Genomic DNA, 55,902 nt, shown 5'->3' with positions numbered 1-55,902 from the left:
CCCCTTTCCACATATCTGGCAATCTTTACAAACATTTTGCAATCCGCCTGGATTTCCCCACACAGACTCACGCCATAATCTCATCTCCTTTTTCATATAAAAATAACCACTTATATATTTTGGAGTTATGGTAATGAGAATCCGTTTCCCCTTGATGCTGGCGCTGGTCGCGCTGGTTGCTGCGCTGGCGCTGCCCGCGCGCGCTAACACCTGGCCCCTTCCCCCGCCGGGCAGCCGACTGGTGGGGCAGAATCAGTTCCATGTGGTGCAGGATAACGGCGGTTCGCTGGAGGCGATTGCCAAAAAGTACAATGTCGGCTTCCTGGCCCTGCTGCAGGCCAATCCCGGGGTGGACCCCTACGTTCCGCGCGCCGGCAGCGTGCTGACCATCCCCCTGCAGACGCTGCTGCCCGATGCGCCGCGCGAAGGGCTGGTGATTAACCTTGCCGAACTGCGCCTCTACTATTACCCGCCGGGCAAGAATGAAGTGACCGTCTACCCGATCGGCATCGGCCAGCTGGGCGGAACCACCATCACGCCGACAATGGTTACGACCGTGTCCGACAAGCGGGCCAATCCGACCTGGACGCCAACCGCCAACATTCGCGCGCGCTACAAAGCGATGGGGATTGAGCTGCCGGCGGTGGTGCCTGCCGGTCCTGACAACCCGATGGGACATCACGCCATCCGCCTCGCCGCCTATGGCGGAGTCTATCTCCTGCACGGCACCAATGCCGATTTCGGCATTGGTATGCGCGTCAGCTCCGGCTGTATTCGTCTGCGCGACAACGATATCAAGGCGCTGTACAACGCCATCTCGCCGGGCACGAAGGTGAATATTATCAACACGCCGATCAAGGCGTCGGTAGAGCCGGACGGTCGCCGTCTGGTTGAGGTCCATCAGCCGCTGTCTGAGCATATCGATGATGACCCGCAGACCCTGCCTATTACGCTTAACGCGGCCATGAAGGCGTTCAAACAGGCGCCGCAGACCGACGGAACAGTGATGGAGCGCGCGATGAATTACCGCTCGGGCATGCCCATTGACGTCACCCGTCATGCGGACCCCGGCCCGCAGTCGCTGTAACCTCACGCTGCAGAAAACAAAAAACCCGCCTGAAGGCGGGTTTTTTGTTGGCAAGGGTCAAACAGGGGTACAACAGGGTATTACTCATCGCTGACCGGTGAAGGGGGCCGGGCAGCGACGCATCGGGTTTACTTGTAGATAACCGCGGTACCGTGAAGGGTATTCGGACCGGTTACCGAAGTAATACGGTATGAGGTGGCGCCCATCTCATCCGCTTTCTGCGCCAGCTGGTCTTCCAGCGAACCCAGGTTAGTCCCTGCGGAAGCTGAGATAGTACCCACTTTATGCTGGCCGGCTGGGGTGGACTGCACCTCAACAGCGGCAAAGCTGGCGAAAGAGAGGGAGCTAAGAACGGCGGCAATAGCCAGAGTATTAACGGTTTTCATGATTATTATACCTATGCAGATGAATTTTATAGTAGGGTCGTAAGCATTAACTTAACGATCGATAGGTAAATATTAATGTGATCTAAGTCACACGTCAACGCATTTTTATAACGATCGTTTAACTATTTATAAAATGCTTAATTTTCATACGCATATGAATTATTTATTTTTGAACCAACAGCGCTGGCCCCGGCGATCGTTTATTTTTATAATGACGATTCACCAAACCAACATAGGTACAACGGCATCATGACAACTGACGTTCAGAGTTGCGCCAAAAAAAGCCGTGGCCGACCGAAGGTGTTCGACAGGGATGCGGCGCTGGACAAAGCCATGACACTCTTCTGGCAGCACGGCTATGAGGCGACCTCGCTCGCCGATCTGGTCGAGGCGACAGGAGCAAAAGCCCCCACCCTGTATGCGGAATTTGTGAATAAAGAAGGACTGTTCCGCGCAGTATTGGACCGTTACATTTCGCGCTTTGCCGCGAAGCACGAAGCCGTGCTGTTTGCTGAGGGAAAATCCGTCGATCGGGCGTTGCGCGACTACTTCACCGCGGTCGCCACCTGTTTTACCAGCAAAGAGACACCGGCCGGCTGCTTTATCATTAATACCTCCGCCGCGCTGGCCGCCTCCTCGACGGATATCGCCAATACCATCAAATCCCGCCATGCGATGCAGGAGCAGGCGCTAACCCAGTTTCTGCAGCAGCGGCAAGCGCAGGGCGAACTGCCCGCGGGCCGCGACGTGGGGCAGCTGGCGCAGTTTCTCAACTGTGTCCTGCAGGGGATGTCCATCAGCGCACGGGAAGGCGCCGATTTTGACAAACTGATGCAAATCACTGACACCACCCTCCGTCTCTGGCCGCTGGTCCTCGAGTCCTGATGCGCCCCGCTTCCGGCGGTGTTCAACCGCCGGAACCGCCCGCCGTTTCGCTTTATCCCCACAAAATAGATTGATTTTTATTACCTTTTCTCGCGCAAGATAAACGCAAATGATATTGATTGCGATATTCATTATGTGCAAAATCCTTTTTTGAGTTTTTCCAGATGTTTCGCATTGTAACGAATACCGGCCCGACGCCGGCCCATAACAACGACAAAACAACTTGCTCATAAAAGGAATGGATATGAAAAAGCGCCTCTGGGTGCTCCACCCTCTGCTGCTGGCCAGCGCGCTGCCTGCGCTGGCGGCTCAGTCTGAAGAAGACAGCATTATCGTTAGCGCGAACCGCACCCATCGCACCGTTGCCGAAATGGCCCAAACCACCTGGGTCATTGAGGGCCAGGAGATTGAGCAGCAGGTCCAGGGCGGAAAAGAGTTCAAAGACGTGCTGGCGCAGCTGATCCCGGGCATCGACGTCAGCAGCCAGGGGCGCACCAACTATGGGATGAACATGCGCGGGCGCGCCATCGTCGTGCTGATTGACGGCGTCCGGCTCAACTCTTCCCGCACCGACAGCCGCCAGCTCGACGCCATCGACCCGTTCAACATCGAGCATGTCGAAGTGATCTCCGGGGCAACCTCGCTGTACGGCGGCGGCAGTACCGGCGGACTTATCAACATCGTCACCAAAAAAGGGCAGCAGGATCGCCAGGTCGATCTTGAGGTGGGCAGCAAGAGCGGGTTTGCAAACAGCAACGATCATGATGAGCGTGTCGCGGCGGCGGTCAGCGGCGGGACAGACCACGCGTCCGGGCGTTTATCGGTAGCCTATCAGCGTTTCGGCGGTTGGTACGACGGCAATAACGATGCGCTGATCCTCGATAACACCCAAACGGGGCTCCAGCACTCTGATCGTCTGGACGTCATGGGGACGGGGACGATCGAGATCGACGACAACCGCCAGCTGCAGCTGGTCACCCAGTACTATAAAAGCCAGGGCGATGATGACTATGGCCTGTGGCTCGGGAAAAATATGTCCGCGGTCACCAGCGGCGGCAAAGCGTACACCACCGATGGGCTCAATTCCGATCGTATCCCCGGCACCGAGCGCCATCTGATCAGCCTCCAGTACTCCGATGCCGATTTCTTCGGCCAGAATCTGGTGAGCCAGGTGTACTATCGCGATGAGTCCCTCACCTTCTATCCATTCCCGACGCTCAGCAAAGGTCAGGTCAGCAGCTTCTCCTCGTCGCAGCAGGATACCGATCAGTACGGGGCAAAGCTGACCCTCAACAGCCAGCCGCTGGCGGGATGGGATCTCACCTGGGGTCTCGACGCCGATCATGAGACCTTCAATGCCAACCAGATGTTCTTCGATCTGCAACAATCGCTGGCGTCCGGCGGGCTGCACAACGAATCGATCTACACCACCGGCCGCTATCCGGGATACAGTATCTCCAACGTCGCGCCGTTCCTGCAGTCGAGCTATGATCTGAACGATATCTTTACCCTCAGCGGCGGGGTTCGCTACCAGTGGACCGAAAACCGGGTTGACGACTTTGTCGGCTACGCCCAGCAACAGGATATCGCCAACGGCAAAGCGCGCTCCGCCGACGCCATCAAAGGCGGAAAAACCGATTATGACAACTTCCTGTTTAACGCCGGGATCGTGGCCCATCTGACCGAGCGTCAGCAGACCTGGTTTAACTTCTCGCAGGGCGTTGAGCTGCCGGATCCGGGTAAATACTATGGCATCGGGAAATACGGCGCGGCGGTCAATGGTCATCTGCCGCTGCTCTCCAGCGTCAACGTCGATGACTCGCCGCTGCAGGGGATCAAAGTTAACTCGTATGAGCTGGGCTGGCGCTATACCGGCGATAACCTGCGCACCCAGCTGGCGGCGTATTACTCGACTTCGGATAAGACCATCGTCGTCAACCGTACCGATATGACCATCGATGTTCAGTCCGACAAACGGCGTATTTACGGCGTTGAGGGTGCGGTCGATTACTTTATTCCGGACAGCGACTGGAGCGTCGGCGGCAACTTCAACGTGCTGAAATCACAGGTGCAGACCGATGGCCGCTGGCAGAAGTGGGACGTCACCCTCGCCTCGCCGTCCAAAGCCACCGCCTGGGTGGGCTGGGCGCCGGATCCGTGGAGCCTGCGCGTGCAGAGCCAGCAGGTGTTTGACCTCAGCGACGCCGCCGGCAACAAGCTGGAAGGCTATAACACCGTCGATTTTATCGGCAGTTACGCGCTGCCGGTGGGAAAACTGACCTTCAGTATCGAAAACCTGCTTAACGAAGACTATATCACCATCTGGGGCCAGCGCGCGCCGCTGCTCTACAGCCCAACCTACGGCAGCTCGTCGCTGTATGAATACAAGGGCCGCGGCCGCACCTTCGGTCTGAATTACGCGTTAACCTTCTGATAAAAAAAGCCCCTCAGCCTGAGCGATTGAGGGGCTAATCAATACACAAATCTGTTTTTAGATTTTGTTGTTCAGGACCAGCTGGCCGTTGTTGTCCAGCGGGATCTGGCTGCCAGGATCGTGATCCATCCGGATTTTCCCCTGCTGATCGCCTATCTTATAGGTCACATCGTAACCCAGCATTTTGTCGGATTTGTCATACACCGTTTTGCAGCGCTGTTGCGTGGTGGTGTAGGTGTCGTTGTCCTGCATCGCGCCCTGGATCTGGTTACCGGCATAGCCGCCGCCCAGCGCGCCCACCACCGTCGCCACGCTGCGTCCGTGACCGCCGCCGAACTGGTGGCCAATCACCCCGCCCGCCACCGCGCCCAGCACGGAACCGGCGATGCGGTTTTCATCCTGTACCGGACGACGATGGGTCACGGTGACATTGCGGCATTCCTGGCGCGGGGTTTTCACGGTTTCTTTAATCGGTGTACTGGAGACCACTTGCGCATACTGCGGGCCGCGATCTAACACGTTGAGACCAGCGACAGCTGCAACGCCCAGCGCGGCAGCCACGCCTATCCCTATACCCGCCAACATAGATTTATTCACGGGAGATCCTCCTTTGTTGCTGTTGATACAATTTTGCAACCGGACCCGGGAAGGCGCAAATCAGATAGCGGATGAAAAGTGCGAGAATTCGCTGCAAATCAAAGGGATTCAGAGGATTCCGAGCGGGATTGCCGCCGGTTCAGCAGAAGAGCCCGGAGGCGCCGCCAGGGCGCGCTCCGGGTCGCAACAGCGATTAATGCAGCTTGAGGCGCGGGCGAATGATGCGGTTGATGCGCCCAACCAGCATCATCAGGCCGGTTTTGAAATAGCCGTGCAGGGCGATCTGGTGCATACGGTACAGGGAGATGTACACAAAGCGCGCAATGCGCCCTTCCACCATCATCGAGCCGCGCATCAGGTTGCCCATCAGGCTGCCGACGGTGGAGTAGTTGGATAGCGATACCAGCGAGCCATGGTCTTTATAGGTGTACGCCTTCAGCGGTTTGCCTTTCATCTGCGCGAGGATGTTATTCAGCGCGCAGGTGGCCATCTGGTGCGCCGCCTGGGCACGCGGTGGTACAAAGCCGCCTTCCGGACGGGCGCAGGAGGCGCAGTCGCCAATGGCGAAAATATCCGCGTCGCGGGTGGTCTGCAACGTCGGCTCAACCACCAGCTGATTGATACGGTTGGTTTCCAGGCCGCCGATCTCTTTCATGAAATCTGGCGCTTTGATCCCGGCCGCCCAGACCATCAGATCCGCTTCAATATATTCGCCATCTTTGGTGTGCAGGCCGCCCGCATCGGCGCTGGTGACCATGGTCTGCGTCAGCACCCGTACACCCAGCTTGGTCAGCTCATTATGCGCCGCCCCGGAAATGCGCGGCGGCAGCGCCGGCAGAATGCGTTCGCCCGCTTCGACCAGCGTGACGTTCAGCGCTTCGTTGGTCAGCCCTTTGTAGCCGTAGCTGTGCAGCTGTTTCACGGCATTATGCAACTCAGCGGAGAGTTCCACGCCGGTGGCGCCGCCGCCGACGATGGCAATGTTTACTTTACCGTTAGCGCCGAGGTTCGCGGAGTATTTAAGGAACAGGTTGAGCATTTCCTGATGGAAACGACGCGCCTGGTGCGGGTTGTCGAGGAAAATACAATTCTCTTTAACGCCAGGGGTGTTGAAGTCATTCGAGGTGCTGCCCAGCGCCATCACCAGCGTGTCGTACGGCAGTTTACGCTCAGCCACCAGCAGCTCGCCTTTTTCATTGCGCAGCTCGCCGAGGGTGATGGTCTTCCCTTCGCGATTGATATCGACCACCGACCCCAGCTGGAACTGGAAGCCGTGGTTGCGGGCATGGGCCAGATAGCTCAGCGCATCGACACCTTCATCCAGAGAACCGGTGGCCACTTCGTGCAGCAGCGGCTTCCACAGATGGCTGTGGTTACGGTCCACCAGGGTGATTTTCGCTTTCTTATGGCGCCCTAACTTTTTCCCCAGCTGAGTTGCCAGTTCCAGTCCGCCTGCGCCGCCACCCACAATTACGATTTTTTTCAATGGCGTAGTCATGTGTACCCCTAAAATTATTAACCAATTGTTAAATAAAAGTTATTAAAATAGCCTTTATTTAACAACAAGTTACGTCAATGAAACCATTCAGCACTGTCGAGAATACCATGAACGGTGCATTGGTCATACCAAAATTGATGTGCATCAAGTTTTGTCGCGTATTTTTTCAGCGAAACCAATAAGTGTAGACATGAAAAAACCCGCGCGGTGAACCCGGCGCGGGTTTGGAGGCAGGGGAAAAGGCTTAACCGAGGGTTTTAAACGCTTTCAGCCGCTGCAGGTGCGGCGAAATGTTTTTAAACTTATGGGTCTGCTCTTCATCCCAGATAATTTCATAATAGTGGTGCAGAAGGTCGGCGGAACGCTGGCTGTCCAACGCTTCGTCCTGTCGGGAAAGCACCACCAGGCAGCGATCGCGGTTCTTTTCGCGGAAGTTGGTCACGCATTTGGTGGCGATGTCAGCATACTCTTCCGGTCGGTCGATTTTGCCTTCCATATTCTCATGCGGAAACAGGTTCGGATTGAACACCGCCTGACGGATATCGCACAGGAAACCAATCCGCTCCGCCCAGTAACCGCCGAGTCCAACGCCGCAGATCAGCGGCCGGTCATCGGCGGTAAGCTGCAGCATTTTATCAACCTCTTTCAGCAGATGCTGCATGTCGTGCTTGGGATGGCGCGTGCTGTAGCTTATCAACCGCACGTCAGGGTCAATAAACTGCAACTGCATCACCTTCTCGTGGTTACCGGGGCTGTTCGAGTCAAAACCGTGTAAATAGATAATCATCGCATCCTCACCAGACAACAACGCCCCGCAGAGCGTTACGCGGACTTCGCCTCTTGCCAGCGCGCATGAAGCTGCTCCAGCTGGGCACTCACCGTTTTCCAACGGGCTGAATCCCTTAACTCCTGACGGGAAAAGGAACCTTTATGATACAATTTCGTAACACGCTCTGCTTTGATCGGCGACAGGTTATCCAGCACACTGACCGCGCCCTTACGATTATTGCAGACGAGTATCATATCGCAACCGGCCTCGAGCGATGCCTGGCCGCGTTCGGCATAGCTGCCCATGATCGCCGCCCCTTCCATCGACAGATCGTCGGAGAAAATCACCCCATCGAAGCCCAGCTCGCCGCGCAGCACCGTTTTCAGCCAATAGGCCGAACCGCTCGCCGGACGCGGGTCGAGCTCCGGGTAAATCACATGCGCCGGCATAATGGCATCCAGACGCTGCTCGGCGATAAGGCTTTTGAATACCGCCATATCGTGGTCGCGGATAACCGATGCCGGACGCGGATCGAAGGGGGTTTCTTTGTGCGAATCGGCAGTCACCGCCCCGTGTCCCGGGAAGTGTTTGCCGGTGGTTTTCATGCCCGCGGCGTGCATGCCGTCAATGACGTGACGCGCCATCGTCAACGCTTTCTGCGGATCTTCATGATAAGAACGTTCGCCGATTGCGGCGCTGATGTGACCGACGTCCAGCACCGGCGCAAAGCTGATATCGATGTCCATGGCGATCATTTCGCTGGCCATCAGCCAGCCGGCCTCGGCGGCCAGTTTGCCCCCCTCTTCCATCCCCAGCAGCGCAGCGAAAGACTGGGCCGCCGGTAAACGGGTAAAGCCTTCGCGGAAACGCTGAACGCGTCCCCCTTCCTGATCGACCGCCACCACCAGATGGTTACGGGAGGCTTCGCGGATCTGGCGCACCAGCTCCCGCAGCTGCGCCGGATCGTGATAATTTCGGGTGAAGAGGATCAACCCTCCCACCAATGGATGCGCCAGAATCTCTCGCTCTTCCGCATCCAGTTCATACCCTTCAACATCCAACATCACTGGGCCCACACTGACCTCTCTTATCCTTTGCGTTCGTTGTCTAACTGACACCATGTTTCATCTGCCAGCATGATAAATTGCCGATCCCCGCTCTGCCGCCAGCGCATTTCATACCAGCCCGCCATGAGCAGCAGTACCCACGGACGCCAGCGCGCCACCTGCCGCCATAGCTGCTGCGCGTCGATAGCCGCCCGTCGGGCATATGCCGCCACCAGCTGGCGGCGCTCGTCCGGGGCGATCCACACGGCGGCCAGCTCCAGCGCGATATCGCCATCGCCGGCATATTCCCAGTCAATCAGCTTCAGACCGGCGTCGCTGTGGATAATATTGCCGGCATGGACATCCATATGCAGCGGCGCCAGCCGCAGAGGACGAGGCTCTCCCCGGCGGCACAGCCGCTGATGCCAACGTAGCCAGCGCGGCGTGCGCCGGGCCGGATCGCTCCTCTGCCAGTACTGCGCCAGCAGCGGCCCGAGACTAACACGCCAGCCGAACCGCGGTTGCTGATGCAAATCATACAATAAGCCAGACAGTTGCGGGCAGTCAGGTAACTCGCTTTTCACCTCACCCGCGCAATACTCCACCACCATCCAGCAGGGCGAGTAAAACAGAGGATTGGGCGCCAGCCTGGCAGGCAGCCGGCGCAGCGCACGATACTGACGGCGAAAATAACAGGCAGCGGCAGACGGGTCATGCGGCTGACGCAGCACTCGTCGCTGGTCGCCATCGCTGATAATCACACTGCCGCCGCTGAGGCCGGTCTGGCTCAGCGAGGCGACAGGATGATAGTGGGGAAAGAAGCGCGACAAGAGCTCGTCGCGCGTTAGCTTATTGTTGCTGAACCGCACCTTTACCTGACCAGATAATCTCGCCGGTTTGCACCAGCATCAACTGCATCTTCAGCTCGGGCGCGTTGACGTTGCCAGTGGCATTGGAATAAAGCACATACTGCGCGCCCACGTTGCGGGCGATGCCCATGGCTTTGCTGCGGCTGCCGAGGCTGTCCTGCGGCGACAGGCCCAGCTGCTGCTTGGCGACCGCCAGCTGCTGCGGTGAAACAAGGGTAAATTTGCCGTTGCCCGCCAGCGCGTTACGTAACGCGGTGGTGGCTTCTCCGGCATTCAGCGAACCGTTGGTGCGGTTGTTCACGCTGTCAACCAGCAGAATACTGCCGGCATTGACCCCGCCCGCCTGCAGCATCTGTCCCACCATCGGCTGCACCGCGCCGTTCCAGTCATAATGACGCACGCGCGGCGCCGGCTGACCCGACTGCTGATCCTGATGCTCAATCGGTCCTGGCTGCGAAGGGACGGAAGGCACCGCCGGTACCGTCGGCACCGTGGGCTGTGGCTGCGCAGGCTGCTGCGGCTGCGGTTTGGCCTCTTCTACCGGCGCGGGCTGCTCACGCAGCCCCGCACAGCCTGCGAGGAATATCGCCAGTGCTGTGATTAACGCATAGCGACACATTTTCATCATTATAATTACCCCTTACAGATAAAGATAAAGGCGGGCCTTATGCGCCCCCAGGATATTGGCGCTGCCATACAACGTCACCGAGGAGCGAGCCGGGACCACGATGGTGCGCGGCGCCTCCAGGGGGTGCATCTCCAGCCCTCGGGCGTCATACCAGAAAAAACGATAATGCACGGTGACCGGCTGTTGGCGCTCGTTATACAGCGTAGAGGAGGCGGTAGCCTGTATCTCCGTCGCCACGACGACAGGCTCGCTGGCGCTGATCCCGGCGGCCAGCACGCTCGACTCCATCACCAGCGCCTGCTGGTCAGAAACCGGGATCTCCGGGTGTGAACTACATCCGGCCAGCAGCCCCGCCGCCAGACACGCGCCCAAAAGGGTCCTTAGCATGGCGTTAGCCTTTGTGCGCCAGCATCGGACCCAGCGGACGACCGCCCAGCAGATGCATATGGATATGGTAAACTTCCTGGCCGCCGTGGCGGTTGCAGTTGACGATCAACCGGTAGCCATCGTCGGCGAGGCCTTCATCGCGGGCAATCTTCGCCGCGACGGTCATCATCCGGCCCAGGGCCAGCTCATGTTCGGTGGTGACGTCATTTACGGTAGGAATCAGAACGTTCGGGACAATCAGAATGTGGGTGGGCGCCTGCGGGGAGATGTCGCGAAAAGCGGTCACAAGCTCATCCTGATAAACCATATCCGACGGGATCTCCCGGCGAATGATTTTGCTGAAAATCGTTTCTTCTGCCATGACTGATTCCTTATTAGTTTTATCCCGTACGCTGGCCTGCTTCTGCAGATAAACGCGGACGCACAGGTTCAGGTAAGAGTATGAGCGACATCCTCCCTCTCTTTCAACCTGAAAGCTCTTTTTCTTATTCAACTATAGACTTAGCTGCTGAGGGAATAAGCATTTGGCGGACAGTTAGCAGGGTTATCGCCTCTGGAAGGCCGATCTTGTCACGTAAAAAAGGCAGCCAGTTGGCTGCCTTAGTCTCCCCGATACTACGTCTTAACTGTTACGGATGTACTCATCCATTTCAGTTTTCAGGTTATCGGACTTGGTACCGAAGATGGCCTGTACGCCAGAACCTGCCACTACCACGCCAGCGGCGCCCAGTTTTTTCAGGCCAGCCTGGTCAACTTTCGCTACATCCGCCACGCTAACACGCAGACGAGTAATACATGCGTCGAGGTTGGTGATGTTCTCTTTACCGCCGAAAGCGGCGATCAGAGCCGGAGCCATCTCGCTGGTTGCACCAGCTTTGCTCTCTTCGGTGGTATCTTCACGACCCGGTGTTTTCAGATCCAGGGCTTTAATCAGCACGCGGAAAATGACGTAGTACACGATCGCATAGCAGATACCGACGATCGGGAACAGCCACAGCTTGCTGCTGTTACCGGACAGCACGATAAAGTCGATCAGGCCGTGAGAGAATGAAGTACCGTCACGCATACCCAGCAGGATACAGATCGGGAACGCCAGACCCGCCAGGATGGCATGGATAACGTACAGGATCGGCGCCACGAACATGAACGAGAACTCGATCGGCTCGGTGATACCGGTCAGGAACGAGGTCAGCGCGGCGGAGATCATGATACCGCCCACTTTGGCGCGGTTTTCCGGTTTAGCAGAGTGCCAAATCGCGATAGCCGCTGCCGGCAGACCGTACATTTTGAACAGGAAGCCGCCAGACAGTTTGCCCGCGGTCGGGTCGCCTGCCATGTAGCGCGGGATATCGCCGTGGAATACCTGACCAGCCGCGTTGGTGTATTCGCCGATCTGCATCTGGAAAGGAACGTTCCAGATGTGGTGCAGACCAAACGGCACCAGGCAACGCTCGATGAAACCGTAGATACCAAACGCCACCACCGGGTTCTGATAAGCAGCCCACTGGGAGAAGGTCTGGATCGCGGAACCGATCGGCGGCCAAATGAAGGAGAGGATCACGCCGGTGAAGATAGCGGCCAGACCAGAGATAATCGGTACAAAGCGCTTGCCCGCAAAGAAGCCGAGATATTCTGGCAGCTTAATGCGATAGAAGCGGTTAAACATGTACGCGGCGATAGCACCGGAGATAATACCGCCAAGCACGCCGGTATCAGCCAGGTGTTTTGCCGCAATCTCGTCAGCAGGTAAATGCAGCACCAGCGGCGCAACCACCGCCATGGTTTTCACCATGATGCCGTAAGCTACCACTGCAGCCAGTGCGGATACACCGTCGTTATTGGTGAAGCCGAGGGCCACACCGATAGCGAAGATCAGCGGCATGTTGGCGAAAACTGAACCGCCTGCTTCTGCCATAACGTGGGAGACCACGGCTGGCAGCCAGCTGAAGTTTGCGGAACCGACGCCCAGCAGGATACCTGCGATAGGCAGTACGGATACCGGCAGCATCAGCGATTTACCGACCTTCTGCAGGTTAGCAAATGCATTCTTAAACATAATTGAGAGTGCTCCTGAGTATTTGGTACTTTTTTACGTTTTCACGCATTGGCCCGGGGGGAGAACCGCGCCGTGGACAGGACATCTAAGCGCCCTTTATTTATTACACAGAGTAAAATAATTAACGGGATGATTGTTTGACGGCTATCACGTTTCAATCAGCCTTCCGGTAAAAATTTACATCAGCTTACATAAGTTGTATCCAGATGTTGCCAAAAAACCTTCACCGCCACTTTTGTGGCGGTGAACTTTACTCGCTTTGGCTATTAATTACGAGCCTTAAAATAATAAGCAGATCAAGCAGGTTGCAAGCGGGCGGGGTCAATGTGGAACAGCGTGGCAAAATTGTCGGTGGTCTGCTGAGCCAGTTGCTCCAGCGACACACCCTTCAGTACCGCCATGTATTCAGCAACGTCACGCACCAGCGCCGGCTGGTTCTCTTTGCCGCGATGGGGTACCGGCGCCAGGTATGGCGAATCGGTCTCCACCAGCAGACGATCCAGCGGAACATAGCGCGCCGCATCGCGCAGCTGCTCGGCGTTACGGAAAGTGACGATACCGGAAAACGAGATATAGAACCCCATGTCGAGCAGCTTACCCGCCGTCTCCCTGTCCTCAGTGAAACAGTGTAGTACGCCTCCGCAATCCGTCACCTTTTCTTCGCGTAAAATGGCCAGGGTATCGGCGCGAGCGTCACGGGTATGCACGATCACGGGCTTGTTCAGCTCCCGGCCGATGCGGATATGGTCACGGAACGAAGTTTGCTGCTGGACTTTGGTTTCCGGGGTATAAAAATAGTCCAGTCCGGTCTCTCCCATCGCGACGACGCCCTCTTCCGCCGCCAGCGTGCGCAGCGTCTCCACCTCGTAGGGCTCATCCTGGTTTAACGGGTGCACGCCGCAGGAGAAGACGACGTTGTCACGCCTTCCTACCAGCTCGCGCATACTGCGGTAGCCAGGCAGCGTCGTGGCGACCGCCAGGCAAAATTTCACATCGCGTGCGGCCGCTTTTGCCAGTACGTCATCGACGTTTTTGTGCAGGGTTTGATAATCCAGACCATCAAGATGGCAGTGGGAGTCGACTAAAAACATAATGTCTCACTCAGAGGTGGGAGACGGGTAAAACCGTCCCGGGTTGCAGGTAATGTTCCCAGCGCAGCAGGCGCTCGGTAAGCAGCAGTTCGCGGTTGACGCCGACGACGTTCAGCAATTGCTCGCGGCAGGTACAGACGTCATGGGCAATCGCCTGCAGCCGAGAGGCGGGCAGACTGTGCGCCAGCTGCTCCAGCAGCGGCCAGACATCCGGGTTGCTCACCAGGGCAATTCCCTGCTGTCGTTTTTGCGCATCGACCAGCAGCGATGCCAGCCAGTGCAGGCGAACCGCCGCCTGTTCATGATTGAGTATCGGCAGCAGCGCCAGCCAGTCACCGCTCGCCAAAGTGGTCGCCAGCGCCTGACACAGCTGCTGTCGCGCCGTCCACTGCGGCTCTTTAAGCAGTTCGAGCGCGGCGGCCGGCGCGCTGGCGCACAGACGTAACGCGGTCAGCAGCGCCTCCTGCGGCAGGTTCACCTCACGCTCCAGCCAGGCCAGGGCATAAGATTCCGTCGGCGGCGACAGGTGGTGCAGGCGGCAGCGACTGCGCAGGGTGGTCAGCAGACGCGCCGGCTCCTCGCAGGCGAGGAAGAACCAGGTATTTTCCGGCGGCTCCTCCAGCGTTTTCAGCAACGCGTTGGCGGCAGCATCGGTCAGCAAGGCGGCATCGCTAATCCATACCACCTTCGCCCCACCGAGGCGCGCGCGCTCATAGAGCTTGTCGTTGACATCGCGCACCGCGTCAATACCCAGCGCGCTCTTGCCTTTCTCAGGGCTCAGCGGATAGTAATCGGGGTGCGTACCGGCCTGCATCAGCTGGCAGCTGTGGCAGTGACCGCAGCTTTTATGCCCTGCAGGCTGGCGGCACATCAGGAAGCGGCACAGCGCATAAATCAACGCCTCGCCGCCCATCCCGCTCATAGACTGTAACAGTAAGGCGTGGTGGCCACGTCCGGCCTGATAGCTACCGACCAGTTGCTCGAACGAGGGGCGCAGCCACGGATACCATTTCATGCCGGTTGCTCCGCCATCCACTGGGCGATCGTGGCGCGAATATCGCGTGCGACGGCATCCAGCGGCTGCGTCGCGTCCACTGTGCGGATAGAAGGATCTGCCGCAGCCAGCTCAAGGTAGCGCGCGCGGGTACGATTGAAGAAGTTCATCGACTCCTGCTCAATGCGATCCAGTTCGCCGCGGGCGCGGGCGCGCTGCAGCCCCACTTCCGGCGTAACGTCGAGGTACAGCGTCAAATCGGGACGAAAATCGCCGAGAACGGCGTCGCGCAGCGTCGCCAGCATCATGCGGTCAATGCCCCTGCCGCCGCCCTGATAGGCCTGGGTGGAGAGATCGTGACGATCGCCGATCACCCACTGGCCGCGAGCCAGAGCAGGCTTAATCACCGTCTCCACCAGCTGGACGCGCGCCGCGTAAAACATCAGCACTTCCGCTTTATCGTTAATCACTTCATCGCCCGTGGACTGGATATCCAGCACCAGGCTACGCAGTTTTTCAGCAAGGATTGTGCCCCCCGGCTCACGGGTAAACACCATATCGTGAATACCTGCCGACTGCAGCGTCTCCACCACCAGTTGACGTGCGGTGGTCTTCCCGGCGCCCTCCAGCCCCTCGATGACGATATAGTTACTGCGCATTTTTTTCCTTAAGTACTTTCAGATAGTCCTGCACCGCGCGGTTATGGCTGACCAGGTTTGTGGTAAACGTATGGCCCCCTTTCCCGTCGGCGACAAAATAGAGGTATGGTGTTTTCGCCGGATGGGCGGCCGCCTTCAGCGACGCTTCGCCCGGCACCGCGATAGGGCCTGGCGGCAGGCCGCTGATGGTATAGGTATTGTACGCGGTCGGCGTCTCCAGATCCTTACGCGTTAACTTTCCATTATACCCTTCGCCCATCCCGTAGATCACCGTTGGGTCGGTCTGTAAGCGCATGCCGATGCGCAGGCGGTTGATAAATACCGACGCGACGCGATCGCGCTCTTCCGCCACCGCGGTCTCTTTCTCAATAATCGAGGCCATGGTCAACAGCTGATTCTGATCGGCATAGGGCAGATTATCCATCCGTCCTTCCCAAATCTTCGCCACTTCAGTGACCATTTTCTGATGCGCGCGCTTGAGGATGGCGATGTCGCTAGTATTGGCGGTGTACATCCAGGTGTCCGGCCAGAACCAGCCTTCCACCCAGTCGGCATGGTCAAGACCTAACGCCTTAGCCACCGTCGCGTAGCTATCGTCTTCAAGCGTGTGCTTCACGTAGGGAGCATCGCGCAGCTGACGAAGGTAGTCGCTGACGCGCATGCCTTCGACAAAGCGCAGCGGAAACTGCGCCTCTTTGCCGCTGGCCAGCAGCTGCAGCATCTCGCGCACCGTCATTTGCGGCGTGAGGCGATAGGTCCCGGCCTTGAAGTGAGACAGCTCAGGCTCCATCCGCAGCAGCCACTGGAACACGCGCGGGCGATTGATCACCTTCTCGCGATAGAGATCCTGCCCCAGCGCCAGCCGGCCGGTGCCGGCTTCGAGGGTAAAGATGGTCTCTTCTTTAATCAGCAGCTTGCTGTCCGCCAGCTGGCGTACCTTCCACATTCCTGCCGCCGCGGCGATGCCCAACAGCACCACCAGCAACAGGATAAAACGTAACATTTTCTTCATACTAACCAGACAGCTCACACAAAGGGGCTAAAAAATGGTAAAGCTCGCGCGAGGACCAGACGGTCTCCTCCCAGCGACGAACCGGCACCAGCGGCATCAGCGCATTGCAGATCAGCACTTCATCGGCCTCCCGCAACGCCTCGGGACGCGCTGTCACTTCGACAACGCGAAACGTCGATGGTGCCAGCTGCGCGATACAGCGCTGCCGCATTATGCCGTTGACCCCGGCATAATCGAGTCGCGGAGTAAATACATCCCGTCCCTGACGCCAGAATAAATTCGCGGCACAGCATTCCGTAAGCCACCCGTCACTGTCAAGGACCAGCGCCTCATCGGCGTCCGTCTGTTCAAGATGAGAGCGAATCAGCACCTGCTCCAGACGATTAAGATGCTTCAGGCCAGCCAGCCAGGGGTTGCGCCCCAGGGTCACCGGGCTCCGGGTCAGGGTAATGCCCTCCTCCCGCCAGCGCGCGTAGTGCGCCGGAAGCGGAGAGTCGCTCAGAATACGGGTGGGCGACGCACAGCCCGCCGTGCTGTATCCCCTTCCCCCAACGCCGCGGGTAAGGGTCACCTTAAGCACGCCCTGCGCGTGCGGTCGAGCCAGACGCTGCATCTCGTCGCTTAGCGTCAGCCAGTCGTCAAACGGGATGCGTAATTTTTCGCAGGTTGTCTGCAAACGCTGCAGATGGGCGTCCAGTAACGCAACCTGTCCATGCTGTATACGGGCAGTGGTAAAACAACCGTCGCCAAACTGGACGGCGCGATCGTTCGCCGCCAGCGTGTCCTGTTCAACGCCATTTATCAAGAACATAAAGGACTCCTTTTCACTGGTCGGTGAGTGTCTCAGGACACGGAGCAGAGGACAAGTGGAGAAAGCCGAATAAAAAAGGCCCGACAATCGGGCCTTTTGTTAAAGCAGTACCGGGGCAAGCCCTGTCACACTTTTTTGAAGATCAGCGAACCGTTAGTGCCGCCAAAGCCGAAGGAGTTGCACAGGGTGTACTCCATACCGGAAACCTGACGCGCTTCGTGCGGAACGAAGTCGAGGTCGCAGCCCTCATCCGGGTTGTCGAGGTTGATCGTCGGCGGAACCGCCTGATCGCGCAGCGCCAGGATAGAGTAAATCGACTCTACCGCCCCTGCCGCGCCCAGCAGATGCCCGGTCATGGATTTGGTGGAGCTCACCAGTACGCGGCTCGCCGCATCGCCGAAGACAGACTTAACCGCCTGCGCTTCCGCTTTATCGCCAGCCGGCGTCGAGGTGCCGTGGGCGTTGACGTAGCCGATCTGGCCCGGTTCGATGCCCGCATCGCGAATGGCATTCACCATCGCCAGCGCGGCGCCCGCGCCATCTTCCGGCGGTGATGTCATATGGTAAGCATCGCTGCTCATGCCGAAGCCGACGATCTCGGCGTAGATTTTCGCGCCGCGTTTTTTTGCGTGCTCGTACTCTTCCAGCACCACCATGCCCGCGCCGTCGCCCAGCACGAAGCCGTCGCGATCTTTATCCCACGGACGGCTTGCCGCCTGCGGGTTGTCATTGCGCGTGGAGAGCGCCCGCGCTGCGCCAAAGCCGCCCACGCCAAGCGGGGTACTGGCTTTTTCCGCACCGCCTGCCACCATCGCATCGGCATCGCCATAGGCGATGATGCGCGCAGCCTGACCGATGTTGTGCACGCCTGAAGTACAGGCGGTCGCGATGGAGATACTTGGTCCACGCAGACCAAACATGATGGTCAGATGGCCGGCCACCATGTTAACAATTGTGGAGGGAACGAAGAATGGGCTGATCTTACGCGGTCCGCCGTTGACCAGCGAACTGTGGTTTTCTTCGATCAAGCCGAGACCGCCAATACCAGAGCCGATTGCGGCACCAATACGGGTAGCATTCTCTTCCGTCACTTCAAGGCCAGAATCCTGCATGGCCTGAACGCCAGCGACAATTCCATATTGAATGAAGGCATCCATCTTGCGCTGCTCTTTGCGCGAGATGATGTCATCACAGTTAAAATCCTTTACTAAGCCAGCAAATTTCGTTGCATAGGCGCTAGTATCGAAATGGTCGATCAGGCTGATGCCACTCTGACCGGCAAGGAGAGCTTTCCAGGTAGACTCTACGGTATTGCCGACAGGAGACAACATGCCCAGTCCGGTCACAACTACACGACGCTTAGACACGTTTGTCCTCCAGGGAGGGAAAATAGATTCTTGTGGGACAAATAAAGATAAAACTCAGGCGGTCGAATGACCGCCTGGAGATGTTCACTTACGCCTGGTGGCCGTTGATGTAATCAATGGCAGCCTGAACGGTGGTGATTTTCTCAGCTTCTTCGTCCGGAATCTCAGTATCAAACTCTTCTTCCAGAGCCATTACCAGCTCAACGGTGTCAAGAGAATCAGCGCCCAGGTCTTCAACGAAGGAAGCATTGTTGGTAACTTCTTCCTGCTTAACGCCCAGCTGCTCGCCGATAATTTTCTTAACGCGTTCTTCGATAGTGCTCATACTCTTAAATTTCCTATCAAAACTCGCTTTCGCGATGGTTTTCGTAGTGTATAAAATGTTGAAAAATTTGCAACTAAATCCCGGCAGGTCTTACCACGATTTTGCGCTATTTTGAGGCCGTTTGCCCTAAGAACGCAAATCTTTTCGCACAAAACCGCACAGAGAACCGTGCGAAGTGCGCGGTTCCTGAACGTTTTGCACAAATCTCGGTCAGACCATGTACATTCCGCCGTTGACGTGCAGGGTTTCACCAGTGATGTAACTTGCTTCGTCAGAGGCTAAAAATGCAACCGCGCTGGCGATTTCATTTGGGGTGCCAAGGCGCCCCGCAGGAACTGCCGCCAGCGTACCCGCACGCTGCTCATCGGTCAGCGCACGCGTCATGTCCGTTTCAATAAAGCCCGGAGCAACAACGTTTACAGTAATACCGCGGGACGCAACTTCACGCGCCAGTGATTTACTGAAGCCGATCAGACCCGCTTTCGCCGCAGCGTAGTTGGCCTGACCCGCATTTCCCATGGTACCAACCACAGAACCGATAGTGATAATACGTCCATGACGCTTTTTCATCATAGCGCGCATTACCGCTTTTGACAGACGGAAAACCGATGACAGGTTGGTTTCGATGATATCGTTCCACTCGTCATCTTTCATGCGCATTAACAGGTTGTCGCGAGTGATACCGGCATTATTCACCAGGATATCCACTTCGCCAAACTCTGCGCGCACATTTTCCAGAACAGATTCAATAGATGCCGGGTCGGTCACATTCAACATCAGACCTTTACCGTTGGCGCCTAAATAGTCGCTGATCGCCTGCGCGCCGCTTTCGCTGGTCGCAGTACCGATAACTTTCGCGCCGCGGGCGACGAGCGTTTCAGCGATGGCGCGGCCAATACCGCGGCTTGCACCGGTAACCAGCGCGATTTTTCCTTCAAAACTCATGGTTTTCCTCTTTTATTGCTCAAGCGCCGCAGACATCGCCGCCGGCTCGTTAAGCGCGGAAGCGGTCAGGGTGTCAACAATACGTTTGGTCAGGCCGGTGAGGACTTTACCCGGGCCAACCTCATACAGATGCGTTACGCCCTGAGCAGCCATAAACTCAACAGTTTTAGTCCACTGAACCGGACTATACAGCTGGCGTACCAGCGCGTCGCGAATGGCGTCCGGCGCGGTTTCGCACTTCACGTCGACGTTATTTACCACCGGGATCGTCGGCGCGTTGAAAGTGATTTTCTGCAGCTCAAGCGCCAGTTTCTCCGCAGCTGGCTTCATCAGCGCACAGTGAGACGGCACGCTCACCGGCAACGGCAGCGCCCGTTTAGCGCCCGCGGCCTTACAGGCGGCGCCTGCGCGTTCAACGGCCTCTTTGTGGCCGGCGATAACCACCTGGCCCGGGGAATTGTAGTTCACCGGGGAGACGACCTGCCCTTCGGCCGATTCTTCACAGGCTTTGGCAATAGCCGCGTCGTCCAGACCGATAATCGCTGACATGGCGCCAGTACCTTCCGGTACAGCTTCCTGCATGAATTTGCCGCGCAGTTCAACCAGGCGAACGGCATCAGCGAAAGCGATAACGCCCGCGCAAACCAGCGCGGAGTATTCGCCGAGGCTGTGGCCAGCCAGCAGCGCCGGCGCTTTGCCGCCCTGCTGCTGCCAGACGCGGTACAGCGCCACGGAGGCGGTCAGCAGCGCTGGCTGGGTCTGCCAGGTCTTATTCAGTTCTTCTGCCGGGCCCTGTTGCGTCAGCGCCCACAGATCGTAACCCAACGCTGCGGAAGCTTCACCGAAGGTCTCTTCAATGACCGGCCAGGTCGCCGCCATATCGGCCAGCATGCCTACGGCCTGCGAGCCCTGTCCCGGGAACACAAAAGCAAATTGCGTCATGTTTAAATCCTTATACTAAAAACGAACCAGCGCGGAACCCCAGGTGAAACCGCCACCAAAGGCTTCCAGCAAAATCAGCTGCCCACGTTGAATGCGGCCATCGCGGACGGCCTCATCCAGCGCGCAAGGGACTGACGCCGCGGAGGTGTTGCCATGGCGGTCGAGGGTCACTACGACGTTATCCATCGACATGCCCAGTTTCTTCGCCGTCGCGCTGATGATCCGCAGGTTTGCCTGATGCGGCACCAGCCAGTCCAGCGCAGAACGTTCAAGATTATTCGCGGCCAGCGTCTCATCAACGATGTGCGCTAACTCAGTGACCGCCACTTTGAAGACTTCATTGCCGGCCATCGTCAGATAGATCGGATTTTCCGGATCGACGCGATCGGCGTTCGGCAGGGTCAGCAGTTCGCCATAGCTACCGTCAGCATGCAGATGCGTCGAGATAATGCCAGGCTCTTCGGAGGCGCCCAGCACCACCGCCCCGGCGCCATCGCCGAAAATAATAATCGTCCCGCGATCGGCCGGATCGCAGGTGCGCGCCAGCACATCGGCGCCGACGACCAGCGCATAGTCCACCGCGCCGTTCTTGACATACTGATCGGCGACACTCAGCGCATAGGTGAAACCGGCGCAGGCGGCCGCGACGTCAAACGCCGGGCAGCCCTTGACGCCCAGCATAGACTGAATCTGGCATGCCGAACTCGGAAACGCGTGCGTGCCGGAGGTGGTCGCAACGATGATCAGACCAATTTGCTCCGCGGACACGCCCGCCATCGCCAGCGCCTGCTTTGCGGCTTCAAAGCCCATCGTAGCAACTGTTTCATGCGCTGCGGCAATACGACGCTCACGGATACCTGTGCGGGTGACAATCCACTCGTCAGAGGTCTCTACCATTTTTTCCAGGTCGGCGTTTGTACGCACTTGCTCGGGCAGATAGCTGCCGGTACCAATAATCTTCGTATACATGTACGCTCAGTCACTCTTGGGTAATATACCCGCCTCGTTCAACCGCCGCGGCGTCAGTGGTGTCCATTCGTCCCGCTTTGCTGTCGGGCGTTCACGTCACTGTCGCTTTCCGGCAGCTCGAAACCAGCTGGGTATAAAGATTCCAGGCGCGCGGCGATCCGTTGAGGAATTTGCCGCTGCACCGCCTGCACTGCCTGCTCTATCGCGACGCTAAAGGCGCGTTGATTGGCAGCACCATGACTCTTGATCACGGAACCGCGCAATCCTAACAGACAGGCGCCATTATACTGGTCGGGGTTGAGGTGACTGAATCGCCTCGCCAGGCTTTTTTGTAACCAACGTTTTAGTAACAGCAGCCACCACGACCGTTTTTTGCCCTCTCCCTGAGATTTCAGCAGTGAAAGGAACATTCTGACAACACCTTCCATGGTTTTTAATGTGACGTTGCCCGTGAATCCATCACAAACCAGCACATCGGTTTTTCCGGTCAACAGTTCATTGGCTTCAAGATAGCCGATGTAGTTGAGGGAAGGCAGCGTTCTGAGCACTGCGGCAGCATCGCGGATGCTGCTGAGGCCTTTCATCTCTTCTTCGCCGATGTTCAGCAAGGCGACGCGAGGATTGGCAATGCCGACCACCTCTTCCGCCAGCACTGACCCCATCACCGCGAACTGCACCAGCATCGTGCTGTCGCAATCGACGTTGGCGCCGAGATCCAGCACCACGGTTTTGCCCTTCTGCTGGTGCGGCAGCACCGTCACCAGCGCCGGCCGCTCAATACCTTCAATCGGTTTGAGCAGCAGTTTCGCCAGGCCCATCAGCGCGCCGGTGTTGCCGGCGCTGACGCAGGCTTCCGCCCGCCCTTCTTTCACAAGCTCCAGCGCCACGCGCATTGAGCTTCCGCGACTGCTGCGGATAGCCTGTGCGGGTCGCGCATCACTGGCAATAACTGACTGCGCAGGAATAATCTGCAGACGCGAACGTTGTTCGAAGTCAGCTTTGGCGAGTAATGGCGTGATGGCGTCGGGATCGCCGACTAAAAGAAGTGTGAGTTGCGAATTAGAGTTCAGTGCCTGCAGTGCTGCAGGCACTGTCACGGATGGGCCGAAATCGCCCCCCATGACATCTAACGCCAGGGTTAGACGTGTCAAGGTATCGTCGCTGCCCGGTTCGGTGATTCCCCAGTTGCCCGGGGAGTCCTCACTAAGCTTCATCACGCTGGCACCCGCGAATTTTCACGCTGCAGACGCAACAATCCGGGCATTGACGCCTCTGGTTATCGGGTTAACCGAGTGCCCAGGTACGTACAAACCCGCCATGGCCTGCAACGGGAAATCCTGCGAGTATCGCGTGATTACTTAGCGATAACCTTGCGACCGCGGTAGAAACCGTCGGCAGTGATGTGGTGACGCAGGTGTTTCTCACCAGAAGTTTTGTCTACAGACAGGCTGGTGACTGCGGTCAGCGCGTCATGGGAACGACGCATGCCACGTTTGGAACGGGTTGGTTTATTCTGTTGTACGGCCATGGACCTTACTCCTCAATTACTTACGCTTTAAGCTGGCTAATACGGCAAATGGGTTTGGTTTTTGTGCCTCTTCAGGCAGTTCGCCAAAGACCATGTCCGCGTCGGACACTTCACAGTGTTCAGAATCATGCACCGGAACTACGGGCAGGGAGAGGATAATTTCATCCTCGACCATTGCCTGCAGGTCGATTTCACCGAATTCGTTAACCTCAATCGGCTCATACGCTTCCGGTAGTGCTTCGGCCTGTTCGTCATTTCTGACGGGGCTAAAACAATACGTGGTGTGGACGTGATGGGAGAACGGTTTCCCGCAACGCTGGCATTCGAGGGTTACCGTCACCTTCGCATCGCCTGTAATAACGGCGAGACGCTGGTTATCGATAGCGAACGACATGCTGCATTCCACATCGCTGTCCACGCTGACTACAGAATCGGCTACACGTTCAACCTGATCGCGGGCATAGATGCCTTCGTAATCAAGGCGTTTTTGAGCCGTGCGTACCGGATCAAGAGTCAGGGGTAATTTTACCTTTTGCATAGGGCGCGCATATTAACTTTGTAATGTCATAGAGTCAAAGAAAAAGGCAGCCTCAGGTTGCCTTTTGCCATTTATTCGCACACATTGCGGCGCATAGTTTAAGATGATGCTCTGCGAAGCGCTATATGTGGATGAAAAAATATGTCTCAACTTATCCTGGCGTCAACCTCTCCCTGGCGGCGCATGCTGCTGGAAAAACTGGGGTTACCATTTGAATGTGCGGCACCTGACGTCGACGAAACGCCCCGCCCTGAAGAATCCGCGCGTCAGCTTGTTACCCGGCTGGCGCAGGCCAAAGCGCAGAGCCTGGCTTCGCGCTACCCCAATCACCTTATTATAGGCTCCGATCAGGTTTGCGTATTGGACGGTGAGATCACCGGCAAACCGCACACCGAGGAAAATGCCCGCAGGCAGTTGAGAAAGGCGAGCGGGTCGATCATTACCTTTTATACTGGCCTCGCGCTGTACAACTCCGCCAGCGGTCATCTGCAAACCGAATGCGAGCCCTTTGACGTCCACTTCCGGCATCTCAGCGATAAAGAGATCGAAGGCTATGTGCGTAAAGAGAACCCGCTGCAGTGCGCCGGGAGTTTTAAGAGCGAGGGGTTAGGTATTACGCTGTTCGAACGGCTGGAAGGCCGCGATCCGAATACGCTGGTCGGTTTACCCTTGATCGCGCTCTGTCAGATGCTGCGCCGCGAAAATTACAACCCGCTGTTAGGCTGAGGTAAAAAAAACGGCGGAACTGATTCCGCCGTTGCACTTATTTGCTCTTCCGTAGCACCTGTAGACAGTGCTTCAGCTGGTTATCCAGCGGCGCCTCAACGCGCATCACCTCCCCGCTCCCCGGGTGGGTAAACTTCAGCGCAGCAGCGTGGAGGAACAGGCGGTTTAAACCGGTACCAGAGAGTTGCTTGTCAAATTCGCGGTCGCCATAGCGGTCGTCAAAGGCGATAGGATGGCCGGCATACTGGGTATGAACGCGAATCTGATGCGTGCGTCCGGTGACCGGACTGCAGCGCACCAGAGTGGCGAATTCATAACGCTCTTCCACTTTGAAGCGCGTCTCTGACGGCTTGCCTTCCTGACTCACGCGGACGATTCTCTCGCCGCTCTGCAGAATGTTCTTCAACAGCGGGGCCTGCACCACTTTTGTATGCGACTGCCACTGGCCGCGCACCAGCGCCAGATAGTCTTTCTGCATGCCTTTATCACGCAGCTGCTCGTGCAGCGAACGCAGCGCCGAGCGCTTTTTCGCCACCAGCAGCACGCCAGAGGTATCGCGGTCGAGCCGATGCACCAGCTCAAGGAAGCGCGCCTCCGGGCGCAGGGCGCGCAGCCCTTCAATCACGCCGAAGCTCAGGCCGCTGCCGCCATGTACCGCGGTACCGGAAGGCTTATTGAGGACCAGAATATGATCGTCTTCATAGAGGATCACCTCAGAGAGCGCCGCCACTTTCTGCAGATGCGGCGATACCGCCTCTTCTTCACGTTCCGCCACACGCACCGGCGGGATACGGACTTCATCGCCCGCTTCCAGCTTATACTCCGGCTTCACGCGTTTTTTATTCACCCGCACCTCGCCTTTACGCAGGATGCGATAAATCATGCTCTTCGGTACGCCTTTCAATTGGGTACGCAAAAAGTTGTCGATACGTTGCCCCGCTTCATCAGCAGCAATGGCAACCATTTTTACGGTTGGGGTCTCAGTTTTCATGGTGCGCGATTCTAAATAGCCGGACGCATTAGCGCCACTCATTTTTATATGCTTATATTTATCATTATCCTGTTTTCACGGTTTGCCTGACCGCCATATTGTTTGTTATTAGAACAATCTGTATGGGCAGGTGATAAAACTGTGAGTAACCGGGTGATAAAAGGTGAAAGTCAACTTGCTATAACAAGGTTAGCAATGGAATAATGAGACCGTTTTCCGTATTGCATCTTGTTAGAACAAGACATTAGCGGAATGACCAGTTTTGTCTGACCGATCGCCCACGCAGCAATGGCGTAAGACGTTGTGATCTTTCAGACAGTTAGCGGGCTGCGGGTTGCAGTCCTTACCGGTACAGGCTCTATGGATTTCAAGTCGCAGGAAGGCGTCAACTCCGGGACTCCCGGGAGCTCATCTGGATCCGCTGATCGAGGTGAGCAGGTTAAGCCATCATGCCTGCAACGCGAAAGACGACGAGTATAAATGGAATATTCTCTGGTGATACATCCCAGGCTGTTCCCCTGAATAATTGCGCTGTGTTTCCGTTTGAAACACAGGCGACCGACACTCTGCGCCTCTTAAGCGCGCGACAACCGTGAGGTTGGCGACGTGAACCAGACACGAGGCCATCGGTTTCCCCCGGAAAGGCATTACTCTGCCCGCAGCTTAGTCGTCAATGTAAGAATAATGAGTAAGTTACGATGAAAAGAATGTTAATCAACGCAACTCAGCAGGAAGAGTTGCGCGTCGCCCTTGTTGATGGGCAGCGCCTGTACGACCTGGATATCGAAAGCCCCGGGCACGAACAGAAAAAAGCGAACATCTACAAAGGCAAAATCACCCGCATTGAACCCAGCCTTGAAGCCGCGTTTGTTGATTACGGCGCCGAGCGTCATGGTTTCCTCCCCCTCAAAGAAATCGCCCGCGAATATTTTCCCGCCAACTACAATGCGCACGGCCGTCCTAATATCAAAGACGTACTGCGTGAAGGTCAGGAAGTTATCGTGCAGATTGATAAAGAAGAACGCGGCAACAAAGGCGCTGCGCTCACCACCTTTATCAGCCTGGCGGGCAGCTATCTGGTATTGATGCCGAACAACCCGCGCGCGGGGGGAATTTCACGCCGTATCGAGGGCGATGACCGTACCGAACTGAAAGAAGCGCTGGCGAGCCTGGAGCTTCCGGACGGCATGGGCCTTATCGTTCGCACCGCTGGCGTCGGCAAATCTGCCGAAGCCCTGCAGTGGGACCTGAGCTTCCGTCTGAAACACTGGGAAGCGATTCAGAAAGCCGCGGAAAGCCGTCCGGCGCCGTTCCTTATCCACCAGGAAAGCAACGTCATTGTCCGCGCCTTCCGTGACTATCTGCGCCAGGATATCGGCGAAATCCTGATCGATAATCCGAAAGTGCTCGAGCTGGCGCGCCAGCATATCGCCGCGCTGGGTCGTCCTGATTTCAGCAGCAAAATCAAACTGTACACCGGTGAAATCCCGCTGTTCAGCCACTACCAGATCGAATCCCAGATTGAATCCGCCTTCCAGCGTGAAGTGCGTCTGCCGTCCGGTGGCTCTATCGTCATCGACAGCACTGAAGCGCTGACCGCGATCGATATCAACTCCGCCCGCGCCACCCGCGGCGGCGATATCGAAGAGACGGCGTTCAACACCAACCTCGAAGCGGCTGACGAGATTGCCCGCCAGCTGCGTCTGCGCGACCTCGGCGGCCTGATCGTTATCGACTTTATCGATATGACTCCGGTTCGCCACCAGCGCGCTGTGGAGAACCGTCTGCGCGAAGCCGTCCGTCAGGACCGGGCGCGCATTCAGATCAGCCATATCTCGCGCTTCGGCCTGCTGGAGATGTCCCGCCAGCGCCTGAGCCCGTCGCTGGGCGAATCCAGCCACCACGTCTGCCCGCGCTGCTCCGGCACCGGCACCGTGCGTGATAACGAATCGCTGTCGCTCTCTATTCTGCGTCTGATTGAAGAAGAAGCGCTGAAAGAGAACACCAAAGAAGTACACGCCATCGTTCCGGTACCGATCGCCTCCTATCTGCTGAACGAAAAACGTGCCGCGGTGAGCGCTATCGAATCCCGTCAGGGCGATGTGCGCGTTATTATCGTGCCAAACGACGAAATGCAGACGCCGCACTACTCCGTCCTGCGCGTGCGCAAAGGTGAAGAGACCTCAACGCTGAGCTACCTGCTGCCGAAGCTGCATGAAGAAGAGATGGCGCTGCCGGGCGACGATGAGCCGGCAGAACGGAAACGTCCGGAACAGCCGGCCCTGGCCGCTTTTGTCATGCCTGACGCGCCGCCGGCCCCGATGCTTGAAGAGCCTGTCGCCGCGCCTGTCGCCGCAGCGGCACCGGTCGCGGCCGCCGCACCGGCGCAGCCTGGCCTGCTCTCACGCTTCTTCAGCGCGCTGAAGAATATCTTCTCAGGCGCCGAAGAGGCCAAACCGGCTGAGGTTAAGGTCGAGAAGAAAGCGGAAGAAAAACCGGAGCGTCAGCAGGAGCGCCGTAAACCGCGCGCCAACAACCGCCGCGATCGCAACGACCGCCGTGAAAACCGCGACAATCGTGACAACCGCGATAACCGTGACAATCGTGACACTCGTGCGGACAATGCCGAGAGCCGTGAACCGCGCGAATCGCGTGAAGAGAACCGTCGCAACCGTCGTGAGAAGCCGTCGCAGAACGTGGAAGCCCGTGATGTTCGCCAGACCTCAGGCGACGACGCGGAGAAAGCGAAATCTCGTGACGAGCAGCAGCCGCGCCGCGAACGCACCCGCCGCCGCAATGACGACAAACGTCAGGCGCAGCAGGAAGCCAAAGCGCAGACTCGCGAAGAGCCGGTAGCGCAGGAGACGGAGCAGGAAGAGCGTGTGCAGACCCTGCCGCGTCGTAAACCGCGCCAGCTGGCACAGAAAGTACGCGTTGAGTCCGCTGTCGTTGAGCAGGTTGCCGAGATCGTGCCAGAAGCCGTAGTGGCGGAAGTTATCGCTCCGCGCAGCGAGCCGGTGAAAGGCGAGCTGCCAGCAGTAGTGGAGAGCGTGGCGGACCAGGACGAAAATGGCGAATCCCGTGAAGCGAACGGTATGCCGCGTCGCTCACGTCGTTCCCCGCGTCACCTGCGCGTCAGCGGTCAGCGTCGTCGTCGCTATCGTGACGAACGCTATCCGACCCAGTCGCCAATGCCGCTGACCGTAGCCTGCGCATCGCCGGAGATGGCTTCCGGTAAAGTCTGGATCCGCTACCCGGTGGTTCGTCCGCAGGATCAGCAGCCGGAAGAGGTTCAGGTTCAGAACGACAACCTCGTGGAAACCGTCGCGGCCCCGGTTGCCGTCGTTGAAACCGTTACCCCTGCGCCGGTCACCGTCGAGCCGGCTACCATGGAGCCGGTTACCGCTGAGCCTGTGGTCGTCGAGCCGGTCGTAGCCGCCGAGCCGGTGGTGGTTGATGCTGCGGAAGGTGTCGCGCCAGCAGCCGTCGAGCCAGCGCCGCAGGAGCTGGTCACCGAAGCGCCGGCTGTCGAAGCGCCTCAGGCTATCGCGCCAGCGACGCTCGACGCCGAGCCGGTGGTGGTAGAACCTGAAGTGGTGGAAACGGCGCCTGTCGTTGAAGCGCCAGTGGAAACCATCGCGCCGGCGGCGGAAACCGCAGTTGAAGCACCGGTTGTTGACGCACCGGTTGTCGAAGCCGCGCCTGTCGAGCCGGTCAAAGTCGAGCCTCCGGTGAGCAAGCCGGTAGTAGTGGCGGGTCATCGCCATGCCACCGCGCCAATGACCCGTGCGCCAGCGCCGGATTATGTCCCGGAAGCGCCGCGCCACAGCACCTGGGTGCGCCCGCCATTCGCTTTTGAAGGCAAAGGCGCCGCCGGCGGTCATAGCGCCACCCATAAAGCCACCGCTGAACCGACCCGCCCACAGCCCGTCGAGTAAGCGTGCTAAATAAAAAACCGGCCTCCTGGCCGGTTTTTTTATGCGCTTTGCGGAGGCTGCATGCCGGCGAGGTCCGGCATGATCTCCCGCATCAGGTCGAGGAATTTACGCAGCCGCGTCGGATAATAGCGCGCCCAGGGATAGACCAGGTGGACCGGCAGCGAGGCGGGACGCCACTGCGGGAACAGCTCTGTCAACCTTCCGGCAGCAAGATCCTCCGCCACGGCCCAGCTGGATACCATCGCCACCCCCAGCCCCGCCAGCGCAGTGTTACGCGCGACGTAAAGGCTGTCGGTGCTCAGACAGGGGGTGATCGCCGTGGAGACGAGCTGCCCGCTGACCTGATGTCGGAGCCGCACCTCATGCTGATAAAAGGTGTTAATGGCGATCCACGGCAGGCCGGATAACGCCTCCAGCGAGGTTAACGGTGGGTGCTTCGCCAGCAGTTCAGGGGAGGCCACCACGCAGCGCGGCACTTCTGCCAGCAGCACGGAGACCGTGGCCGGATCCACCTCCGCCCCCACGCGGATGGCGCAGTCGATATTATCGCTGAGAAAGTCGACAGTATTATCATTCAGCATCCACTCCACCGACAGTTGCGGGTGGCGCTGGAGAAAGGCGACCAGCGGCCCCAGCAGCTGCTGCTGGCCAAAAGCGTGCGGCGCCCTCACCCGCAGCACCCCCACCGGCCGATCGTCGGCAATACGCAGGTCATCTTCCAGCGCCAGCCAGGCATCCACCAGCTGGCGGGCGTGACGGTAGCAACGTTCGCCATCGTCAGTGAGCTTCATCGCATGGGTGGTACGCAGGATCAGCTTGACTCCCAGCAGCCCTTCAAGGGACTGCAGGCGGCGGCTGACGGTCGCCTGGGTGGTCTCCATCTGCCCCGCCGCGGCGGAGAGCGACCCTGCCTCTATAATACGAATATAGGTACGCATCAGCTCAATGCGATCTATACGCTCCTGTCTTTTCATTTTTCTTTTGCCTATACGTGCTACGTATAACCGTTTTACCACCAGCCCGGCTACCGCGCCAGCCGCATTCAGGGAAAAATAGCCCCATCGCATTCACGAGGTATTGATCATGACACCGACTTCCCTTTCCACCCGCGACGCAGGCTGGATTATCTTCATTCTCGCGCTCGGCGCCGGCTTTAGCGTCGCCTCTATCTACTACGCGCAGCCGCTGCTGCCGTTGATGGGCGCCAATCTCCACCTGACGGTAGAAGGTATGGGTCTGGTCCCTACTCTGACGCAGGCGGGTTATGCGCTCGGCATTCTGTTCCTGCTCCCGCTCGGCGACCGCCACGATCGCCGCCGGCTGATTTTGGTGAAAAGCGCGCTGCTGGCGCTCCTGCTGCTCCTGTGCAGCCTCACCGGCCAGCTCAGCTCACTGCTGGTGGTCAGTCTGCTGATCGGTATGGCGGCGACCATGGCGCAGGATATCGTCCCTGCGGCGGCGATCCTCGCCCCGGCGGGCAAGCAGGGCAAAATGGTGGGCACGGTGATGACCGGGCTGCTGCTGGGGATCCTGCTTTCCCGGACGGTCAGCGGCGTGGTGGGCGCAGTGTTCGGCTGGCGGGTGATGTATCAGGCGGCGGCGGTCAGCGTGGCGCTGATTGGCCTGGTGATGTGGCGGGTGCTGCCGCGCTTCGCCATTCACTCGACGCTGAGCTATCCGCAGCTGATGGCCTCAATGGCGCATCTGTGGCAGCGCTACCCGGCGCTACGCCGCGCTGCGCTGGCTCAGGGGGCGCTCTCTGTCGCCTTCAGCGCCTTCTGGTCGACGCTGGCGGTGATGCTCTCCGAACACTATCACATGGGCAGTGCGGTAGCGGGCGGCTTTGGTATCGCCGGGGCTGCCGGGGCGCTGGCCGCGCCGCTGGCCGGCGGACTGGCCGATAAATTTGGTGCCGGTAAAGTGACTCAAATGGGGGCGGCGCTGGTCACCGTCTCCTTCGCCCTGATGTTTATACTGCCGCTGCTGCCACTGCATGGCCAGCTGGCGCTGATTGCCCTGTCGGCGATTGGCTTCGACCTTGGCCTGCAGTCAAGCCTGGTGGCGCATCAGAACCTGGTGTATGGCCTCGAGCCGCAGGCCCGCGGCCGCCTTAACGCCCTGCTGTTTACCGTGGTCTTCATCGGGATGTCGCTGGGGTCGGTGCTGGGCAGCAAGCTGTACGTGCTGGCTGGCTGGAACGGGGTGGTTACCCTGGCGGTGGTCAGCGGGGCGATCGCCCTGGCAATCCGCCTGCTGGAGAATGCCCGTATCGTCGCTGCCGAACGCCGCGCATCATAAAAAAACCCGCTTCGCCTGAGGCGAAGCGGGTTCATCCATTCCCGCACAACCGCTTAGGCTGTACGTCGGGCAAACTCTTTCACGCGGAAGCCCAACAGCAGCAGTGTGGCGAAATAGGCCACCACCCCGGCGACAACCACCACCAGCAGGCGCATCAGACGGAACGGCATCGTCCCCAGCGACCACTCCGGCATGATATGCATGACGCCCAGCAGCGCCGCAGCCATAACCAGCACCGCAGCAATCAGACGCAGCAGGAAGGCCAGCCAGCCCGGTTGCGGGGTAAAGATCTTCTGTTTACGCAACTGCCAGTAAAGCAGCGCGGCGTTCAGGCAGGCCGCCAGGCCAATGGACAGCGACAGACCCGCATGCTTCAGCGGGCCGATAAACGCCAGGTTCATCACCTGGGTCATAATCAGGGTGACAATGGCAATCTTGACCGGGGTCTTGATGTCCTGGCGGGAATAGAAACCCGGCGCCAGCACTTTCACCACGATAAGCCCCATTAGTCCCACGGAATAGGCCACCAGCGCGCGCTGGGTCATTGCCGCATCAAAAGCGCTAAATTTGCCGTACTGGAACAGGGCCACGGTCAGCGGTTTGGCGAGGATCCCCAGCGCCACCGCGCTCGGCAGCGCCAGCAGGAAGCAGAGACGCAGCCCCCAGTCCATCAGCCGGCAATACTCGTCATGATTACCGCTGGCGAAGCTTTTTGACAGCGATGGCAGCAGGATAGTGCCGAGCGCCACTCCCAGGACACCGGACGGAAACTCCATCAGACGGTCGGCGTAGTACATCCAAGACACCGATCCCGACACGAGAAACGAAGCGAAGATAGTATTGATAATAAGGGAGATCTGGCTTACCGACACGCCAAGGATCGCCGGCCCCATCTGCTTTACGACCCGCATCGCGCCGGCATCTTTCAGATTGATGCGCGGCAGGACCAGCATGCCAATTTTCTTCAGGTGCGGCAGCTGGTAGGCCAGCTGTAGCACGCCGCCGACCGTGACCGCCCAGGCCAGGGCCAGCACCGGCGGATGAAAGTACGGTGCGGCAAACAGCGCAAAGCCAATCATGCTGACGTTGAGGAACGTCGGCGCAAAGGCCGGCACCGAGAAGCGGTTCCAGGTATTAAGGATCGCCCCCACCAGCGAGGCGAGGGAGATCAGCAAAATATAGGGGAAGGTAATGCGCAGCAATTGGGTAGTCAGCGCAAATTTATCGGCGGTATCAGCAAACCCGGGGGCGGTGATGGTGATCACCCACGGCGCCGCCAGCATCCCGATAACGGTGACGATCGCCAGGGCCAGGGTCAGCAATCCGGAGACATACGAGACAAACACCCGGGTGGCATCTTCGCCCTGCTTGCTTTTATATTCGGCAAGGATCGGTACAAACGCCTGAGAGAAGGCGCCTTCGGCAAAAATACGCCGCAGCAGATTAGGCAGTTTAAAGGCGACGAAAAAGGCGTCGGTCGCCATCCCGGCGCCAAAAATGCGCGCCACAATCGCATCGCGAGCAAAGCCCAGCACGCGCGAAAACATGGTCATCGAACTGACGGCCGCCAGTGATTTTAAAAGGTTCATTACGCTGTTATTCCAAACCCTGGAGTAAAACGCCCGCAAATGCGGGCGCTGGAAAGTGGCGATAGTCTACCGGGTTCAACATGAATTACTACTGTCAGTTGTTACAACGGATTATTCGCTGATGGCGTCGCGCCAAAGTTTGTCGACCACCCGCTGAGCCAGCAGCGCCTGTTCGCCTGCGGTTTCAGGAACCGTCTGATTTTGCACGCATTCGATAAAATGGCGCGCGCAGCCGACAAAGCCGCGCTGCTCAAGGGTGGTTTGCCAGCTGGCGACCGGGCGCTGGACCACGCCGTGACCGCACTCCTCCTGCCATTCGCGCATCTCGCTGACGGCATATAGCCCGCCATCCGTAACCGCCTGCACCCACTCGCGCTGGCTGCCTGCGCGGCGGTGCATGCTGGTGGTGACCTGCAGCCGGGGCGAACTGAACTGGTGTTCGGCATACAGCATCTCGCCCTGCGGAGTGATCTGTAGCGCGCCACCGCGCAGACGCGCCTGACCGTCGGCCAGCCATAGCGCGGTATCCACCACGTGCAGATAGTCATCAAGCAGGGTAAAGCGCAGATCGTTGCCCACGCTATCGCTGCGGTGCTTATCCATCCGCAGCGAGGCCGCCTCGCCCAGCCGCCCCTTTAGCTCCCGATAGAGCGGTGCGAAGCGGCGATTGAAACCGACCATCAGCGTCAGACGACGCCGCGCCGCCAGCTCGACCAGCGTCTCCGCCTCACTCAGCTTGTCCGCCAGCGGTTTATCCACGCAAACATGAACCCCGACATTCAGCAAATGATTCACCACTTCATAATGTGAAGCCGTCGACGTATGAACAAAGACCGCATCGCACTGCGCCGCCAGGGCATCCAGCGATTCAGCGTATGGCATCCGCCAGGTTTCGCAAACCCGCAGCGCCTTCTCTTTTCCCGGCGACCAGGCCGCCTGCAGCGTCCAGCTTTCCGCCGCCCCCAGAACCGGCAGCCACGCTTTCTGCGCAATACCGCCCAGGCCAACCACCCCAATGCGCAATCTTGTCCCCACGTTTAGTCCCCCAGATGGTGTAACAGCGAATCGAGGCGCGCTTTCAGCTCCGCCACCTCGCCTTCCAGCGCTTCAACCCTGGCACGCAGATCGTCTTCCTCTTCCAGGGGCGAGAGTGCTTCCACTGTCGTGATCAGTGTGTCCATGTCGTCGCAAAACAGATGCATATAGCGGCTTTCTCGTTTCCCCGGCTCCCGGGGCAGACGGGCGACAAAGGGACCATCTTCGCGGGTCGCCAGCCCTTCCAGCACGCTTTCCACTTCCGCCATATCGCTGAACTCATGCATCCGCTGCGCTCGAGTGCGTAATTCACCCGGCGTCTGGGCGCCCCGCAGCAGCAGCGTCGTCACCACCGCCACCTCGCCGGCGCTGAGCTTCAGATCGCCAAATTCGGAGTTGCAAAAGCGCTGCTCATACTTAGTGACCCGATTGCCGAAGCCACTGACCGTACGCAGATAATGGCGTTTCACCAGGGTATCCAGCAGAGCCTGGACTTCGCCTTCGCTCAGCGACATCACCGGCTCGCGGTTGGTTTTCTGATTGCAGGCGGTCACTACGGCGTTCACCGACAGCGGATACTGCTCAGGCGTGGTGACCTGCTTTTCCAGCAGACAGCCAATGACGCGCGCTTCGTGCGCGGTTAACTGATATTTCATCCTCTCTCCTTAACGTCCCGCTGACCAGTCCGGCGTCGTTAGCGCCGTCAATACATGGTCACGCCACTGCCCGTCAATCAGCAGGTAATCTTTGGCGTAACCCTCTTTTTCAAACCCCAACCGCGCCAGCAGCGCGCCGCTGCGCTGATTATGCGGCATATAGTTGGCCATAATGCGATGAATATGCTGCGTACGCTGCATATAGCGAATCGCCGACGTCAGCGCTTCAAACATCAGTCCCTGCCCCTGCCACTTCTCGCCAATAGAGTAGCCGAGATAACAGGCATGGAATGACCCGCGCACCACGTTGGAAAAATTCGCCACGCCGACGATCTCCTTTTCCTCCGGATCGAGTAGCGCGAAATAAAAAGCAGACCCCTGCTTATGAAACTCGGCGATCATCGACAGACGCGCCTGCCATCCGGAAGGATAGCAGTGGCTGTCGTCACGAACCGGCTCCCAGGGTTTTAAGAACGCCTTATTCTCGGCGTAATAATCGGCCAGACGCCAGGCGTCACGATCGTGAACCAGGCGCACCACCAGCCGGTCCGTCGTCAAACGCACCTTCGGCACGTTACTGCGATAGCCAAACATTTCCTTTTCAGTCCCCCTGACTTCATTCTTGCTGCCTTCACTATACCTGTCCTGCGCGACGGTGTGAAAACAGCAACATACCATTTTCTGCGCCATCTCCTCTTTTCGATGAATAGCCTCAATCGAACTTGCATTTTGATAAAAAAATATTGTCGCAAGGGCGCTGGGAAAAGCAGCAGATTGCCCGCAGAATATCCACGCTTATCTCTATTTTTCCCTGGAGGGGAAATGTCCCGCGTCTCGCAGGCAAGGAGCCTGGGTAAATATTTCCTGTTAGTCGATAACATGCTGGTCGTGCTGGGCTTTTTTGTCGTCTTCCCGCTGATTTCCATCCGCTTTGTCGATCAGATGGGCTGGGCGGCGCTGATGGTCGGCATCGCGCTCGGCCTGCGCCAGCTCGTGCAGCAGGGATTAGGTATCTTTGGCGGCGCCATCGCCGACCGCTTTGGCGCCAAACCGATGATCGTCACCGGTATGCTGATGCGCGCCGGCGGCTTCGCGGCGATGGCCGTCGCCCATGAGCCGTGGGTGCTGTGGTTCTCATGCATACTTTCCGGGCTCGGCGGCACGCTGTTCGACCCGCCGCGGGCGGCGCTGGTGGTTAAGCTGGTGCGCCCGCATCAGCGCGGCCGCTTTTTCTCCATCCTGATGATGCAGGATAGCGCCGGCGCGGTGATTGGCGCGCTGCTGGGCAGCTGGCTGCTGCAGTATGATTTCCGCCTGGTGTGCAGCGCCGGCGCCGCGCTGTTTATCGCCTGCGCGGCGTTTAACGCCTGGTATCTGCCGGCATGGAAGCTCTCGACGGTAAAAACGCCGATCCGCGAGGGGCTGGGCCGGGTGCTGCGGGACAAGCGCTTCGTCACCTATGTCCTGACGCTGACGGGCTATTACATGCTGGCGGTGCAGGTGATGCTGATGCTGCCGATCATGGTGAATGACATCGCCGGCTCGCCGGCCGCCGTAAAGTGGATGTACGCCATCGAAGCCACCATTTCGCTGACCCTGCTCTATCCCATTGCCCGCTGGAGCGAAAAACGTTTTCGCCTTGAGCACCGGCTGATGGCCGGTCTGCTGGTGATGACCCTGGCCATGCTCCCCATCGGCATGACCAGCAGTTTGCAGCAGCTGTTTACCCTGATCTGCCTGTTTTACATCGGTTCCATCATTGCCGAACCTGCCCGGGAGACGCTGGGCGCCTCGCTGGCGGACGCCCGGGCGCGCGGCAGCTATATGGGCTTCAGCCGCCTGGGGCTCGCCTTTGGCGGCGCGCTGGGATATGCGGGCGGCGGCTGGCTGTTTGATGCTGGTAAAGCCGCCGGTCAGCCCGAGCTGCCGTGGCTGATGCTCGGGGCCATCGGGGTTATCACCTTTCTGGCGCTGTGGTGGCAGTTTAGTCCGAAACGCTCTGCCTCCGGCATGCTGGAGCCGCGGACCTGATGCGCGCGGCGGCGGTTTCTCCTGCTTTCAGCCTATTCTGCTGGTATCGAGGATGCTGACAGGTCATGATGCTTTGTGTCAGGATGAATGAAGGTATGAGCCAGAGGAACCCCATGAAAAAGATTTTGATCGCCGCCGCGCTGATTGTCAGCGGCCTGCTGAGCGGCTGTAATCAGCTGACCCAATACACGGTAAGCGAGCAGGAGATTAACCAGGCCCTGCAGAAGCGAAACCATTTTGCCAAAGATATTGGTCTGAAAGGCGTTGCCGACGCCCATATCGAACTGCAGAACCTGACCAGCGCTATCGGGCGCGAGGAGCCGGGCAAAGTCACGCTGACCGGGATCGCTAACGTTGACCTGAACTCCCTGTTCGGCACGCAGAAAGCGACGATCGATCTGAAGCTCAAAGCGCTGCCAACCTTTGACAGAGAGAAAGGCGCCATCTTCCTGCAGGAAATGGAGGTGGTGGATGCCAAAGTGGCGCCCGAGAAGCTGCAGTCGGTCATTCAGGCCCTGCTCCCCTACCTGAATCAGTCGCTGCGCAGTTACTTCAGCCAGCAGCCGGCCTATGTCCTGCGTGAGGACGCCAGCACCGGTGAAGCGCTGGCGAAGAAATACGCCAAAGGCATTGAGGTGAAGCCGGGCGAGATTGTCATCCCCTTTACCAATTAATCTCCAGGGCGCCGCGGCGCCCTCAATTTTTTACGGAAATGAGTGCAAAGGAAAACGTTTACGCTTATCCTTAGTGCCCGGCAAAAAACAGCCCTGATGACTGAACCTATTAGCCGGAGCCTTCCATGACAGCACAATCCCAGGTATTGAAAATCCGCCGCCCAGACGACTGGCATATCCATCTACGTGATGACGATATGCTGAAAACCGTCGTGCCTTATACCAGTGAGTTTTATGGCCGGGCGATCGTGATGCCGAATCTGGTGCCGCCTGTCACCACCGTCGCGGCGGCTATCGCCTATCGCCAGCGCATTATGGACGCCGTCCCGGCCGGGCATGATTTTACCCCGCTGATGACCTGCTATCTGACAGACTCCCTCGACCCGGCTGAGCTGGAGCGCGGCTTTAACGAAGGCGTATTCACCGCCGCCAAGCTCTACCCGGCCAACGCCACCACCAACTCCAGCCACGGCGTCACCAGCACCGACGCCATTATGCCGGTGCTGGAGCGGATGGAAAAACTGGGGATGCCGCTGCTGGTACATGGGGAAGTCACCCACGCAGAGATTGATATATTCGATCGCGAAGCGCGCTTTATTGAAACCGTGATGGAGCCGCTGCGCCAGCGCCTGCCCGGACTGAAGGTGGTCTTTGAGCATATCACCACCAAAGATGCCGCCGAGTATGTGCGTGACGGCAATGAACTGCTGGCGGCCACTATCACCCCGCAGCATCTGATGTTCAACCGTAACCATATGCTGGTCGGCGGTATTCGTCCTCACTTGTACTGCCTGCCGGTACTTAAACGCAATATTCATCAGCAGGCTCTGCGGGAGCTGGTCGCCAGCGGCTTCAGCCGCGCCTTCCTCGGCACCGACTCCGCACCGCACGCCCGCCACCGTAAGGAGGCCAGCTGCGGCTGCGCCGGCTGCTTCAACGCCCCGACCGCCCTCGGCAGCTACGCCACGGTGTTTGAAGAAATGAACGCTCTGCAGCACTTTGAGGCTTTCTGCTCGCTGAACGGCCCGCGCTTCTACGGTCTGCCGGTCAATGAGAGCTACGTTGAACTGGTGCGTGAAGAGACGACCGTTGTGGACAGCATTTCCCTGCCTAATGACACCCTGGTGCCCTTCCTGGCAGGTGAAACCGTTCGCTGGACCGTGAAGAAATAAAAACGTAGCCCCCTGTTGTCAACGCCAACCGGATACTGTATAAATAACCAGTATCGAACACAGGGGGCAATTATGCGCATTGAAGTGTCTATCGCCAAAACTACCGCCTTACCCAACGGCGCGCTGGAAGCGCTGAATAACGAACTCTCTCGCCGTATCGCCGAGCAATTCCCGGCCATCGACAGCCAGGTGAGCGTCCGCTACGCCACCGGCAATCAGCTCTCGGTGTTTGGCGCCCTGAAAGAAGACAAAGACCGGATAAGCGAAATCCTGCAGGAAACATGGGAAAGCGCGGACGACTGGTTTGTCCACGATCTCTCCTGAAGCATGGCGGGATCCAGTTACTCTGGTTTGCTCCCTCATTGTGCTTTTTTTTGCCGGGTCGCCCCGGCTTTTTTTAGCCCCTCTTCTGTTCAGAATAGTCCTGATTATTCTGCTCAATATCGACTAAAGTGGCCATTTTACGCGCTTATCTTGAATAAAAAAGCGGCAAAAGAAGAAAATCATGCTGCCTTTCATTTAATTTCTCGAGTTTATTCTTGATCCCTGATATAATTAACTTGCTTCAAAAAATATGCATTAAACCTCGAGAATTGTTGTCTTTTAACATATGAATAAGGGGTTATGATGGAAAAAAATAATGAAGTCATTCAGACCCATCCCCTCGTTGGATGGGACATCAGCACCGTTGATAGCTACGATGCGCTGATGTTGCGCCTGCACTACCAGAACCCCACTCAAGAAAACAGTAATGATGCTGAGATCGGCCAGACGCTATGGCTAACGACGGACGTCGCACGTCAGTTTATTTCAATCCTGGAAGCAGGCATTGCGAAGATTGAATCTGGCGAATACCAGGAAAACGAGTACCGCCGACATTAACGCGGCTTGCGAATGACTTAACATTAAACTTAACAGGCACCTGCGGGTGCCTGAATTATTTTCGGGCTTGTATAAGCACAGGGAGTTAATTACCCTGCTAACAAGGCAATTACCCGGAACTCACCATGCAATACGATCTTATCATTATTGGCAGCGGCTCCGTCGGCGCCGCCGCTGGCTATTATGCGCGCCGTGCCGGACTCAATGTTCTGATGACCGACGCCCATCAACCTCCCCACCAGGAAGGCAGCCATCACGGCAGCAGCCGTCTTATCCGTCACGCCTATGGCGAAGGTGAGAAATATGTTCCGCTGGTGCTGCGTGCCCAGCAGCTATGGGATGAACTGGCAGAGATCAGTGGCGAAGCCGTGTTTGAACGCACCGGCGTCATTAACCTCGGCCCCGCCAGCTCCGCTTTTCTCGCCAACGTCGCCGCCAGCGCCCGTGCGTTCAAGCTTGAGGTGGAAGAGCTGGATGCCCAGGCCGTAATGCAGCGCTGGCCAGAGATACGCCTCCCCGAGGACTATCGGGCGATTTTCGAACCCGCTTCCGGCGTACTGCGCAGCGAGCTGGCCGTCGAAACCTGGATCCGTCTGGCGCGGGAAGCAGGCTGCGCGCAGCTATTCAACTGTCCGGTCTCGGCTATTCATCACCATGCTGACGGGATCACCGTCGATACCCTCGACGGTGAATATCATGGTAAAAAGCTGCTGGTCAGCGCCGGGACCTGGGTCACCCGCCTGCTCCCGGACCTCCCCATCCAGCCGGTACGTAAGGTGTTTGCCTGGTACCAGGCCGATGGCCGTTACAGCAGCAAGAATCACTTTCCGGCCTTCACCGGCGAGTTGCCCAACGGCGATCAATACTACGGTTTCCCGGCAGAAGATAACGAGCTGAAGATTGGCAAGCATAACGGCGGTCAACCGATCTCCATGTCGCAGGAGCGAGTGGCATTTGGCGCTGTCGCCAGCGATGGCTCCGAATCGTTTCCTTTTTTGCGCAACGTCCTGCCAGGGATCGGCGGCTGCCTGCACGGCGCCTCCTGTACTTATGACAATACCGTCGATGAAGACTTTATTATCGATACCTTACCCGGCAGACCAGACACGCTGCTAATCACCGGTCTGAGCGGGCATGGCTTTAAGTTTGCCCCGGTGCTGGGGGAAATTGCCAGTCAGTTTGCTCAGGGCGAAGCATCGAGCTTCAACCTGGCGCCCTTCTCGCTGGCGCGATTTAACGCATAATGGAATGCGGCACTTTTGCCGTCGGGAAAAAAAAACGGCCTCTGTCGAGGCCGTTAGTCATTGAGAGCGATTATGCGTCGCCTGTTTAATTTGCTGGTCAATAACGTCCGCGAGCACTTTATGATCTACCTGGCGCTTTGGCTGCTGCTGGCGATCATCGATCTCGTCTGGTTATGGTTTTTCTGATGGCTCAGGATCGAGGATCCCGAGTTTGGTGTTCAGCCGACCACGCGATTTATTAAAGATTTTATTGCCGTTTTCACGCCCGGCGCGCAGCTTACGCTGCTCCTCTTCCGGTAGCTTATGCTCTTCCATGCAGGCTTCGCTACAGCAGCCGGCAAACTTCTCGGCGCAGCTCGGGCACTGGATAAACAGCAGATGGCAACCATCGTTCAGGCAGTTGGTATGGGTGTCGCACGGCACGCCGCACTGATGACAGTGCGCGATAACGTCATTGGAGATCCGCTCGCCCATCCGTTCATCAAAGACAAAGTTTTTGCCAATGAAACGCACAGGCAGCCCTTGCTCACGGGCGCGGCGGGCGTACTCGATGATGCCACCCTCGATGTGCCAGACCTTATTGAAGCCGTTATGCTTCATCCAGGCGCTGGCTTTTTCACAGCGAATACCGCCGGTGCAATACATGACAATTTTCTTGTCTTTATGGTCCTGCATCATTTCCACGGCTTTCGGCAACTGGTCGCGGAAGGTATCCGCCGGGATCTCCAGCGCGTTTTCGAAATGGCCCACCTCATATTCATAGTGGTTGCGCATATCGATAAACACGGCATCCGGATCGTCAAGCATCGCATTGACCTCAGCCGCCTTGAGATAGTCTCCGACGTTGGAGGCGTCGAAGGAGGGATCGTCGATGCCGTCGGCAACGATGCGGTCACGCACTTTCAGGCGCAGTACCCAGAACGATTTACCGTCGTCCTCGAGAGCGATATTGAAACGCAGCCCCGCCAGCGCAGGATCGAAGCCATAGAGAAACTCACGCAGGGCTTCAACGTTGCTTTGCGGCACGCTGATTTGCGCGTTGATCCCTTCCCGGGCCAGATAGATGCGGCCAAAGACTTTCAGCTGGGTTAAGGCAACCCACAGCGCATCGCGGGTCGCCTGCGGATCGACAATGGTGAAATATTTATAGAACGAGATCGTCGTGCGCGGCTCGGTTTCAGCCAGCATTTGCGCCTTTAACGTCTCATTTGAAATGCGGTTGTGTAACACTGGCATGGTGTACCTGCTCGACATAGAAATGAGGAAATAAACGGCGGGCATGATATAGCAAAGCTTATTAATTTACATCCCTACATTTTACGCTACATTTTTCTCACCCGGTCGCCCCCCACTTAACAAAACAATGTGGCTGTCGCCGCCTTTGGCTGGCCGGTAAAAAAATGCGATAATATAAGATGTTGCTTACTGATACGGGTATGAAATGACTCATTTGCCTAAATTTTCTCCGGCGCTGCTGCATCCGCGCTATTGGCTGCTGTGGCTGGGTATCGGCCTGCTGTGGCTGGTTGTCCAACTGCCCTACCCGCTGATCTACCGCATCGGGAACGCCATCGGCCGCCTGGCCATGTGCTTTATGAAGCGCCGGGCGAAGATCGCCTATCGCAACCTTGAGCTCTGCTTCCCCGAGAAAAGCGAGCAGGAACGTCACCGGATGGTGGTGATGAACTTCGAATCGGTTGGCATGGGGCTGATGGAGACCGGTATGGCCTGGTTCTGGCCAGTTCGCCGAATCGCCCGCTGGACCGACACCATCGGCTTTGAGCATATTCGCGATGTGCAGGCGCAGCAGCGCGGCATTCTGCTGATCGGCATTCATTTCCTGACACTGGAAATGGGCGCGCGAATGTTCGGCATGAACGAGCCGGGGATTGGCGTCTATCGTCCCAACGATAACCCGGTCATCGACTGGCTGCAGACCTGGGGCCGGCTGCGCTCCAACAAGGACATGATCGACCGCAAGGATCTGAAAGGTATGATCCGCGCGCTGAAAAAAGGCGAGGTGGTGTGGTACGCGCCGGATCATGATTACGGCCCGACCGCCAGCGTCTTCGCCCCACTGTTTGCCGTTGACCAGGCGGCGACCACCTCCGGCACCTGGATGCTGGCGAAAATGTCCAAAGCCTGCATCGTGCCCTTTGTTCCACGCCGTAAACCGGACGGTAAAGGTTATGAACTGATTATCCTGCCGCCAGAGTGCTCCCCGCCGCTGGACGACGCGGAAACCACCGCCGCGTGGATGAACAAGATCGTAGAGCAGTGCATTATGATGGCCCCGGAACAATATATGTGGCTCCATCGCCGCTTTAAAACCCGCCCCGAGGGGACGCCCTCCCGCTACTGATCCCCTTTCCCGGCCGCGCGCCTCCCGGCCGGGAATCCCCACCGCTCAGGCTTTACGCTCTGCTTTAGCTTTAAAAGCTCTCCTCCATTGCGGCATTTATTTCCCAGGCGCATAATTAGCAGGCTCATATTTTCTCTTAATTTGACCTGCTGCGCAGGCCAGTGGAACCCTATGTCGTCTGCTGATACCCCCATTAACTGGAAACGAAACCTGACCGTCACCTGGCTTGGCTGCTTTTTAACCGGCGCTGCCTTCAGCCTGGTCATGCCCTTTCTGCCGCTTTATGTCGAACAACTCGGCGTCACCGGCCATAGCGCCCTGAACATGTGGTCCGGGCTGGTCTTTAGCATTACCTTTCTCTTCTCCGCCATCGCCTCGCCGTTCTGGGGCGGACTTGCTGACCGCAAGGGACGTAAAATCATGCTGCTGCGTTCAGCCCTCGGGATGGCCATCGTAATGATGTTGATGGGGATGGCGCAGAATATCTGGCAGTTTCTGCTGCTGCGCGCGCTACTCGGCCTGCTGGGCGGCTTTATTCCCAACGCCAACGCCCTGATCGCCACCCAGATCCCACGCCATAAAAGCGGCTGGGCGCTGGGCACGCTGTCAACCGGCGCGGTAAGCGGCGCCCTGCTCGGCCCGCTGGCGGGTGGTTTCCTGGCAGACCACTGGGGCCTGCGTACCGTCTTCTTTATGACCGCCGCGGTGCTGTTTATCTGCTTTCTGTTTACCCTGTTTTTAATCCGTGAAAATTTTGTCCCAATTGCTAAAAAAGAGATGCTCAGCGCGAAGGCGGTATTCTCCTCTCTGCAGAATCCGAAACTGGTGCTCAGTCTGTTTGTCACCTCGCTGATCATCCAGGTCGCCACCGGCTCCATTGCGCCGATCCTGACGCTTTACGTGCGCGATCTGGCGGGTAATGTCAGCAATATCGCCTTTATCAGCGGGATGATCGCCTCAGTGCCGGGCATTGCCGCCCTGATGAGCGCCCCCCGTCTGGGCAAACTGGGGGATCGTATCGGACCGGAAAAAATCCTCATCGTGGCGCTGATTATCTCGGTGCTGTTGCTGATCCCGATGGCGTTCGTCCAGACCCCGCTGCAGTTAGGTATCTTGCGGTTCCTGCTCGGCGCCGCGGACGGCGCGCTGCTGCCGGCAGTGCAAACCCTGCTGGTGTATAACTCCACCAGCCAGATCTCCGGGCGGATCTTCAGCTATAACCAGTCATTTCGTGATATTGGCAACGTCACCGGCCCCCTGATCGGCGCCTCGGTTTCCGCCAACTACGGCTTTCGCGCCGTCTTCCTTGTCACCGCAGGAGTGGTATTGTTTAACGCGATCTATTCGACCCTTAGCCTGCGCCGACCAGCCGCGGACGCCTCGCAGCCCGACCGCCATTCAGTAAATTAACGTCCAGAGGGGCTCAGCCCCTTGACGCCTTGCCAAGCGCCTTCTATAGATTGAATCGTGTTCAATTCATATTCTTCTCAGGAGATTCGCTATGCCAAAGGATTCGATGTTCTATGCCACGCTCGAAGAAGCTATTGATGCAGCACGTGAAGAATTTCTCGCCAACAACCCTGACAGCGATGAAGAGAGCGCTAACGTTGAGCAGCTCAATATTCAAAAGTATGTGCTGCAGGATGGCGATATCGCCTGGCAGGCCGAATTTTTTGCTGACGAAGAGGAACAAGGCGAATGCTTACCGATGCTTAGCGGCGAAGCCGCGCAGAGCGTCTTCGATGGGGATTATGATGAGATAGAGCTCCGTCAGGAGTGGCTGGAGGAAAATACGCTTCATGAGTGGGATGAAGGTGAATTCCAGCTCGAGCCCTCTCTGGACACCGAAGAGGGACAGACGGCGGCCGACGAGTGGGACGAGCGTTAATCAGTTATAGGGCCCGTGGCTGGCGTCCAGCGGCAGCAGAAGCGTATCGAATACCAGCGAGAACGGCAGGTCCAGAATGGTGAGATAGCGCCATCCTGAATCGCGAACGTCCCACTGCACGCCCGGGTAATATTGATTGCCATGCCCCTGCCCGGGCACCGTCCGGCTGATAATGCTGCCGCAGCCGCTGAGCAGCAGCGCCATGGCAATGATCGGTAGTATTCGCATCCACAACCTCGTCTTTCAGATAAAAAAATACCGGCATCGCTGCCGGTATTTTCATTAACGTACGGCTTATTTCGTTTTCAGCGCCAGCGGGTTAAGCGCCAGCTGCTGATAGGCGTTCACCCACGAGGAGTATTTCTCCGGCGCGGCCCATACGCGATAGTGCAGACGCGACATGGTTACCGGGTCGCTCAACAGCACCAGTCGACGATCGCGGTTCAGCTTATCCGGCGTTTCATTCAGCGCCTGCTCGACATGACGCTCGCGGGCGATCTCCAGGATATGACCCTGACGGTGCCGCGCGGTGGCCATCGCGGTGGCAAGGGCGTTAAACGACGGGTTAAACACCGCGTGCATAAAGCCATCGTCCAGCGAACGCTGACGGTTCAGCGTCAGGTACGCATCGGTATCCTTGAGCACCTGCGGCGGCGAATACTCTTCCGGAATCAGGAACAGCTTCCAGCGCTTGGTGCGCAGGCCCACGGTCGCCCGGCTGGAGATAGCCGACACGAACGGCGACAGAATCAGCGATACGACAATCGGCGCCAGCCAGAACAGGAAGCGCAGATCCAGCCATGCCATTCCGACCGCCCATACCAGCCCCAGCAGCAGCTGCGAGCCGTGACGCATAAAGGCTTCTCCCCACGGCGTGGAGTCATCATCACGCTGCGGCGAATTCCACACCACTTCCCAGCCGAGGAAGGCGCTGACCACGAAGACGGTGTGGAACAGCATGCGAACCGGCGCCAGCAGGACCGAGAACAGAACCTCCAGCAGCAGGGAAAGCGTCACGCGGATAAATCCACCGTACTCCTTCGGCCCCTTACACCACACCAGGATAATACTCAGCAGCTTCGGCAGGAACAGCAGCACCATGGTCGAGGCGAACAGCGCAATAGCCAGCTCCGGACGCCACTGCGGCCACACCGGGAACAGCTGACGAGGCTGCAGGAAGTACTGCGGCTCGGTCAGGGCATGCACCACCTGCAGCGCTGTCGACAGGGCAAGGAACATAAACCACAGCGGCGCTGACAGGTAGGACATCACGCCGGTAAGGAATACCGCTCGGTGGACCGGGTGCATCCCTCTCACGAGGAACAGGCGGAAGTTCATCAGGTTGCCCTGGCACCAGCGGCGGTCGCGTTTCAGCTCGTCCAGCAGGTTCGGCGGCAGCTCTTCATAAGAGCCCGGCAGATCGTAGGCAATCCACACGCCCCAGCCGGCGCGACGCATCAGCGCGGCTTCAACAAAGTCGTGCGACAGAATTGACCCGGCAAAGTTGCCCTCGCCCGGAAGCGGCGCCAGCGCGCAGTGCTCAATGAACGGCTTCACGCGGATAATGGCGTTATGTCCCCAGTAGTGGGACTCCCCCAGCTGCCAGAAGTGCAGACCCGCCGTAAACAGCGGACCATACACCCGGGTGGCAAACTGCTGGCAACGCGCATACAGCGTGTCCATGCCCGAGGCGCGTGGGGATGACTGGATGATCCCGGCGTTCGGGTTCGCTTCCATCAGACGCACCAGGCTGCTCAGACACTCTCCGGTCATTACCGAATCCGCGTCAAGCACCACCATGTAGCTATACTGGCTGCCCCAGCGGCGGCAGAAATCATCGATGTTGCCGCTCTTACGCTTCACGCGACGACGACGACGACGGTAGAAGATCTGCCCTTCGCCCTGCACTTCGGCAATCAGCTCCATCCACGCCTTTTGCTCAGCAACACAGATATCGGGGTTATAGCTGTCGCTGAGGATATAGACGTCGAAATGGGCGCCGTTGCCGGTGGCTTTCACCGACTCCCAGGTCGCCCGCAGCCCGGCGAACACGCGGTCAACGTCTTCGTTACAGATCGGCATAATAAGCGCTGTCCGGTGCGCCGGGTTCAACGGTTCGTCACCGACCGTCGAGGCGGAAATACTGTACTTATCGCGACCGATCAACAGCTGCAGGAAGCCCATTAACGCGGTCCAGAAGCCAGCGGAAACCCAGCAGAACAGCACCGCGAAGAGGATCAGAATGCCGCTCTGCAACACGTACGGCAGCAGCTGCATGAACGAGATCCACAGGTTCTGCCCCACCATGTCGGCCGGGTTGATCAGCGCCCAGCCCTGATAAGGCAGAATGGTTTTCATGTACCAGGTGGCCACCACGGTCTGCGACAGCGTCAGCAGCAGCAGGATGTAGCGACGAATGGTGCCGACGGTACGCCATTTTTGCTCGCTCTCGCGCTCTTCTTGCGTCAGGCGGGAGAGATAGCGCGGCGTGACATCGCGTCCGCGCAGACGGTCCCAGAAGCGGCCAACCGGGTTGGTACGCCACGGGTCCGGGATCATCGAGGAGCGCTTGGCTTTCGGCATCGCATGCAGCTGGGTGCGGCCTTCATCATCCTTCACCAGCTGATCGCCAGACAGCGAATCCGGCCAGCTGTGCGCCAGCCGCGCCTTGACCGACCCCAGCGGGGAGTCGTCTTCGCGGGCGAAGGTCTGATGTTCGTCATCAAGGGCCTGATGAACGGCCTGCAGGCTGGTGTCCGGCAGCGCCGATTTCTCGGCGTCCGACAGCGGCAATGCGTCAATGTACTTCGTTATCTTATTCATTGGCAGGCAGCTGATAGCTCCAGGTTTCGCTCAACGTGTCATCACCGTTAACCAGTGCGGCGCGCATTTCCGTCGTTTTCTTCGGATCTTTCACCTTCAAACGCAGGATCATACGCCAGCCTTTGGTCACCGGATTGTAACGCACGGTATTTTCAACGATTTCAGCGTTATCGCCGGTGCTCGCCTGGGCGGCGACCGGGGTATCCGCTGGCAGTTTTTTCATATCGGCGCCGGTAAAGTCGACAATGAAAGCAATGGTGCCGTCCGGCTGGCGGATCAGGTTCGACTGCTTCACGTCGCCGGTAGAGCGGCGGGTCTGCATAACGTACGCGTTATCCGGCGCATGCAGCTTGTCTTCATCGCGGCTGAAGGTGATGGTGTACTTGAAGTTCATCTCCTTGCCCGGCTCCGGCAGCTGATCCGGCGTCCAGTAAGTCACGATGTTATCGTTGGTTTCATCGTTGGTCGGGATTTCGACCAGTTCGATTTTCCCTTTGCCCCACTCCCCTTTCGGGGTGATCCAGGCGCTCGGGCGCAGGTCATAACGATCGTCAAGGTCCTCGAAGCGCGAGAACTGACGGCCGCGCTGCAGCAGGCCGAACCCTTGAGGGTTTTCCATCGCATAGCTGCTAACGGCCAGGTGTTTCGGGTTGTTCAGCGGACGCCAGATCCACTCGCCGTTGCCCGCCAGGATCGACAGACCATTGGAGTCGTGCAGCGCCGGACGATAGTTGAGCGCCGGAGAAGGCTGGTTGGAACCGAACAGGAACATGCTGGTCAGCGGCGCCACGCCCAGTTTGCCCACTTTGTCACGCAGGTAAACTTTGGACTGGACATCCACCACGGTGTCGCGTCCCGGCATGATCACAAAGCGATAGGCGCCGGTTGCCCGCGGCGAATCCAGCAGCGCATAGATAGTCAGACGCTTGTCGGTGGCTTTTGGTCGCTCGATCCAGAACTCACGAAAACGCGGGAACTCTTCGCCGGAAGGCAGCGCGGTATCGATAGCCAGACCGCGCGCGGACAGACCGTATACCTGACCCTGCCCCAGCACGCGGAAGTAGCTGGCACCGAGCATGCTGACGATTTCATCGTTCTTATCTTTGCTGTTGATCGGATACAGTACTTTGAAGCCGGCGAAACCAAGGTCTTTCACCGTGTCTTTATCGTGCTGAACGTTACCAAAGTTAAAATAGTCCGGGCTATATTTAATTTTGCGCACGCTGGTGGCCGTCACTTCATTGATGGTGACCGGCGTGTCGAAGTACATACCCTGATGGTAAAATTCAAGCTTGAATGGGGTTTTCTGGTTATTCCAGTAAGCTTTATCGTGATTAAACTGAATTTGCTGGTAGTCCGCGTATTTCATATCGCGGAAAGCGGAGGGCAGGTTACTCTTTGGCGCTTCATAGCCTTTCCCGGCTAACGTTTTGGCCTCTTTTGCAACGTCATCAATGCTAAATGCCCATGCAGATGAAGTACACAGGGACAACATTACGGCTGCGCTTAACCAACGCATTTTCATCATCTGTGGTTTATGTTTCATATAAGTAAGCACTTCCCCCTTTGTGTGCTTAAATCGATCCGATCTATTTTAATGGAAACTCAGGCAATCCGACAACATAATCCCTGCTTTGTTCAGCGTAGCGGCGCAGGGAATAAACAGTTCGCAGTCCCGTTTGCACTTTGCGTGCTTATCCTGGAGACAGGTACCCCGAGTTCATGTAGGGTTGCTGATAATGTAAGCGTTATCATCTTGAGTGATAAGACGAATTATCTGAGATTGTCGTGAATCGTATGAATAATACTCCGGTACAGCGTGAATATTTTTTCGACAGCATCCGCGCCTGGCTGATGCTGCTGGGGATCCCTTTTCACATTTCGCTGATTTATTCCAGCCACAGCTGGCATGTCAACAGCGCTGAGCCCTCGTGGTGGCTGACGCTGTTTAATGATTTCATTCATGCCTTCCGCATGCAGGTCTTCTTCGTCATCTCCGGCTATTTTTCCTATATGCTGTTCCTGCGCTACCCGCTGAAAAAGTGGTGGAAAGTGCGCGTCGAACGGGTCGGCATTCCGATGCTGACCGCCATCCCGCTGCTGACGCTGCCGCAGTTTATTATGCTGCAGTACGTCAACGGCAAGGCGGAAAACTGGCACACCCTTTCCGGGTACGACAAATTCAACACCCTGGCGTGGGAGCTCATTTCCCACCTGTGGTTTTTGCTGGTCCTGGTGGTGCTGACTTCGCTGGGCGTGGTGCTGTTCAAATGGCTGACGCGCCGCCCGGCAGGAGGTGCTCACGCTTTCGGTGACACTGTCACTATGGGCCAGCTGACGATGATTTTCCTTGCGCTAGGGGTGCTTTACGCGCTGATCCGTCGGTCATTATTCGTGATCTACCCGCCCCTGCTGAGCAATGGTCTGTTTAACTTTGTGGTCATGCAGACGCTGTTCTATCTGCCCTTCTTTGTGCTCGGGGCGCAGACCTTTATTAACCCGCGCTTAAAGGCGATGTTCACCACCCCGTCGCCATGGTGTTGCGTGGCGTCACTGCTGGGATTCATCGCTTACCGCCTGAACCAGCAGTATGGATCTGGCGACGGTTGGATGTATGAAACGGAATCGGTGATCACCATGGTGCTGGGGCTGTGGATGGTGAATGTGATCTTCTCGCTCGGCCATCGCCTGCTGAATTTCCAGTCGGCGCGGGTGACCTACTTCGTCAATGCTTCGCTGTTTATTTACCTGGTGCACCATCCGCTGACGCTGTTGTACGGGGCGTGGATCACCCCGGCCATCAAGTCGAATACCTTAGGCTTTATTGGCGGGTTGGTTTTTGTGGTGGGTATTGCCCTGATCCTGTACGAAATTCACCTGCGTATTCCGCTGCTGCGTTTCCTGTTCTCCGGTAAACCGATGAACAAACCGGCCAAAACCCCGGCCTCGGCCAGTTAATCTTTAGCTTTTGCGGCACGCCTGGCGTGCCGCGCTACGCTTGCTCCTCAAACAGCCGGTCGAAGATCATGTTATACAGGGCTTCTAAATCCGCTTTATCGACCGGGGTGGATGCGCTCAGCTCACAGCGGTAGGCTGCCCCCTCCGTCAGAACGGCGATGAGCTCTGAAGCGGCATTGCGTCGCGCATCGCTGAGCCCGGGATGATAACGCTGCGACAAACGCCCGCCCTCCTCTTTCAACCGCCGGTCGGCCTGCACCAGGATCTCGCGCAAGCGTGGGTTGCGCGAGGCTTCGGCGTTAATTTCCATCAACAGATAATTGTCGCTTTTGGTGGCTGCCGAAGTCGGGATCCTGCCCGCCAGCACCGCCGCTTTTCGCGCCAGATTGTGGTTCTCATCGATCATCTCGCCGACTCTGGCGTTGACGATTTCGCTGACAATCGCTTCGATGATCGCTTCCTTGCTGGCAAAAATGCGATACAGCTGACCGACGCTCAGACCCGCCTCGCGGGCGATATCCGCGACAGAGGCGCCATGCAATCCCTTCGCCGCGAAACATCTTTGCGCAGCGGCAACGATCTCCGCGCGGCGCGCCTGCTGCTTCTGCTGTACTTTTCCTTCTGACACCCTGCTCCCTCCTGCAATCCATCATTCCTGTCAATATCGGCGGTTATCATAGCCTATTCTGCTTAATCAGGGGCATGCCGCCAGCAGGCGACGATAGATAGCTGCCGTTTCCTCGTCGAAACAGACGAACAGGACCCGTTCAAGCGGGTTATAGCGGGTGAGAAACGCGGTCACGGTGCGCACGGCGATCGCCGCCGCTTCCTCTTTCGGATAGCCATACACGCCGGTGCTGATCGCCGGAAACGCAATGGAGCGATAGTTGTTTGCCGCCGCCAGATGCAGGCTGTTTTTGTAGGCATCGGCCAGGGTTTGCGCCTCCATGCGGTCGCCGCCGTGCCAGACTGGACCCACGGTATGGATCACCGCGCTGGCGGGAAGATCGCCCGCTATCGTGATCACCGCATGACCTGGGGGACATTCGCCCTGCTGCTGCAACACCTGCTTGCAGGCCGCCAGCAACGCGGGACCGGCCGCCCGGTGGATCGCGCCATCCACCCCGCCGCCGCCCAACAGCGAGGGGTTTGCCGCATTCACAATCACATCGACATCAAGCGTCGTAATATCGCCGAGAATTACTTCAGGTTGAACAGCCATTTCTCCTCCTGTCGGCATAGCGCGTGGGTACGGCTTTCTGCCGATACTAGGGCATACCCGCCCCCGGGAGCAAGATTATCCCGCAGCGCCGGCGACAAGAAGTTAAAAAAAACAGGACCCTGAGGGTCCTGTTGATATCATCGTCCCGCCGTTCAGGCGTTGTCGTTGGCGAACGATTTTTGCTTTTCCGCACGGGCCGCCAGCCACAGGCCACTATTCTTCATGGCATAGCCAAAGACCAGGCCCAGCGCCAGGGAAGGGATCACCAGACGCCAGTCCCCATCTGCCGCGAAGGTCGCGCAGGCGCCGATAAAGGTGCCGGGGACAAACGACAGCAGCGTCTGTCGCGCCTGGATGCACATCAGAAAGGCCACGACGCCGGTCATCATATAGCTGAGGATCTGCAGCTGTGGGGCCAGCGCGCTACCGTGGATAATCACCAACGCCCAGGCAACGCCGCTCATTACCGTGCAGGAGGAGATGGCCAGGCCTTTCAGACCGCCCTGCGGGCAGGCGAAATAGGCCGTACAGCCGAGGAAACCGGCCCAGCTCAGCAGGCCGAGGGCGACGGCCACCCATCCCCAAATCCCGGAGAGAATGCCCGTCGTTAATGCGATTGCGAAGAGTATGTTCATGGCGCGTATCCTAGCAGATACGCACCGAAAGAATGCGATCTAAAACACACTAAATGAATGAACTTGATTTCAGTTGCATTATAATAGTGACTTAAATCACATTTTATTGCTCATCTTCTTCCTGAAGCTCGTCCCACATCGCGGCGATGGCGTCGCGGGTTAACGGCGCCATGGTGCGCCAGAACGGTGTGTGCGCATGCGCTTCGACTTTCCCCAGCATCGTCCCGCACCACGGCAGGATATAGTCGGCAAACAGGAGCTCCAGCGTCTCGCTCTGCGCTTCTGTGGCATGATCCTCCAGCCAGGAGGCGGCCAGCAGCAGCGATCCAAGATGATCCGCCGGACCTTCTCCTGTCGGGATGCCGTGATTGCTCAGAAAAGACCGGACCTCCGCTTCAGAGGAACCCTCCACCCACGCGCTACGGTACGGCGGAACGCTGCAGGCTTCACCGACGAACAGCGCATTATAGTCCGTCGCCAGGGACTGCATTTCACAGCTTTTCTGCAGACGCGCCAGCAGCTCGTCCTGCTCAAGCGGCCAGCTGGCGGCCAGTTTGCCCTCGCGGATCAGGGTAAACAACGGCACCAGCAGCGGGTCCTGCGGTTGACGGTAATACAGCGAACCCAGCACGCGGCAGAGGATTGAAAACTCGTTCATTCAGTTATTCCAGTTATACAAATTAAAGGTCAGCAAATTCCGGGATCGCCGGCATACCACGCGACTCGAGGAAGTCGAGCAGGCGACGCGGAGAAACGTTGAGGATCCTCTCCTCCGGGAAATCGACAGCATCGAGGATCTTGCGGCACTCGGTAAACTCTCCGAGGGTAAACGCCGTATGAGAGTCCGAGCCCAGCGCCACCCACCCTCCGGCGTCGCGCACCGCGGCGGCGATAGCACGGCAGTTATCTTCACTGCCCACGCGCGATGAAACGAAAGAGGAGTTATTGATCTCCAGCGCCACCTGGTAACGGGCCGCCGCTTCGGCAATGGCCGGGATATCCACCGGGAATTTCGGATTACCGGGATGGCTAATCATATGCACTTTACCGCTGGCCATCGCGGCAATCATCGCCTGCGTATGGGTGGCGCTATCCTGCGGCGGAAACACCGGCTCGTGGAATCCGGCGATGATCAAATCGAGCGACGTCAACATCGGCCCGGAGCAGTCGATCTCACCTTCGATATTTTTAATATTCGACTCAATACCGCGCAGGATCCCCACCCCGTCTACCAGGCGGGGCCAGATGCGCATATTAACGAAGTGCCAGTAATGCGGGGCATCCGCCATATCCGGGCCATGGTCGGTGATGGCGAAGAGTTTGATCCCTTTACGCTTTGCTTCCGCAATATAATCGTGCAGGGTGCTGTAGGCGTGGGTGCTGGCGACGGTATGCATGTGCAGGTCAACGGGATACATCACATTCTCCTCTTCTGTTTGCCGCAAGAATAGCAGGAAACCGGGCTATTGATTAGCAAAAACCCCGCCGTGGCGGGGTTTGCTTATCTTAATAACCGCGCTGACGATCGACCTGACCGCTAACCGATTCCCCTCGCTCCAGCCGGCTAATGGTCCCGGCGATATAGGCAATTGCCTCCATCGGGCGGGTGACTGCCGCCACGTGGGGAGTCATAGCCACCCGCGGGTGCGCCCATAGCGGACTCTCCTGCGGCAGCGGTTCGCGACTGAAGACATCGAGCATCGCGCCTTTGAGCTTACCGTTGTTCAGCGCCGCCAGCAGCTCCTCTTCTACGACATGCACGCCGCGGGCAAGGTTGAGGAGATAACTCTCATCAGGCAGCTGCGCCAAAAGCGTCTGGTTGATAATACCGACGGTTTCGGCGGTATTCGGCAGCAGGTTGATCAGGACGCGGGTCCCCTGCAGGAATCCACCCAGCTCGGCCTGGCCGGCAAAGCTCTGTACCTGCGGCCAGGATTTACGGCTACGGCTCCAGACGCGAAGCGGGAATCCCCAGGGTTGCAGGCTTTCCGCAACCTTCGCCCCCAGCACGCCGGCGCCCATAATCCCGATGGTGAATTCGTCGGCGCGGTACTCGGGCAGCGGCTGCCAGCGGGAAGCCAACTTCAACGCCTGATAGTCATCGAACCGGCGGAACCAGTGGAGCACCTGGCTCACGGCATACTCCTGCATCTGCCGTCCCATACCGGTATCTTCGAGACGAAACAGCGGGATCGACAAGGGCAACATATCCGGATGATCGCGCAGCTTACTAAGGATCGAATCCACCCCCGCCCCAAGGGCGAACACGGCCTTCAGCGCCCTGCCTTGCAGCATCTCTACCGGTGGATGCCAGACCAGGGCATAGTCCGCCGGCTGGTTATCGCCCGCTTTCCACTCGCGTACTCGCGCGCCGGGTAACTGCTTTTCCAGCTCTCGGATCCAGTATTGGGTATCAAAGGTCGGATGGTAAAAAATAATCTCCATAGTGGCTCCTGATAGCAGACGCCCGGAGCAGGTTAATGCAGGCGTCTTATTTTACTCATTGTTTTCTATTGGTTTGCCAGCATAACAAATTTCCCCTTGTCGCAAAGTGAAAAGGGAGTGGCGACAAAAAAAACGGATTTCGCACGTTTAAGGAGCAAGTTGTTCGAAGTTTGTCTAAACGCGCTGATTTTGCAAAAAGTTGATTGACGGGCGATACGTATTTCCCTACATTAGCGCCCGTTCCCGACAACAACGGGAAAGACAATATGGTGAGGTGTCCGAGTGGCTGAAGGAGCACGCCTGGAAAGTGTGTATACGGCAACGTATCGGGGGTTCGAATCCCCCCCTCACCGCCATATTCAAGATGAGAGCCTGTACGCAAGTACGGGCTCTTTTCTTTTATATTCTCCGCTGGGGGGGATGAGAACCCCCTACCGGGGTTCGACAACTGGCGCAGCCAGTTGGACAGACCGCGAGCCCGCGAGCGGGCTGCCCCGCAGGGGCGAGCGA

The 55,902-nt window shown here is 57.9% G+C and carries 58 protein-coding genes and 1 tRNA gene; 19 read left to right on the top strand and 40 right to left on the bottom strand.

The genetic code is table 11. The features are described 5' to 3' along the window. Positions 1-133 precede the first annotated feature (133 nt). Complete coding sequence (locus tag ABLV64_RS16570; RefSeq protein ID WP_017898955.1) at positions 134-1,087, top strand: L,D-transpeptidase family protein; 954 nt, start codon at positions 134-136, stop codon at positions 1,085-1,087. 128 nt (positions 1,088-1,215) lie between these two features. Here ABLV64_RS16570 and bhsA read toward each other — a convergent pair whose 3' ends face one another. After that, the gene (gene bhsA / locus ABLV64_RS16565; RefSeq protein WP_002900788.1) at positions 1,216-1,473 is read right to left on the bottom strand and encodes a multiple stress resistance protein BhsA; all 258 of its coding nucleotides are present in this window, start codon (positions 1,471-1,473) and stop codon (positions 1,216-1,218) included. A gap of 133 nt (positions 1,474-1,606) precedes the next feature. Here bhsA and ABLV64_RS16560 point away from each other — a divergent pair, with 133 nt between their 5' ends. Further along, positions 1,607-1,726 carry a hypothetical protein gene (locus tag ABLV64_RS16560; protein WP_048294479.1) on the top strand — a complete coding sequence of 40 codons (120 nt, stop codon included), beginning with the start codon at positions 1,607-1,609 and terminating at the stop codon, positions 1,724-1,726. Then, entirely contained in the window at positions 1,723-2,358 is a 636-nt protein-coding gene (locus ABLV64_RS16555; protein WP_004204579.1) for a TetR/AcrR family transcriptional regulator, read from the top strand. The genes ABLV64_RS16560 and ABLV64_RS16555 overlap by 4 nt, the downstream gene beginning before the upstream one ends. Positions 2,359-2,410: 52 nt before the next feature. Here ABLV64_RS16555 and ABLV64_RS16550 read toward each other — a convergent pair whose 3' ends face one another. After that, the gene (locus ABLV64_RS16550) at positions 2,411-2,533 is read right to left on the bottom strand and encodes a hypothetical protein (RefSeq protein ID WP_004140642.1); all 123 of its coding nucleotides are present in this window, start codon (positions 2,531-2,533) and stop codon (positions 2,411-2,413) included. 69 nt (positions 2,534-2,602) lie between these two features. Here ABLV64_RS16550 and ABLV64_RS16545 point away from each other — a divergent pair, with 69 nt between their 5' ends. Next, positions 2,603-4,792 carry a TonB-dependent siderophore receptor gene (locus ABLV64_RS16545; protein WP_043519501.1) on the top strand — a complete coding sequence of 730 codons (2,190 nt, stop codon included), beginning with the start codon at positions 2,603-2,605 and terminating at the stop codon, positions 4,790-4,792. A 57-nt stretch (positions 4,793-4,849) separates the two neighbouring features. Here the strand turns inward: ABLV64_RS16545 and ABLV64_RS16540 are convergent, their stop codons facing one another. From ABLV64_RS16540 to yceD, 22 genes are all read right to left on the bottom strand, one after another. Further along, positions 4,850-5,389: a glycine zipper 2TM domain-containing protein gene (locus tag ABLV64_RS16540; RefSeq protein ID WP_002900781.1), complete on the bottom strand. Its 540-nt coding sequence runs from the start codon at positions 5,387-5,389 to the stop codon at positions 4,850-4,852. A gap of 193 nt (positions 5,390-5,582) precedes the next feature. After that, positions 5,583-6,887 (bottom strand): NAD(P)/FAD-dependent oxidoreductase, encoded by a 1,305-nt coding sequence (locus tag ABLV64_RS16535; protein WP_008805997.1) that lies wholly within the window; start codon positions 6,885-6,887, stop codon positions 5,583-5,585. Positions 6,888-7,131: 244 nt separating this feature from the next. Continuing rightward, positions 7,132-7,674 carry an alpha/beta hydrolase YcfP gene (gene ycfP / locus ABLV64_RS16530; protein ID WP_002900775.1) on the bottom strand — a complete coding sequence of 181 codons (543 nt, stop codon included), beginning with the start codon at positions 7,672-7,674 and terminating at the stop codon, positions 7,132-7,134. 35 nt (positions 7,675-7,709) lie between these two features. Beyond that, the gene (nagZ, locus tag ABLV64_RS16525) at positions 7,710-8,720 is read right to left on the bottom strand and encodes a beta-N-acetylhexosaminidase (RefSeq protein WP_074437481.1); all 1,011 of its coding nucleotides are present in this window, start codon (positions 8,718-8,720) and stop codon (positions 7,710-7,712) included. 23 nt (positions 8,721-8,743) lie between these two features. After that, complete coding sequence (thiK, locus tag ABLV64_RS16520; RefSeq protein ID WP_004204574.1) at positions 8,744-9,571, bottom strand: thiamine kinase; 828 nt, start codon at positions 9,569-9,571, stop codon at positions 8,744-8,746. Further along, on the bottom strand, positions 9,552-10,190 hold the full coding sequence (gene lpoB, locus ABLV64_RS16515; RefSeq protein WP_072096711.1) for a penicillin-binding protein activator LpoB: 639 nt from the start codon (positions 10,188-10,190) through the stop codon (positions 9,552-9,554). The genes thiK and lpoB overlap by 20 nt, the downstream gene beginning before the upstream one ends. Positions 10,191-10,211: 21 nt before the next feature. Continuing rightward, positions 10,212-10,586: a YcfL family protein gene (locus tag ABLV64_RS16510; RefSeq protein WP_004204572.1), complete on the bottom strand. Its 375-nt coding sequence runs from the start codon at positions 10,584-10,586 to the stop codon at positions 10,212-10,214. Positions 10,587-10,590: 4 nt separating this feature from the next. Continuing rightward, on the bottom strand, positions 10,591-10,947 hold the full coding sequence (gene hinT / locus ABLV64_RS16505; protein ID WP_032452442.1) for a purine nucleoside phosphoramidase: 357 nt from the start codon (positions 10,945-10,947) through the stop codon (positions 10,591-10,593). A gap of 261 nt (positions 10,948-11,208) precedes the next feature. Next, a complete protein-coding gene (gene ptsG, locus ABLV64_RS16500; protein ID WP_004204570.1) occupies positions 11,209-12,642 on the bottom strand; it encodes a PTS glucose transporter subunit IIBC in 1,434 nt (477 codons plus the stop codon). Positions 12,643-12,938: 296 nt separating this feature from the next. Continuing rightward, the gene (locus tag ABLV64_RS16495) at positions 12,939-13,733 is read right to left on the bottom strand and encodes a metal-dependent hydrolase (RefSeq protein ID WP_004204569.1); all 795 of its coding nucleotides are present in this window, start codon (positions 13,731-13,733) and stop codon (positions 12,939-12,941) included. A 10-nt stretch (positions 13,734-13,743) separates the two neighbouring features. Further along, positions 13,744-14,748: a DNA polymerase III subunit delta' gene (gene holB, locus ABLV64_RS16490; protein WP_348843392.1), complete on the bottom strand. Its 1,005-nt coding sequence runs from the start codon at positions 14,746-14,748 to the stop codon at positions 13,744-13,746. Next, a complete protein-coding gene (tmk, locus tag ABLV64_RS16485; protein ID WP_285921521.1) occupies positions 14,745-15,386 on the bottom strand; it encodes a dTMP kinase in 642 nt (213 codons plus the stop codon). Before tmk ends, holB begins: the two co-directional genes overlap by 4 nt. Beyond that, on the bottom strand, positions 15,376-16,398 hold the full coding sequence (gene yceG, locus ABLV64_RS16480) for a cell division protein YceG (protein ID WP_004204565.1): 1,023 nt from the start codon (positions 16,396-16,398) through the stop codon (positions 15,376-15,378). The genes tmk and yceG overlap by 11 nt, the downstream gene beginning before the upstream one ends. Before the next feature lies 1 nt (position 16,399). After that, complete coding sequence (pabC, locus tag ABLV64_RS16475; RefSeq protein ID WP_057214305.1) at positions 16,400-17,209, bottom strand: aminodeoxychorismate lyase; 810 nt, start codon at positions 17,207-17,209, stop codon at positions 16,400-16,402. Between the two features lie 125 nt (positions 17,210-17,334). Beyond that, on the bottom strand, positions 17,335-18,576 hold the full coding sequence (fabF, locus tag ABLV64_RS16470; RefSeq protein WP_002900666.1) for a beta-ketoacyl-ACP synthase II: 1,242 nt from the start codon (positions 18,574-18,576) through the stop codon (positions 17,335-17,337). An 88-nt stretch (positions 18,577-18,664) separates the two neighbouring features. Then, positions 18,665-18,901 (bottom strand): acyl carrier protein, encoded by a 237-nt coding sequence (gene acpP / locus ABLV64_RS16465; protein WP_000103754.1) that lies wholly within the window; start codon positions 18,899-18,901, stop codon positions 18,665-18,667. A gap of 210 nt (positions 18,902-19,111) precedes the next feature. Next, a complete protein-coding gene (fabG, locus tag ABLV64_RS16460; RefSeq protein WP_002899294.1) occupies positions 19,112-19,846 on the bottom strand; it encodes a 3-oxoacyl-ACP reductase FabG in 735 nt (244 codons plus the stop codon). Positions 19,847-19,858: 12 nt separating this feature from the next. Then, positions 19,859-20,788, bottom strand: a complete 930-nt coding sequence (gene fabD / locus ABLV64_RS16455) for an ACP S-malonyltransferase (protein ID WP_004204563.1) — start codon at positions 20,786-20,788, stop codon at positions 19,859-19,861. 15 nt (positions 20,789-20,803) lie between these two features. After that, on the bottom strand, positions 20,804-21,757 hold the full coding sequence (locus ABLV64_RS16450) for a beta-ketoacyl-ACP synthase III (protein ID WP_002899288.1): 954 nt from the start codon (positions 21,755-21,757) through the stop codon (positions 20,804-20,806). A 53-nt stretch (positions 21,758-21,810) separates the two neighbouring features. Beyond that, positions 21,811-22,908, bottom strand: a complete 1,098-nt coding sequence (plsX, locus tag ABLV64_RS16445) for a phosphate acyltransferase PlsX (protein ID WP_162544122.1) — start codon at positions 22,906-22,908, stop codon at positions 21,811-21,813. A gap of 203 nt (positions 22,909-23,111) precedes the next feature. Further along, positions 23,112-23,285: a 50S ribosomal protein L32 gene (gene rpmF, locus ABLV64_RS16440; protein WP_000290724.1), complete on the bottom strand. Its 174-nt coding sequence runs from the start codon at positions 23,283-23,285 to the stop codon at positions 23,112-23,114. Positions 23,286-23,301: 16 nt separating this feature from the next. Then, on the bottom strand, positions 23,302-23,823 hold the full coding sequence (gene yceD, locus ABLV64_RS16435; RefSeq protein ID WP_017900733.1) for a 23S rRNA accumulation protein YceD: 522 nt from the start codon (positions 23,821-23,823) through the stop codon (positions 23,302-23,304). 141 nt (positions 23,824-23,964) lie between these two features. Between yceD and ABLV64_RS16430 the strand changes: the two genes are divergently transcribed. Continuing rightward, positions 23,965-24,549: a nucleoside triphosphate pyrophosphatase gene (locus ABLV64_RS16430; protein WP_004204559.1), complete on the top strand. Its 585-nt coding sequence runs from the start codon at positions 23,965-23,967 to the stop codon at positions 24,547-24,549. 37 nt (positions 24,550-24,586) lie between these two features. Here the strand turns inward: ABLV64_RS16430 and rluC are convergent, their stop codons facing one another. Further along, positions 24,587-25,540 (bottom strand): 23S rRNA pseudouridine(955/2504/2580) synthase RluC, encoded by a 954-nt coding sequence (gene rluC, locus ABLV64_RS16425; protein ID WP_012542245.1) that lies wholly within the window; start codon positions 25,538-25,540, stop codon positions 24,587-24,589. Positions 25,541-26,238: 698 nt separating this feature from the next. On the opposite strand from rluC, the gene rne reads away from it, so the two are divergent. Beyond that, a complete protein-coding gene (gene rne, locus ABLV64_RS16420) occupies positions 26,239-29,478 on the top strand; it encodes a ribonuclease E (RefSeq protein WP_348843394.1) in 3,240 nt (1,079 codons plus the stop codon). A gap of 38 nt (positions 29,479-29,516) precedes the next feature. On the opposite strand, the gene ABLV64_RS16415 is transcribed toward rne, so the two are convergent. Next, positions 29,517-30,545, bottom strand: coding sequence for a LysR family transcriptional regulator (locus tag ABLV64_RS16415; RefSeq protein WP_074194119.1), 1,029 nt, complete (start codon positions 30,543-30,545; stop codon positions 29,517-29,519). 16 nt (positions 30,546-30,561) lie between these two features. Here ABLV64_RS16415 and ABLV64_RS16410 point away from each other — a divergent pair, with 16 nt between their 5' ends. Beyond that, positions 30,562-31,776: an MFS transporter gene (locus tag ABLV64_RS16410; RefSeq protein ID WP_004204552.1), complete on the top strand. Its 1,215-nt coding sequence runs from the start codon at positions 30,562-30,564 to the stop codon at positions 31,774-31,776. Positions 31,777-31,829: 53 nt separating this feature from the next. Here ABLV64_RS16410 and murJ read toward each other — a convergent pair whose 3' ends face one another. The 4 genes from murJ to rimJ all read right to left on the bottom strand — a co-directional run bounded on the left by murJ (position 31,830) and on the right by rimJ (position 35,650). Further along, on the bottom strand, positions 31,830-33,365 hold the full coding sequence (gene murJ, locus ABLV64_RS16405; RefSeq protein ID WP_004204551.1) for a murein biosynthesis integral membrane protein MurJ: 1,536 nt from the start codon (positions 33,363-33,365) through the stop codon (positions 31,830-31,832). A gap of 111 nt (positions 33,366-33,476) precedes the next feature. Next, entirely contained in the window at positions 33,477-34,388 is a 912-nt protein-coding gene (locus ABLV64_RS16400; protein WP_348843401.1) for a Gfo/Idh/MocA family oxidoreductase, read from the bottom strand. A gap of 14 nt (positions 34,389-34,402) precedes the next feature. Continuing rightward, a complete protein-coding gene (locus tag ABLV64_RS16395) occupies positions 34,403-35,056 on the bottom strand; it encodes a YceH family protein (protein WP_348843395.1) in 654 nt (217 codons plus the stop codon). A gap of 9 nt (positions 35,057-35,065) precedes the next feature. After that, entirely contained in the window at positions 35,066-35,650 is a 585-nt protein-coding gene (gene rimJ / locus ABLV64_RS16390; protein ID WP_017900738.1) for a ribosomal protein S5-alanine N-acetyltransferase, read from the bottom strand. 228 nt (positions 35,651-35,878) lie between these two features. On the opposite strand from rimJ, the gene mdtH reads away from it, so the two are divergent. The 7 genes from mdtH to ABLV64_RS16355 all read left to right on the top strand — a co-directional run bounded on the left by mdtH (position 35,879) and on the right by ABLV64_RS16355 (position 41,245). After that, complete coding sequence (gene mdtH, locus ABLV64_RS16385; RefSeq protein ID WP_023289127.1) at positions 35,879-37,087, top strand: multidrug efflux MFS transporter MdtH; 1,209 nt, start codon at positions 35,879-35,881, stop codon at positions 37,085-37,087. 113 nt (positions 37,088-37,200) lie between these two features. Beyond that, the gene (locus ABLV64_RS16380) at positions 37,201-37,761 is read left to right on the top strand and encodes a lipoprotein (RefSeq protein ID WP_004204546.1); all 561 of its coding nucleotides are present in this window, start codon (positions 37,201-37,203) and stop codon (positions 37,759-37,761) included. Positions 37,762-37,886: 125 nt separating this feature from the next. After that, positions 37,887-38,933: a dihydroorotase gene (gene pyrC / locus ABLV64_RS16375; RefSeq protein WP_004893020.1), complete on the top strand. Its 1,047-nt coding sequence runs from the start codon at positions 37,887-37,889 to the stop codon at positions 38,931-38,933. A 72-nt stretch (positions 38,934-39,005) separates the two neighbouring features. Continuing rightward, on the top strand, positions 39,006-39,257 hold the full coding sequence (dinI, locus tag ABLV64_RS16370; RefSeq protein WP_002898994.1) for a DNA damage-inducible protein I: 252 nt from the start codon (positions 39,006-39,008) through the stop codon (positions 39,255-39,257). 303 nt (positions 39,258-39,560) lie between these two features. After that, positions 39,561-39,815, top strand: coding sequence for a biofilm formation regulator BssS (gene bssS / locus ABLV64_RS16365; protein ID WP_002898992.1), 255 nt, complete (start codon positions 39,561-39,563; stop codon positions 39,813-39,815). A gap of 125 nt (positions 39,816-39,940) precedes the next feature. Then, the gene (solA, locus tag ABLV64_RS16360; protein WP_348843397.1) at positions 39,941-41,059 is read left to right on the top strand and encodes an N-methyl-L-tryptophan oxidase; all 1,119 of its coding nucleotides are present in this window, start codon (positions 39,941-39,943) and stop codon (positions 41,057-41,059) included. Between the two features lie 72 nt (positions 41,060-41,131). Beyond that, positions 41,132-41,245, top strand: coding sequence for a DUF2770 family protein (locus tag ABLV64_RS16355; protein WP_004204539.1), 114 nt, complete (start codon positions 41,132-41,134; stop codon positions 41,243-41,245). Here the strand turns inward: ABLV64_RS16355 and ABLV64_RS16350 are convergent. Continuing rightward, on the bottom strand, positions 41,231-42,295 hold the full coding sequence (locus ABLV64_RS16350) for a rhodanese-related sulfurtransferase (RefSeq protein WP_004204538.1): 1,065 nt from the start codon (positions 42,293-42,295) through the stop codon (positions 41,231-41,233). The two genes, ABLV64_RS16355 and ABLV64_RS16350, sit on opposite strands and share 15 nt — an antisense overlap. A 205-nt stretch (positions 42,296-42,500) precedes the next feature. Between ABLV64_RS16350 and ABLV64_RS16345 the strand changes: the two genes are divergently transcribed. From ABLV64_RS16345 to ABLV64_RS16335, 3 genes are all read left to right on the top strand, one after another. Next, entirely contained in the window at positions 42,501-43,421 is a 921-nt protein-coding gene (locus tag ABLV64_RS16345) for a Kdo(2)-lipid IV(A) acyltransferase (protein ID WP_348843398.1), read from the top strand. Between the two features lie 171 nt (positions 43,422-43,592). Then, positions 43,593-44,831 carry a multidrug efflux MFS transporter MdtG gene (gene mdtG / locus ABLV64_RS16340; RefSeq protein WP_004204535.1) on the top strand — a complete coding sequence of 413 codons (1,239 nt, stop codon included), beginning with the start codon at positions 43,593-43,595 and terminating at the stop codon, positions 44,829-44,831. 91 nt (positions 44,832-44,922) lie between these two features. After that, positions 44,923-45,309: a MysB family protein gene (locus tag ABLV64_RS16335; RefSeq protein WP_002898981.1), complete on the top strand. Its 387-nt coding sequence runs from the start codon at positions 44,923-44,925 to the stop codon at positions 45,307-45,309. Here ABLV64_RS16335 and ABLV64_RS16330 read toward each other — a convergent pair whose 3' ends face one another. The 3 genes from ABLV64_RS16330 to mdoG all read right to left on the bottom strand — a co-directional run bounded on the left by ABLV64_RS16330 (position 45,310) and on the right by mdoG (position 49,678). Then, the gene (locus ABLV64_RS16330) at positions 45,310-45,537 is read right to left on the bottom strand and encodes a YceK/YidQ family lipoprotein (RefSeq protein ID WP_004204534.1); all 228 of its coding nucleotides are present in this window, start codon (positions 45,535-45,537) and stop codon (positions 45,310-45,312) included. It lies immediately after the preceding gene. 66 nt (positions 45,538-45,603) lie between these two features. Continuing rightward, positions 45,604-48,132: a glucans biosynthesis glucosyltransferase MdoH gene (mdoH, locus tag ABLV64_RS16325; protein WP_017900745.1), complete on the bottom strand. Its 2,529-nt coding sequence runs from the start codon at positions 48,130-48,132 to the stop codon at positions 45,604-45,606. Then, positions 48,125-49,678: a glucans biosynthesis protein MdoG gene (gene mdoG / locus ABLV64_RS16320; protein ID WP_004140751.1), complete on the bottom strand. Its 1,554-nt coding sequence runs from the start codon at positions 49,676-49,678 to the stop codon at positions 48,125-48,127. The genes mdoH and mdoG overlap by 8 nt, the downstream gene beginning before the upstream one ends. 251 nt (positions 49,679-49,929) lie before the next feature. On the opposite strand from mdoG, the gene mdoC reads away from it, so the two are divergent. Next, positions 49,930-51,090: a glucans biosynthesis protein MdoC gene (gene mdoC / locus ABLV64_RS16315; protein WP_217324994.1), complete on the top strand. Its 1,161-nt coding sequence runs from the start codon at positions 49,930-49,932 to the stop codon at positions 51,088-51,090. 34 nt (positions 51,091-51,124) lie between these two features. Here mdoC and ABLV64_RS16310 read toward each other — a convergent pair whose 3' ends face one another. The 6 genes from ABLV64_RS16310 to ghrA form a co-directional block, all read right to left on the bottom strand. Then, entirely contained in the window at positions 51,125-51,718 is a 594-nt protein-coding gene (locus tag ABLV64_RS16310) for a TetR/AcrR family transcriptional regulator (RefSeq protein ID WP_023317905.1), read from the bottom strand. Between the two features lie 66 nt (positions 51,719-51,784). After that, the gene (gene ymdB, locus ABLV64_RS16305) at positions 51,785-52,312 is read right to left on the bottom strand and encodes an O-acetyl-ADP-ribose deacetylase (RefSeq protein ID WP_348843399.1); all 528 of its coding nucleotides are present in this window, start codon (positions 52,310-52,312) and stop codon (positions 51,785-51,787) included. 152 nt (positions 52,313-52,464) lie between these two features. After that, complete coding sequence (locus ABLV64_RS16300; RefSeq protein ID WP_004204528.1) at positions 52,465-52,947, bottom strand: DUF1097 domain-containing protein; 483 nt, start codon at positions 52,945-52,947, stop codon at positions 52,465-52,467. Positions 52,948-53,050: 103 nt separating this feature from the next. Then, positions 53,051-53,605: a molecular chaperone gene (locus ABLV64_RS16295; protein WP_004204526.1), complete on the bottom strand. Its 555-nt coding sequence runs from the start codon at positions 53,603-53,605 to the stop codon at positions 53,051-53,053. 22 nt (positions 53,606-53,627) lie between these two features. Next, the gene (locus ABLV64_RS16290; protein ID WP_004204525.1) at positions 53,628-54,365 is read right to left on the bottom strand and encodes a phosphatase; all 738 of its coding nucleotides are present in this window, start codon (positions 54,363-54,365) and stop codon (positions 53,628-53,630) included. Positions 54,366-54,453: 88 nt separating this feature from the next. Beyond that, the gene (ghrA, locus tag ABLV64_RS16285; protein WP_004204524.1) at positions 54,454-55,392 is read right to left on the bottom strand and encodes a glyoxylate/hydroxypyruvate reductase GhrA; all 939 of its coding nucleotides are present in this window, start codon (positions 55,390-55,392) and stop codon (positions 54,454-54,456) included. Positions 55,393-55,660: 268 nt separating this feature from the next. On the opposite strand from ghrA, the gene ABLV64_RS16280 reads away from it, so the two are divergent. After that, a tRNA-Ser gene (locus tag ABLV64_RS16280) sits at positions 55,661-55,748 on the top strand. Positions 55,749-55,902 lie beyond the last annotated feature (154 nt).

The organism is Klebsiella sp. JB_Kp031 (genome assembly GCF_040064295.1).
In the GTDB taxonomy this organism is placed as follows: domain Bacteria; phylum Pseudomonadota; class Gammaproteobacteria; order Enterobacterales; family Enterobacteriaceae; genus Klebsiella; species Klebsiella quasipneumoniae.
This window is presented reverse-complemented; position numbering and strand designations above follow the sequence as displayed.

Bases quoted from the DNA above. Each gene is read 5' to 3' on its own strand.
- ABLV64_RS16570 (WP_017898955.1), top strand. From the start codon at position 134: ATGAGAATCCGTTTCCCCTTGATGCTGGCGCTGGTCGCGCTGGTTGCT.
- bhsA (WP_002900788.1), bottom strand. From the start codon at position 1,473: ATGAAAACCGTTAATACTCTGGCTATTGCCGCCGTTCTTAGCTCCCTC.
- ABLV64_RS16560 (WP_048294479.1), top strand. From the start codon at position 1,607: ATGCTTAATTTTCATACGCATATGAATTATTTATTTTTGAACCAACAG.
- ABLV64_RS16555 (WP_004204579.1), top strand. From the start codon at position 1,723: ATGACAACTGACGTTCAGAGTTGCGCCAAAAAAAGCCGTGGCCGACCG.
- ABLV64_RS16550 (WP_004140642.1), bottom strand. From the start codon at position 2,533: ATGCGAAACATCTGGAAAAACTCAAAAAAGGATTTTGCACATAATGAA.
- ABLV64_RS16545 (WP_043519501.1), top strand. From the start codon at position 2,603: ATGAAAAAGCGCCTCTGGGTGCTCCACCCTCTGCTGCTGGCCAGCGCG.
- ABLV64_RS16535 (WP_008805997.1), bottom strand. From the start codon at position 6,887: ATGACTACGCCATTGAAAAAAATCGTAATTGTGGGTGGCGGCGCAGGC.
- ycfP (WP_002900775.1), bottom strand. From the start codon at position 7,674: ATGATTATCTATTTACACGGTTTTGACTCGAACAGCCCCGGTAACCAC.
- nagZ (WP_074437481.1), bottom strand. From the start codon at position 8,720: ATGTTGGATGTTGAAGGGTATGAACTGGATGCGGAAGAGCGAGAGATT.
- lpoB (WP_072096711.1), bottom strand. From the start codon at position 10,190: ATGTGTCGCTATGCGTTAATCACAGCACTGGCGATATTCCTCGCAGGC.
- ABLV64_RS16510 (WP_004204572.1), bottom strand. From the start codon at position 10,586: ATGCTAAGGACCCTTTTGGGCGCGTGTCTGGCGGCGGGGCTGCTGGCC.
- hinT (WP_032452442.1), bottom strand. From the start codon at position 10,947: ATGGCAGAAGAAACGATTTTCAGCAAAATCATTCGCCGGGAGATCCCG.
- ptsG (WP_004204570.1), bottom strand. From the start codon at position 12,642: ATGTTTAAGAATGCATTTGCTAACCTGCAGAAGGTCGGTAAATCGCTG.
- ABLV64_RS16495 (WP_004204569.1), bottom strand. From the start codon at position 13,733: ATGTTTTTAGTCGACTCCCACTGCCATCTTGATGGTCTGGATTATCAA.
- holB (WP_348843392.1), bottom strand. From the start codon at position 14,748: ATGAAATGGTATCCGTGGCTGCGCCCCTCGTTCGAGCAACTGGTCGGT.
- tmk (WP_285921521.1), bottom strand. From the start codon at position 15,386: ATGCGCAGTAACTATATCGTCATCGAGGGGCTGGAGGGCGCCGGGAAG.
- yceG (WP_004204565.1), bottom strand. From the start codon at position 16,398: ATGAAGAAAATGTTACGTTTTATCCTGTTGCTGGTGGTGCTGTTGGGC.
- pabC (WP_057214305.1), bottom strand. From the start codon at position 17,209: ATGTTCTTGATAAATGGCGTTGAACAGGACACGCTGGCGGCGAACGAT.
- acpP (WP_000103754.1), bottom strand. From the start codon at position 18,901: ATGAGCACTATCGAAGAACGCGTTAAGAAAATTATCGGCGAGCAGCTG.
- fabG (WP_002899294.1), bottom strand. From the start codon at position 19,846: ATGAGTTTTGAAGGAAAAATCGCGCTGGTTACCGGTGCAAGCCGCGGT.
- fabD (WP_004204563.1), bottom strand. From the start codon at position 20,788: ATGACGCAATTTGCTTTTGTGTTCCCGGGACAGGGCTCGCAGGCCGTA.
- ABLV64_RS16450 (WP_002899288.1), bottom strand. From the start codon at position 21,757: ATGTATACGAAGATTATTGGTACCGGCAGCTATCTGCCCGAGCAAGTG.
- rpmF (WP_000290724.1), bottom strand. From the start codon at position 23,285: ATGGCCGTACAACAGAATAAACCAACCCGTTCCAAACGTGGCATGCGT.
- yceD (WP_017900733.1), bottom strand. From the start codon at position 23,823: ATGCAAAAGGTAAAATTACCCCTGACTCTTGATCCGGTACGCACGGCT.
- ABLV64_RS16430 (WP_004204559.1), top strand. From the start codon at position 23,965: ATGTCTCAACTTATCCTGGCGTCAACCTCTCCCTGGCGGCGCATGCTG.
- rluC (WP_012542245.1), bottom strand. From the start codon at position 25,540: ATGAAAACTGAGACCCCAACCGTAAAAATGGTTGCCATTGCTGCTGAT.
- rne (WP_348843394.1), top strand. From the start codon at position 26,239: ATGAAAAGAATGTTAATCAACGCAACTCAGCAGGAAGAGTTGCGCGTC.
- ABLV64_RS16415 (WP_074194119.1), bottom strand. From the start codon at position 30,545: ATGCGATGGGGCTATTTTTCCCTGAATGCGGCTGGCGCGGTAGCCGGG.
- ABLV64_RS16410 (WP_004204552.1), top strand. From the start codon at position 30,562: ATGACACCGACTTCCCTTTCCACCCGCGACGCAGGCTGGATTATCTTC.
- murJ (WP_004204551.1), bottom strand. From the start codon at position 33,365: ATGAACCTTTTAAAATCACTGGCGGCCGTCAGTTCGATGACCATGTTT.
- ABLV64_RS16395 (WP_348843395.1), bottom strand. From the start codon at position 35,056: ATGAAATATCAGTTAACCGCGCACGAAGCGCGCGTCATTGGCTGTCTG.
- rimJ (WP_017900738.1), bottom strand. From the start codon at position 35,650: ATGTTTGGCTATCGCAGTAACGTGCCGAAGGTGCGTTTGACGACGGAC.
- mdtH (WP_023289127.1), top strand. From the start codon at position 35,879: ATGTCCCGCGTCTCGCAGGCAAGGAGCCTGGGTAAATATTTCCTGTTA.
- ABLV64_RS16380 (WP_004204546.1), top strand. From the start codon at position 37,201: ATGAAAAAGATTTTGATCGCCGCCGCGCTGATTGTCAGCGGCCTGCTG.
- pyrC (WP_004893020.1), top strand. From the start codon at position 37,887: ATGACAGCACAATCCCAGGTATTGAAAATCCGCCGCCCAGACGACTGG.
- dinI (WP_002898994.1), top strand. From the start codon at position 39,006: ATGCGCATTGAAGTGTCTATCGCCAAAACTACCGCCTTACCCAACGGC.
- bssS (WP_002898992.1), top strand. From the start codon at position 39,561: ATGGAAAAAAATAATGAAGTCATTCAGACCCATCCCCTCGTTGGATGG.
- solA (WP_348843397.1), top strand. From the start codon at position 39,941: ATGCAATACGATCTTATCATTATTGGCAGCGGCTCCGTCGGCGCCGCC.
- ABLV64_RS16355 (WP_004204539.1), top strand. From the start codon at position 41,132: ATGCGTCGCCTGTTTAATTTGCTGGTCAATAACGTCCGCGAGCACTTT.
- ABLV64_RS16350 (WP_004204538.1), bottom strand. From the start codon at position 42,295: ATGCCAGTGTTACACAACCGCATTTCAAATGAGACGTTAAAGGCGCAA.
- ABLV64_RS16345 (WP_348843398.1), top strand. From the start codon at position 42,501: ATGACTCATTTGCCTAAATTTTCTCCGGCGCTGCTGCATCCGCGCTAT.
- mdtG (WP_004204535.1), top strand. From the start codon at position 43,593: ATGTCGTCTGCTGATACCCCCATTAACTGGAAACGAAACCTGACCGTC.
- ABLV64_RS16335 (WP_002898981.1), top strand. From the start codon at position 44,923: ATGCCAAAGGATTCGATGTTCTATGCCACGCTCGAAGAAGCTATTGAT.
- ABLV64_RS16330 (WP_004204534.1), bottom strand. From the start codon at position 45,537: ATGCGAATACTACCGATCATTGCCATGGCGCTGCTGCTCAGCGGCTGC.
- mdoH (WP_017900745.1), bottom strand. From the start codon at position 48,132: ATGAATAAGATAACGAAGTACATTGACGCATTGCCGCTGTCGGACGCC.
- mdoG (WP_004140751.1), bottom strand. From the start codon at position 49,678: ATGAAACATAAACCACAGATGATGAAAATGCGTTGGTTAAGCGCAGCC.
- mdoC (WP_217324994.1), top strand. From the start codon at position 49,930: ATGAATAATACTCCGGTACAGCGTGAATATTTTTTCGACAGCATCCGC.
- ymdB (WP_348843399.1), bottom strand. From the start codon at position 52,312: ATGGCTGTTCAACCTGAAGTAATTCTCGGCGATATTACGACGCTTGAT.
- ABLV64_RS16300 (WP_004204528.1), bottom strand. From the start codon at position 52,947: ATGAACATACTCTTCGCAATCGCATTAACGACGGGCATTCTCTCCGGG.
- ABLV64_RS16295 (WP_004204526.1), bottom strand. From the start codon at position 53,605: ATGAACGAGTTTTCAATCCTCTGCCGCGTGCTGGGTTCGCTGTATTAC.
- ABLV64_RS16290 (WP_004204525.1), bottom strand. From the start codon at position 54,365: ATGTATCCCGTTGACCTGCACATGCATACCGTCGCCAGCACCCACGCC.
- ghrA (WP_004204524.1), bottom strand. From the start codon at position 55,392: ATGGAGATTATTTTTTACCATCCGACCTTTGATACCCAATACTGGATC.